We start from the raw sequence: 57,671 nt of genomic DNA on the forward strand, positions 1-57,671 counted from the left end.
TTTTGGACAATTCATCACTTAGCCGTGGATGGTGTTTCTTGGCGAATTTTATTGGAAGATTTGCAAACAGCATATACGCAAGCAGTCCAAGGGCAAAAAATTCAATTACCTATGAAGAGTACATCTTTTAAAGAATGGTCGGAGAAATTACAACATTACGCTGAAACTGGAATATCAAAAGAAGTGCTACATTACTGGGAGCAGCAGGGTGAACAAGACGTAGTTATACTGCCAGTAGATGGTACTATAAGTAATCCAGTAAGCGCAGTAACTGAGGAAATTACTGTGGTGTTAAATGAGAATGAGACCCGTATGTTATTGCAAGAGACTTTAAGCACTCACCGTGTCCAAATCAATGAAGTATTATTAGCAGCATTGGTACAAGCTACAGCAGCATGTACGGGGCAGCCGATATTAAGCGTAGATTTAGAGGGACATGGTCGAGAAGAGATTATTGAAGATGTTGATTTATCGAGAACCGTGGGATGGTTTACAAGTATTTACCCAGTTCATTTAAATATTACTAGTGCTAATACGCCAATTGCAGCATTAAAAGCAGTTAAAGAACAAGTTCGCAAAATTCCTAATAAGGGTGTTGATTATGGGGTGTTGCGTTACATGAACGCAACAATGTGTGAGCAATTGAGCTCTCAACATACACCGTCTATTAGTTTTAACTATCTTGGACAATTTGATCAAATGTTTTCTAGCGATGCAATGTTTATGCCGGAGAACGAATTTAAGCGTTTAGATCATGCTGCCGGTTCCAAGCGATCGCATGTAATTGATGTAATTGGGGTTGTAACGAATGGAAAACTTCAGTTCACTTGGGTATACAATGTTGAACAATTCGCCAAATCAAAGATTCAAAGTATGGCACAGAATATGCTATATCAACTGAGCAGATTGATTCAACCTTCAGATAGAGAATCTGCACTGACCATTTCGGATTTTGCAATGGCTAATCTTAACCAAGTAGGTTTGACAAATGTACTAAACAAAATGAATCGTGGAAAGAACAATCAGATTACTGATTTATATCCACTATCACCTTTGCAAGAAGGTATGATTTTCCACACATTGCATGACCAAGGGAATGAACATGTTGCACCGTATATAGTGCAATTAAGTTTTATGATTAAAGGAAAAATGGATATTCCTACTTTTGAGCAGGCATGGAAATCTGTAATTCAGCGGCATGAAATTTTTCGTACAGCATTTGTTTGGGACGAAATTGAAGAACCATTACAAGTGGTGTATGAAAATATCCCATTTAAAGTGAACAAAGAAGACTGGCGTACAATGACAACTAAAGAGATAGAGGAAAAAAGAAAAGTCTTTTTGGCATTAGATCGAAAACAAGCCTTCCAATTTGATGAAGCGCCATTGATGCGGGTAACGGTCATTCAAGAAGGTGAGGAAGAATATCGGATTGTTTGGACACATCACCATATTTTACTGGATGGATGGAGTTTACCATTGGTCTTTAATGAATTACTTACAGTCTATCAGAAGAGAATGAATGGAAAAGCTGTAAAGTTACCTAAACCCTCACCATATAAGAAATATATCCAATGGCTCAGGGAACAAGATAAGGAGCAGGCGGAACAATTCTGGAGAGAAAAGCTTAAAGGTTTTACTGCACCAACTTTGCTGGGCTTAGAAAGTAAAGAGGAAGAAAAAGGTTATACAGAAAAGGTTACCTATTTATCAGAAGAGCAGACTCAAGCGTTACAAGGATGGGCGAAACGAAATAAACTTACTTTGAGTACAGTAATTCAAGGTGCATGGGCATATCTCATGAGCCGATATAGTGGAGAAAATGACATTGTCTTTGGTGTAACAAGCTCAGGGCGTCCTACGGAGATTATTGATGTTGAAAACATCGTAGGTCCTTTCATTACAACGTCACCGACGCGAATTCAATTGATGGATGATATAAAAGTAATAGATTGGTTGCAGAAGATACAAGAGGAAGAGATAGAAAGAAGACAATATGAGTATGCTTCTTTGACAGAGATTCAGGGGTGGAGTGAGGTTCCTAGAGGTACACCGCTGTTCAATTGTTTATATGTGTTTGAAAATTATCCAGTGAAAGAAGGATCTTCAGGAAATTTGGAAATTGGTGAATTGAAAGGGGTAGAACAAACCCACTACCCACTAGGATTGGCTATAGTTCCAGGAATCCAGTTATCGTTAAAGTTAATGTATGACCGTAGTAAGTTTAATAGAGTAACCATTGAACGAACGTTGGGTCATTTACACAAAGTGTTAATGCAAATGCTCAAAAACATTGATCAAAATCTATCGGAACTAGTATATATTACGGGGGCTGAACAAAGAAGGCTATTGGAAGAATGGAATAATAATGCTATATCCTATCCACGTGAGAATGTAATTCATCAACTATTCGAAGAGCAAGTAAATCGTACACCTGACGCGGTGGCATTGGTAGATGATAAACAGCAACTAACGTATCGAGAGATGAATGAAAGAGCTAATCAATTAGCCCATCATTTACAGAAATGTGGAATTGGGACAGAGTCATTAGTTGGCCTCTGCTTTGATCGATCAGTTGAGATGGTTGTTGGTCTCATGGGAATTTGGAAGGCTGGAGCAGCCTATGTTCCATTGGATCCATCTAATCCGGAAAGCCGCCTGCAATATATTTTAGAAGACACGGGAATTAAAGTGTTAGTTACAAATGAGGTATTACTAGGATGGATACCTAAAGACATCAAGACAGTTTGCCTAGATAGGGACCAAGCAATGCTTTCTCAAGAAAGCAAACTTTCACCAATATGTGAGGTAACAGGGGAAAACTTAGCGTATGTTATCTATACTTCTGGTTCGACAGGGAATCCAAAGGGGGCTTTAGTACAGCACCATTCTGTAATAAACCTATCCTATGGTTTACAAAAAGAAGTTTTCTCACATGAGATACCTAGTAATATGCGCGTCGGTTTGAATGCGTCAATTGCCTTTGATGTATCTATTCAGCAATTACAAATGTTGCTTTATGGTTCAAGTTTATATATTATCCCAAGTGAAGTTCGCACTAATCCGGAACAATTTGTGTCCTATATTAGGGAGAATAAATTGGAAATGTTTGATATGACACCTTCATTACTTCAATTACTTATAGATGGGGGATTGCTAGAAATAAGTGCTGATGTTCATGTACCAAGTAAGATATTAGTCGGTGGTGAAGCAATCATGCCGTCATTATGGGAACAGCTAGTAGAGACCGAAAAAATTGATTTTTATAACGTATACGGTCCTACAGAATGTACGGTTGATGCAACGTGTTATCATATTCAAACAGATAGTAAGAAAGTTACAATTGGACGTCCGTTGCCGAACGTTCAAACTTATGTATTGGATAAAAATTTGTTACCTGTTCCAGTTGGTGTAACAGGTGAGCTATATATCGGTGGTGCAGGTATAGCGAGAGGATACTTGAATCGTCCAGAATTAACAGCAGAGCGATTTATCCGTCATCCATTTAATGAAGAAGAGCGTTTATATCGTACGGGAGATTTGGTTCGTTATTTACCTGATGGTAATTTAGATTACTTGAGAAGAATTGATAATCAAGTGAAAATTAGGGGCTTTCGTATTGAACTTGAAGAGATTGAAGCGAATCTAGAGAGGCATCCATTGGTAAAAGAAGCAGTAGTTTTGGTAACAGAGGATAAATTAGGAGAGCAGAGATTGGTTGCTTATGTAGTTGGAGATGGAAGTATGCATGATTGGCGTGAATATCTCAAGAGACAAGTACCGAATTATATGGTTCCTGCACACTTTATTAAGATAGACGAGATTCCTCTTACAACGAATGGAAAAGTTGATCGAAAGGCATTGAACAATTTAACTATTCAAAGAGAAAATAACTTCTCTACACCAATCATTCCAAGGGATGAAATTGAATATCAGTTGATTAAAATCTGGCAGGATTTGTTACAGATAGAAGTTGTCTATGTAAATGATGATTTCTTTAATAGAGGGGGACACTCTCTCCTTGTAATTAAATTAGTTTCAAAAATTAGGGAGAAGTTTGGAAAAGAGATTAAGGTGTCTACATTGGTTAAGAATCCAACAGTGGAAGGAATCGCATGCCTTATTCGTGATAAGCATGATATGACGAAATCAGTATCAGCGCTGGTTCCACTGCAAGAATCAGAAAAAAGATCTTTCTTCTGCGTTCATCCGTTTATGGGGAATGTATTCTGTTACATTCAACTAGCAAGATTGCTTAAGAACCACTGTTCATTTTATGGTTTACAGAATCCTCTCATAGAAAAGAGAGAAATTGATGATTTGACCTTGCCGGAAGTAATTCAACTTTACATTGAAGAAATAAAACGTGTTCAGCCAGAAGGCCCATATCGTCTTGGAGGATGGTCTTTAGGCGGTGCAATTGCTTATAAAATTGCAACTGTATTAAGGAATCAAGGAGAGGAAGTGGAGTTTTTGGTACTAATGGATACTAAAGTACCTTCAGAGCAAGATCGTAAAACAAGGGAGGATATGCTCTCATATATATCTGAACATTTCATTCCTAGAGATCTTACTGAGCAGGAAGAAGGCCTCGTCCATAAGCAAGATATGCTTGTGGAGCGATTAATTATGGAAGGAGTACTCCCGCCTGATGCAAATCTTATGAATTTGAAGCAAGTTATCAATGCTCATAGGAAATGCCTGAACTTAATGGCAGAGAATGATTTGATACCATACTTTGGAGAAGTTATCTACTTTAGTGCTGAGGAAGGAAAAGAGTTGTTTACAAATTGGGGACCTTTATTAAAAGGAAGAGTAAATAAGTATTCTGTCCCTGGATCACATGAGGAAATAGTAGACTTCCCCGCAGTTGAAAAGATAGCTAAGTACCTATTAAATGAATTTGAAGGGATAAAAGAAACATCCCTTTCATTTACTGAAAAGTAGAGAGTGCAAAAGATGCAACGCTATGAACGAAAAGGGCAGCCCAATAACTGCAAATAAAGTGTAGGCAATAATGAATATATCAAGAGTATTACTTTTTAAGAGGATAATGGAAAATTTACTTGATAGAGACATAGAAACCTATATGAGCTGCTCATAGAATGATGTAAATGCTCTCCATTTTTTGTAATAGAAGCTAATGCTTTGATGATATTACTGAGGAAAGGTGTATATTTTCATTGATATGTAAATATGCACCTTTTCTATTGTATTTGCAATTTAATAAAGTTAATTTGAATTTATGTAACGCACATATATGAAGCCATCCTTTAAAAAAGGAAGTGATTTATCATACACATTCAAGCTGTGAAAATACCAAAGAATATTGAAAGTCATTTGTTTAAGCAACTTAGTAACTTGGTTTCAAATGAGAAGAAAGAACGAATGAAGCGTTTATTAAACTCATGCGACGTTAATAGGACCCTGATAGGGGATTTACTAATCCGATCTCTAATCTGCCAAAAGTATAAAATTAATAATGAAGAAATTAGATTTATATATAATGAGTATGGAAAACCTTTTGTTGAAAATTTTTCTGACTTTCATTTTAATCTGTCACATTCAGGAGAATGGGTGGTTTGTACTACTGCTAATTTTAATGTGGGTATTGATATAGAAAAGGTTTCAGAGATAGAGGCTCTTAAATTAGCAAATGAATTTTTTTCAGAGGAAGAATTTTATGATATATCTAATATAAATGCTGATGAACAAATTAATTATTTTTATGATTTATGGACATTAAAAGAAAGTTATATAAAAACGATTGGAAAAGGGCTTTATATCCCGTTAAATTCATTCTCTATAAAAAAAGAGTCACCAACTTTAATTTCATATAAGTATATACCTCAAAACTTTTACTTTAGACAATATAACATTGAGCCAAATTATAAGATATCTGCTTGTGCAACAAGGGATGAATTTCCGCAAGAGATAATAATTAAAGACATTTATGCAATTTGCCAAAATATATACAAATTTGAAAGTAAGGAGAAAATCAATGCAGAAGACTAAACTTTTTTGCTTTCCACATGCTGGGGGATCTGCGTTTAGTTACGCAAAATGGAAAAATCACTTTAATCCATATATTGAGGTAGTCCCGATAGAGTTAGCTGGTAGAGGATATAGAATTGAAGAAAACTTGTACCAAAGTATGGAAGAGGCTGTGAATGATGTCTACAATAAAATAGTTATGCAGATAGATGATTCGCCCTACATTCTATTCGGGCATAGCATGGGAAGTTTGATCGCCTATGAAGTAGCCAGAAAAATAAAAGATTCTAAAAACGTATCGCCTGAATTTCTTGTTTTGTCCGGTAGAAATCATCCAAATAGTAAAATAAAAAATATCCGACATAATCTTTCTAATGAGCAATTTAAAAGAGAAGTTATTGCAATGGGAGGTACACCGTCCGGGGTACTTCAATCAGAAGAATTAATGGAGATTTTTCTCCCAATTCTAAGAGCAGATTTTAAAATTGTCGAGACATATATTCATGACAATAATATACAACCGTGTGATATTGATTTTCTTATATTTAATGGGGAAAATGATGAATTTACTACATATGATCAAGTAATAAAATGGGAGCAATATACAAGTAAAACGTGTACTCTTCATTCTTTTGAAGGTAATCATTTCTTTCTAAATGAAAATATTGAAGAAATAGCAAAGAGTATTATAAGAAAGTTAGATTTTAAAAGATTATCAAATAGTTTTTAGAGGTTTTCTAAGTATATTCATGGCTTAGGAACAAAATATTAAATATGAAAAATAAAGGAACTGCTGAAATATCACTGAATAAGGGCATTGAAGCCTAAACGAACTTTTCAAAGGTAGGAAAAAAGACTCATTGAATCGTAAGAGTTACTTCCCGTATTTATCTAAAAAAGTGATGCAACTTATTTGCAACACTTTTTAAATTTTTACCAGAGAGTAATTTAGTTAATTAGTAGAAAAAGGAAGGGTCTATTTGGCCCCTTCCTTTTTCTCATACATAACGCTTGTTGACAACTTATGAAATAATAGCATTCATCGCTATTAAAATATAACACTAAAAGCAATTAATTAGATATGTAATTGTGCATACATTGTACTATTTCATGAATGGGAACAAAGCTATTTATCTCTTTCGGGCTAGGAAACCAATAGACTCAGGTATACTTTATGATAATAAATTTCCTTTCTTATTATAAAAAAAGAAATAATTAGTACTCCATAAAATTAAAAGAAACGCCATCCTTTCCTATGATTCTACAGAAAGAATATCGTATCTTTTCATTTTAGGGGAATTTTTGAAGAAAGAATTAATAGTATTAATAGAATATGTAAAAATACTCCGATATTTAGTTAACAGTTTTATACTTTCTGAATAATATCTAAATAAATAGATTATAATATATTTTGAATAAAAAACACAAGCATTGCATAATAAATAAAATATTCCTTATCTATTAATTATTGAAATTCTCTAAATCTCGATGTATTATATTCTTGTATTTTCTCACTTTGCGAAGCTGAGAAAACATCATCACTTCTGAAAGAACCCTAACTCCAGCGGGTTCTTTTGATTTACTTGAACTTATTTTTGAATCATTGTATTATATTTTCGAGTCTTACTTATATAAATTATTATCAGGGGAATCTGCAGATTTGCAGGTTCTTTTTTATTTTCATACTATTAATTTTTATACGTGTTTGGTAAAAAATCAATGAGTTACAAAAAATTACTATACCGAAATCTAGTTCGGTATAGTAATGTGCATATATAAGATCCCACTTTACAATATCCCCCGAAAGGAGTCATAAAAATCTATATTTTTTTAATTCAGTTGCAATTACAAAACATTTTTTAAAAAGAAATGCATGTAAATGCACATTATATTTTATTCCATAACTCTCTAACTTTTGTTCACGATAGTCTGATATTGAAAAAAATAAAATATTTGGTACGACATCACTTTGTTTTTAGATAGTTTTGTAATTAAACTATAATATTGTATTTTTTCTGCATTATTGAAATTAGTAATAATAAAATGTATTATTGAAAAGCACTATTTATAATTCAAGTAATCAAGGCTATGTATCCACAATAATTCGAACATTCAGAAATTATAATATTATCTAAAAATGAGGTGAGATTAATAGAAAAAGTACATATTAAATGGTATGGATTGTATAGTTTAAATGATTTTTATAGTAGAGAAGAAGCTTTTAAGAAGGGAATATTTGCAATCTCTAGAGTATATGCTAAAAATGAAACATTGATCTATATAGGAAAAACCAAAAGAAGCTTTATACAAAAGATAAGGGAACTTAATAAGGATTGGACTTTTGATGAAAGCGAATTAAAGATTACATTAGGAATAATAGAGTTTCCTAGTGGTGAAAGTTACTCTGAAAAAAAGGTAAAAGAGATAAAATCCCTTCTGATTTTACGACATACCCCAGTAGAAAACAACACATCTTTATTGTACCATAGAGGGCAGTTTAATTTAAAAATTATAAATAAGGGAAGAAGGGGCTTAATTGTTAAAAAGATTTCTACAGGAGATCTAATGTGGACGTAATTGGAATCATCTTTGAATAAAATTGAAGGTTTCTTACGAACAGGAGTTTATCAATTTTTAATGTATTAAAATATTTTGAATAACATATGTCAGATGCTTGAAACAACACAAATTTTATTATGATATGAAATCTTGTATGGGAATTGTGATTTATTTCCATCGTTTAATAAAAATATTAAGAATTATAAGAATAATGCATAAAGATTAGAAGAGAAAATAAACTCGGGGGTTTAAAAAATGGGACAAGTAAGCAGGTTTCAAGAAAAACAACAAAATCGTCGTAAAAAGGTGGTTTTTAATATTGCATTTACTTTGGTATTAGTGACAGTTGGTATAGTGACATACCAGTTGTTTTCCCCTTCTGATACATCAAAGAAAGCAATTGCTCAAGAAAAGAAAGCAACAAAGTTAGAAGAGAAGAAACGTAAAGAGAAAGAAGCAGCGCAGTTAGAAGAGAAGAAACGTAAAGAGAAAGAAGCAGTACAGTTAGAAGAGAAGGAACGTGAGGAGAAGGAAGCAGCGCAGTTAGAAGAGAAGGAACGTGAGGAGAAAGAAGCAGCGCAGTTAGAAGAGAAGGAACGTGAGGAGAAAGAAGCAGCACTGTTAGAAGAGAAACAAAAAGCAGAAAAATCGGTAAAAATGAACGGAAATGAAAATAAAGAGGGAGAAAAAACGGCATCTCAAGAAAAGGGTTCTCAAACTAATCCTTCTTGGAAGCCAATTGGTACAGTGCAAGGAGCAAAACCTGAAATGAAATTTAAAGAAGGGACAGTAGATTGGAGTGAGATGAAACAAGCAATTTCTTATGCTGTTGATGTTCCAGAGAGCCAATTGATTTTCGATTTTATTGGGAATAATGGTGATAATAAAGCCTACGGTAGTGTACGAGATAAGCAAAGTAATAAAAAATATAAGGTTGATATTGATTGGGTAGAGAATCAGGGGTGGAAACCAGCATCTGTTCAAGTGCTGAAATAAATAATAGAAATGTAATTATGTGTTTAAAATTTTACTTTTGTAAAAACTCACAAAAGAGTCCGTATCAATCAGGACTCTTTTTGTTATGTTGACAGCATTAATTACTTGGACTCATTTGTTAGATCCTGATGCGGACCAACTTTGATAATCAATAAAGTCTCATCTCGTGTGAGCGTTCATCTATTAACCAAAGAACAACAAAAAAACGATTACAGGATTAAGTTGTACAAGAAAATAGAAAGGAAGGAAATATTCTCCTCGTAGTAAACGACTTAGTAGTATCGATCTTTATATGACCAACACTCCTGTACCTAGTGAAAACAATGAAAAGCTCAAGGAAAGAAAACAACAAAGATAGAAGGGAAACACAAAGCAGAAAAATAGGTAGTTACATGTGAATGATTTGAAAAATCTTCATTATAAATTTAGGATAACTTCACATAGAGCACATATTAATATTTTATTATTTATATGTAATGAAAGAATAAATAAAGTGAATTGTATTTCGTTCTGTTTTTAAAAATTTAAAATTCCCTTATTTTTATATAAAGGTTTTACATCGGAGTTTTAAATATTTTGGAAATAGATCAAAATAAAAGGAGTTCATATAAAAGGGGAATGTCCTATGACAACATATACAAGTGAAATGAGAAAAAGTTTAGTTTCAGAAGAAGATGTAGATATTTTGAAAATTATGGCGCATCCAATCCGCTTACAAATTGTAAATGAATTAAGTGCGAGAAAAACGTGTAATGTAACACAATTAACAGAATTACTGAATATTCCACAATCGACGGTTTCACAACATTTATCAAAAATGAAGGGCAAAGTGTTACGAGCTGAGCGAAAAGGTTTAGAAATTTATTATCATATTCATAATTTAAAAGCGAGTAAGATTGTAAGTGTTTTAGGATATATAAACTAATGAAGTATTTTCATATAAAATAGCCGCTACTGGTGAGAAGGGGCTATTTTGTGTTCAGCTATCTACTTCTACCAATAATTCTGTTAATTTAACACGTGGCAATACACTGTAAATAAGCCTAGTTAAATCTTCAACTTCATTTGGAATCATTTTCTTTAAAGGTGAAATTTGGATTTTTCCTGCATAGATTGAAACGTCTGGCAATAGTTGATTTTGAATTAAATGATTTACCTTAGAAAGTTGCTCTTCCATTAACTGAAATCGCTTCTGTAAATACTGATCGATATTTGTTGGAATTGTTAAAGGAACTTGTTTTTTATTCTTCAATTCAGACCATTTTTCTTGTGGTAATAGATACTCTTCAAAATCCTTATATTGTTTACTTCCTATAACCCACATATCCCCAGAACGGAGGTGATTACATAATTCTGAAAAGACACCGAATTCATAGTAATGACGATTAATACCATTATCTTTGATTACATGTTTGAACCATTTTGACTTAAAAAAATCCATCGGTGCTGTTTCAGGAATTTTTCGTTTTCCTGTTTGATTTATTTATTTAAAGCATCTAAAGCCTGAAATAAAGTATTACTTGCTTTAGATGCTTTAAATAAATAAGTTCTTAATAATCTGGGGGCAAACTTTCGAAAATGACCATAGTGATTATCTAGTAGTTCTAAATAATCAAATTCTGCTGGTCTAGCTAATTCTTCTGCCTGTTCTACTGATTGTACAAACTGTTCCCATGAAATGATAGATTGTAAGGATTCAAAAGGATCTTGTTCTAATTCTTTTGCTTCAATTAATGCTTTTCCAATTTTGGCGTATAAACGAACCTTTTCATTAATCGCTTTTCCGTCTTTTTGAAAGTGGTCCTTATGTTTCTTCTCTCCTCGATTAAACATTCTACCCATTAGCTTCTCAAGCATTTCTATCCCTTGATCTGTTAAAAAAGCATAAATATGAATAAGAAAAGCCATAAGGATTGCGTGGCGTTTGAGCTCATGAAACCTAGATAAATGTTGATTGGAATAACGTGATCCTTCACGTGCCATCTGTAACAATCGATTCTGATGCACTTCTCGACCATTATCTAATGGTAAATTTAATTTTTGAATAAACTCTATTCTCTCCATAACCTTATGGAAATTTTTAACAGAAACAACACCTGGAGGTTGTCAAAGCCATGATAAATACGAATACTTGTATCCTTTTCCTATGCTTAATAACTTATCTAGTTGCTTACATTGAGAAGAAGTAAGACTTCTTGTTAATTGTTTAAAGATCCTTCTATGTGATCGTTCACGTACAGCCCATGCTAAATGTTCAATTGCATATATAGCTGGTAGAATGATTTTTCTTTTTCTCATTTCTATAACAAGAGCCTCTACTAAAAGATGTCCTTGATCTGGTTTCATTGCCATAGGAAGAAGCCAACTTGCTAACTCTCGATATTCTTTTATAGTAAACGTTCGAAATCCAAATGTACCTCTAATTTTAATGAGATGTTCACGACGAGTTGTATCACGCTCACGTGCGTAATTTTGTATAGCTGAAGGTGAAATTCCTAATTGTTTAGCAATCGTATGTACAATAAAATCCGGAATTTTTTCATTTACAGATAATGGTCTTCCAGGAAAACGTAAGTATGCAATTTGGATGGCAAACCCTAATCTATTAGCGGCTCCACGCTGTTTATTTATAATCTGTAATTCTTCATCAGATATTGTGTAATAGCACAGTATCTCCCGTTGATCCATGTATTCAGGAATTTCATAAAAATACGCCCTTTGTGATGAAGTGAGAAGCTACCTTGTTACCATATTATTTCCTCCTATTTATTTAAATATCGATAAACCGTAGTACGAGAGACTCCAAGCATTTGAGCTACATCTTTAATAGGAGTTTTATTGGCAACAAGGGTTTGTATCATATCAATTTCCTTGTCTTTTAGTTTCTCTGGTCTACCACCAAAGCGCCCTCTTGCTCGTGCAGCAATTCTACCAGCTTCCGTTCGTTCACGAATCAAGTTACGTTCAAATTCCGCAAAAGATGCAAATAAGTGCAACATAAGTTGACCAGTAGCACTTGAACGATCCATTGTAATATTTTCATGAACACTATAAAAACTGATCCCTCGTTCATTCAATTCATTAACAATCTGAATAAGATGTCGCATAGTACGACCTAAGCGATCTAATCGCCAAACTACCAAGGAATCACCAGGACGTACATATTGAAACGCTTCCTCTAAGCCTGGCCTTTTATCTTTAACCCCACTTAATTTATCTTGAAATATTTTATCGCATCCATAAGATTTCAAAGCATCAAACTGTAAGTCTAAATTTTGATCAATTGTAGATACTCGAACATATCCAACCTTCATTCCTTTTTCTCTCCTTTTGTTCAATAACTTAATTCTATATATTTATCTGAACATAGATAAGTTTACAGGGTTTTTGAACATGAAAAAAGGAGAAATCCTATAATTTTTTGTTCCATATTAACGTGTCCAGAAACATACAATTTTCTGTACACATAGTACAGTAATATATGTTAATTAAAGTAAATTGGATAAAAAATATTAATGGATATATTGAGTTATTACCTATTCAAATACCCTTACTAATATCAATTCATTTTTTTAATGAAAATCATCTATATTCTGAAAAAAACCAATCCATTTACTCTTTAAATTTTTATTAATAAAAAAACAAAAGATATAAGCTTTATTTGATATTAATTGCATTTTAGGGCGTATGTAAGATATTATTTCTTTTAAATAAATTAACTTAAAAATTAAATATAAAAAGCCAAACAAACTTTAAAAATCACACTTAAATTAGAGGAGAGTACGATATGAATACAATCATGATTGTAGAAGATGATATAAAAATCGCTGAATTACTGGGAACTCATATTAAAAAATACGGATACCAAAGTGTTATGATAGAGGACTTTGAAAATATTTTAGATATATTTCAAAAGATTAAACCAGATCTAGTCCTATTAGATGTAAATTTACCTAGTTTTGACGGTTATTATTGGTGTCGCCAAATACGAGCTATTTCTACTTGTCCAATTGTATTTCTATCTGCAAGGAGTGGAGAGATGGATCAAGTTATGGCTTTAGAAAATGGTGGTGATGACTACATTACGAAACCTTTTTATTATGAAGTTGTAATGTCTAAAATCCGTAGTCAACTCAGAAGAGCATACGGTGAATATGCTCCCAAAGTAAAAGAACGGATAGTTGAGCAATCAGGGTTATTCCTGTTCCCAGAAAGAATGGAACTTCAACTAGATGATAAGGCAATTTTACTTACTAGAAAAGAAACAACTTTATTGGAAATATTGATAACAAAGTCTCCGCTCCTTGTAAAACGTGAAGTGATTTTAGAACAACTATGGGATAGTTCGTATGTAGACGAGAATACATTGAGTGTAAATATAGGTAGAATTAGAAAGAAATTGCAAGATTTAGGTATCGAAAACGCACTGGAGACAGTTCGTGGTGCTGGATATCGTCTGCATGCTACTTGGGAGGAGGAAGGAAAGGAATAATGAAGTTATTTTTACAAGAACATATTCCACTTATTTGTTATACATTTGCCCAATTACTTATCATCCTATTTATATATTGGTTTGATGGTTATCCACATATTTTGACAGCATTATATTCTGTATTTTTGGGTGTTTTTTTATTAATGGGTTATTTAATATATCGTTATTATAGTCATCGTTCATTCTACAAGCGTCTATCAACACCAATAGAAACTTTAAATGATTCAATAAAAGATAGTGATTTGACTCCATTATCAATGGCATTAGATAAATTACTACAAACTCAATATCAATATTATCAAAACCAATTAAAAAAATGGGAACGAAAACAACAAGAACAAATGACTTTTATGAATCAATGGGTTCATCAAATGAAAACACCGCTTTCTGTTATTGAGTTAATTACACAAGATGCCGATGACTCTCGATTTGACAGTATTAATGAAGAAACGGAAAGAATCAAAAAAGGATTAGAAATGGTCTTATATGTTGCTCGTTTAGAAACATTTGAACAGGATTTTCATGTAGAAAGATTGCAATTATTGGGAATGATTGATTCTGTTATTCATGAAAACAAACGTCTGTTTATACGTAGTTATGTGTATCCAGAAGTAAAAGTAGATCCGAGTCTTATTGTAGAAACAGATAAGAAATGGTTTCGATTTATACTCAATCAAGTACTGTCAAATGCAATTAAATATTCATCAAGTAAGAAAGGGAAAGTAATAATATCGGCATATTCAAAAGGACGAGCAATTATTTTGGAAGTAAGAGATTATGGAGTGGGCATTCCTACTGCTGATTTACCACGTGTTTTCAATCCATTTTATACTGGAGAAAATGGTAGGGAATTTAAAGAGTCTACGGGAATGGGATTATATCTTGTTAAAGAAGTATGTGAAAAATTAAATCATAAGATTGAGCTAGAATCTGAGGTAGGTAAGGGAACGAAAGTTAGAATCGTATTCCCGTATGCCTCTCGTTAACCGATGAAAGAAAGATTATTCATCGGTTTTTTCTTTTGAATCTTACAAACTTGTTAGATAAATGTTAGGGAAATCGATAGGAAAAATCCTATGCAATATGTACATTGTATGTAGAATCAAAACTGAAAGGAGAAAGGAATTATGATACAAAAGCAACGTATTGAAATAGTTGATTATTTACGGGGATTTGCGCTTATAGGCATTACTTTTACAAATATATTTCAAAACACGAGTATGGTGAGCACTGATGCCAATCCTTATTTTAGCTCTTTCATTTACACTTTCATGGTATCCAAATTTATTTATATATTTATGTTCCTTCTAGGCTTATCTTCTGCATTATTAATGTCAAATTTAAAGAAGAGGGGTGAAAGGGCAAATTTAATATATATCCGGCGTTTTAGTATCCTGTTATTAATTGGTGTTACATGTACATTTGTAGGGGTCCCTGCCGGTGGATTATTTATTATGTATGCAATTTATGGGCTAATAGGATTTGTATTTCAGTATATACCACCGGTGATTAACATTGTCGTTTTTATCGCTATTGCAATATTGATTTGGTTCACACGTGACATGGTTTTAATTGAAGGTGAATCAACTAATAATCAAATTGTATCTTTAGTAAGCATGTTAAGCGGGCTTTCAATGGTTATTTTAGGGATATTTTTAGGACAGGTATCTTTTTTCAATCACCTACAAAGATGTAAGGTATTACTTGTAACAGGTTTAGTCCTCCTATTCTTTTTAACATACTATTCTTATGGCTGGATGAATAATTTTAGTTCTTTCGTACTGCCCCTATTTTATATTGTTGGCTTAACCATTTTAAGTATGATTCCCATGGTAAGAAGTATGTTCTCATGTTTAATCGCATTTGGCCGAATGTCTATGTCAAACTATATTGTGCATACATCGATTGTTTTTGACTATTTAGAAGATGAAAAATTCTCATTCTTAACCTATTTAGGTATCGGTCTATCCATTATTGTTATACAAATTATTTATAGTAATATATGGTTAAAGTACTTCAGAATGGGACCTTTAGAATGGATATGGCGTATGGGGATATATTGGAAGAAAGTTAGAATCGTCGGTTCATTTGCGAAAGTTTCTAACTTTAAAGAAAACAAAACCTGTTAAAGAAGTATGTGGAAAACTAAATCATAAGATATTCCCGTATGCATCTCGTTAACCGATGAAAGTAAGATTACTCATCGGTTTTTTCTTTTGAATCTTACAAACTTGTTAGATAAATGTTAGGGGAATCGATATGAGACATACTATATATAGGTTACACTTCATGTATCGAAAAGAGAAATGGAAGGTGAAATAATTGTGAAGATACTACATGTTTCAGATTTAGGGAAAGTTTATCCTGGGAAAATTTCTTATACAGCATTATCCCATATTGATTTAAAAATAAACAAAGGTGAATTTGTAGGAATTATGGGACCATCTGGGAGTGGTAAAACAACGCTATTAAATATGGTGTCTACTATAGATGCTCCAACATCAGGAGAAGTATTAATTCATGGAGAAAATCCATATCTGTTATCTCCAGATCAGTTGTCTTTATTTCGAAGACGTGAATTAGGATTTGTTTTTCAATCATTTAATCTCCTTAATACATTGACAGTGAAAGAAAACATTGTTCTTCCACTTACGCTTGATGGTGTAAGTCCTCGAGAAATGGAAGAGAAAGTTGAGGCTATTGCTGAAAAACTTGGGATAACTAAAATATTAGATAAACGTACGTATGAAATTTCTGGTGGACAAGCACAAAGAACGGCAATCGCACGTGCTACTATTCATAATCCGAAATTATTACTTGCGGATGAGCCTACAGGAAATCTGGATTCAAAATCTGCTAGTGATGTGATGGAATTATTGACAACGCTTAATAAAGAAAATAGCACAACGATGATGTTAGTGACACATGATGCAATGGCTGCAAGTTATTGTGATCGAATTGTGTTTATCAAAGATGGACAGTTATACAATGAGATTTATTGTGGAGATAATCGCAAAGTATTCTATCAAAAAATTCTAGAGGTTTTAGCATTATTAGGAGGAAATGCACATGACTTTTCGACAATTCGCATTTAATAACGTCATTCGAAGTAAACGAACATATTTGGCTCATTTTTTAAGTAGTACGTTTGCCATTATGATTTTCTTTACGTATGCATTACTTGCATTTCATCCAAATTTACAAGGCGATCTTGCTGCCAGTGTAACAATCAATACATTTGCAAAGTCAGGATTACAGATATCGCAGGGGTTAATATTTTTCTTCTCATTCTTTTTTATCCTATATTCTGTAAGTGCATTTTTAAAAACAAGAAAAAAAGATTTTGGAATTCTAATGCTACATGGGATGTCACGCCCACAATTGAACAAATTAGTATTTATTGAAAATATAATAATTGGTATCGCTTCCACTTTAACAGGAATTACAATTGGAATGGCGTTCTCTAAGTTTATCTTAATTATGAGCAACAATTTGTTAATGATTGATAAAGGACTCCCATTTTACATGCCCTTTAAAGCAATTGGGATAACATTTGGAGCGTTCTTCTTATTGTTTTTATTTATTTCACTTTTCACTTCTCGACTAGTAAATGTAGAGCAATTAGTAGAATTAATAAAAGCAGAAGAAAAGCCAAAGCCTGAACCAAAAGCATCCTTTGGGCTATCTTTATTCGCACTTATTTGTATTGGATTAGGATATACGGCTGTTTTCCATAGTGTTCACGCAATTCATTACATGGATATGAAATATGTATTATTCATGATGGCGACAGGGGTGAGCTTTGTTGTACTTGGAACGTACTTCTTATTTACACAGCTCAGTGTGTATGTGTTACGTGTATTAAAGAAAAGGGAAAATATTTTCTTTAAGAAAACAAACATACTCACCATTTCAGATTTAGTGTATCAATTAAAAGATAATGCAAAAATGTTTTTTATGGTAACTATTATTTCTGCTGTTGCCTTCACTGCAGTGGGAACTTGTATGGGATTAGGTAACTCATCCATGGCTGAATCAAATAGTCCCTTTGCATTTTCTTATAAGTCTTATAATAATAATCCTTTAGAAAAAGAGCATCTAAAAAAAATAGAAAGCGAACTCAATAATGGTGGGTTTAAATTCAAACAAGTCGCTTATTCAATAAAACAAATTCCAGATACCCTTTATAACAGTAATGTATTATTAAGCGTTATAAAAATAAGTGATTACAATAGGTTAGCAGAGTCATTTGATTTTGAAAAAGAAAGCTTAAAAGATCAAAATAGTAGTTTTGTCATTCCTTCAAAAAAAGTCGCTAATGCAAAATCTAATCAAAATGACTTTCAATTGTTGCATGGAAATATAAAAAGAGCTATGCATGTAAATAAAATACTAACGTCAAAAGAACTACAAGATACAAACATAACGACAATTATTATTCCGGATACTGTATATAATCAAATGATTGTGGATCCAGAGAGTCACTACGGTCAATTCACTATCAATGGTTTTATTGTGAAAAATTGGGATCAAACAAAAAAGGTTGCTGAAAAAATCGTGACTACTTTAAAGAAAGATAATCAGGGTATTAGTGAACTTGAAGTATACAACGAACAATATACATTTTCGTCTTTAATTTTTACATGGATAGTGATGAAACAAGGTTTTGGACTTGCATCTATCATGAGTGTATTAATAGGTATCGTTTTCTTTACTTTTGCTGCAAGCTTTTTATATTTCCGATTATATACAGACTTAGAACGAAATCAGAAGCAATATAAAATGATAGCAAAAGTTGGTTTAAGTAAACCTGAATTAAAGAAAATTGTGTCACGTCAACTTGCATTGTTATTCTTTTTACCAATTGCAATAGCGATTACACATAGTACAGTTGCTTTTATGGCCTTACAAAAGTTAGCCAATTTTTCAGTCTTGGGTAGTTCCGTTGTGGTATTGATTTGTTTCTTAGTTATGCAAATTATATACTTTTACTTTGTTCGTGCTCAATATTTGAAAAAAATGTATAAAACAATCTTTTAATTTAAAAAGAAGGAGAATATAGGATGAAAAAAAGAATTGGATTATTAATAGTAGCTAGTATTTCGATTACCATGTTAGGAGCATGTTCATTATTTGGTACAAAAGACTCTCCAGCAAATGGAATTTCAATAGAAGTAGGAACGATAAACGAACAAACAAGAAACTCTATAATTGACTCATACAAAGATATAACAACCTCACAAGACCTATATCAATTAAAAGAAGGGACTATAGATAATAATAAGCTTGACATAAAGTTACCAACTAAATTTGGGGATTCTATGGATACTGCTACTAGTAATTTACTATTTATTAGTAGAACAACTGCTGAAAAAATGAATACAAAGGGATTTATTCGTGAAAGGGATAATAACGAGGGGCTCCTATCTTCAGTCCCTCTTGATTCGTTACCAAAAGTAGAAAAAGATGAAACTATCATATTTGCAAATAAAGAATATAAAGACTTGAAAGAACTAACATTTGATGAGAAAAAAATGAATGTTCAATATAAAGGGGATGTATGGCTATCTCCATATCGTGGTGGATCCAACGTAATCCTATTAATTGTAGATGATACATTATTTAAAGAAATAAATGGGAAAGAACAAACAAGACAATTTCTATCTTTTAATAAATCTTTTGGGAATCTTAACTTAGTCAATCAAGGGAAAGCACCAGAATTAAGAAAGGAAATAGATAAAGTGAATACGGCTTTAGGTACTGAGGACGAGAGAGCTGTTAATTTTGTGAATATTACAGAAAAGTAAACAAATATTTCTATATAGAATAGAAAAAGTTAAAACCTATTAAACGATGAATGAAAGTTCATTTATTACTTTTTTCAAATATGATTATTTTTAAGGACACAAATAAGTGGATCAGATTTTTTAGTTATAATAAAAAATCTGATCCACTTTTGAAATTATAACTATCATCTAAATTTACACACTCGTTTTTTGTGTCTAAAATGTGTCTAAACGTACAATTTTCCCGCATTGATATGGTGACCCCACATAGCTTATTATAAATTGTTTTAGGGAGGGGTATAAGTAATGGCATATACTTTAAATGATATTTGTATCGATGTGTGTCTTTTAGTTACGTTTACTCCGAGTGGTGGGGTAGAATCAATTGTAAGTGGTGGAGAAGAGTGTGGATCTAGTCCTAGTATAGTGATTAATTGTGATGGCTCAATTACCATTACATTACCATTAGTAGCTTGTTTATCCCTCGTATTAAATGACGACTTAAGTGTTGGAACATCATTAACAAGCTTGTCTTTTAAAACTTCTTAAGTGAGTTACTAATTTTATAATACTTAGATTAATAATATTGTTTACTTATAAATAGAGTATTTTCTTAAAAATCATTTTTATTTCTGCTTTAATAGGGATAGAATTACATGTATTAATGGATTTTATTCCTATAATCGGATGACTGAGTAAAGAGATATCAAAGTTATTATAGGTTTATTTTAAGAAAATAGATAATTTAGGAAGACCACTTCCTTTATTGAAAGGGGTGGTCTTTTTTAAGTTGAGGTTGTATTCTCGTAAATAACTGTTGTTGTTTTCGAAAAATGTTTGATTAATTTAACGTTATGATCCCTGATAGAAGAACAAAAAGAAAAAGTGCATTCGGAAAATTTTTTTTTATTAAAACACGCTTTTTCTAAGTTCAATTGACTCATTATTTTATACAAAAGTTGGATAATTTTTGTGATTTTTGCTCAATTAAAGATATGAAATTTAACTGAATAGAGATTTTTCTCGGAATAGTTGAGAGTTTTATGCCCTTGTACAAGAACAAAAAAGTTTGGATGAGTTTGAACTTAGCTAATTTTACCCTGATAGGCATGTGTTTCTCTCCCAGGGGTACGGAAACGATTCTCGGTATGAGGGGCCACTCTGGGATTTAATTACAAATCAAAAAAGAACTTTATTCAAGTTCTTTTAATCTACGATACAGAGCGGCCGGACTCACACCAGTAATTTGGTATATTTCTTTAACAGTTTTATTGGTATGCTTGCGCAATTCAATCGCATGATTCATAACTGGGTGCTTATCCGTATATTTCTTTACTCTTCCTCTATACACTCCTTTTTGTTTAGCTAGCTTTATTCCCGCATGTTGTTTTTCTTTAATCATTTCACGATCTAATTCACTAAAGGCAGCCATGACAGTTAAGAAGAACTTACCCGTTTGAGTTCTTGTATCAATTCCTAAATTTAAAATTGCAAAGTGAACATCCTTTTCCCAAAATTGTTCTACTAACTGTAACAGTTGAATGGTATTTCTACCTAAACGATCCATTCTAGTTACGACTAAGGTATCCCCAGTAGTTAATTTTGAAAGTAACGTATCTAACTCCGGCTTTTGTTTTGTTACTCCACTAATTTTCTCTTTTATGATTTCATCTACTCCATATTTTATAAGTTGTTCAATTCGTGTATCTAAATTTTGATCTTGTGCACTTATACGTGCGTATCCATAGACCATTTTCATCCCTCTTTTTGTACATATTTTTGATAAGTGTTATTGAGAGTCTATGAGTCTATGAGACTAATAATATCAAGGAAATGATTTCTTCTCAATAGGGAACACCCTATTGAGAAGGTGAATATGCAATTATGCATATTTGTATTTTTTTATTTTATTATTAATTAAATGCAATATATAATTAAAAGGTTTTTACGAATTGATAAGGAGATGCGAGTATGAAGAAAATCATAGGACTTATATTATCATAATTTTAATTATTTTCTACCTATGCACCAATGTTTAAAAAGGAAGTCGAAGTTTTAAATCAAATAGGCCGCGTCAATGAGAAAGGAGATTGGTATTATTATGGATTTCGTCAACATAATGCGAATTTTACACTAAGAGATTTTTAAATTAAAAAACTTAGTTTTACTGTATGTTAAGAAGGTTCCATAAATGGGTTACTCCATTTAAAAAATGAAACATCTTATGAATCAATTATAGGTCAGACAGAATGACTTAGGTTGTCCTTATGCGAAATATCAGTATGAATAGAAATTTGATAATTATATAAAACGCCGTAAATGAAGGATAAAATAAGTGCTGATTTTGCAATTATATTTTTAACAATTGAATAGGAGCTATTATGAATACAATTAAGAAATTATTTTTAAGTTTTATGGTATGTATTTTATTATTCAGTACAGTAGGAACAGCGTATGCAGAACAAAATGGTCAAGTGAATTTATCATCTTTTATTGACGTTCCTAAAACTCATTGGGCGTATAAAGAAATGATGTATATGGTGGAGAATAAGATCATAACAGGATACGGAAATGGGTATTTCGGTGCAGCGGATCCTATTACTCGCGAACATCTCGCTGCTTTCTTGTATCGATATTTAAAACCGCAAGATAGTACAAATAATCCATTTGTTGATATTGGTGACAGAAATTTCAAAAAGGAAATTTTGGCACTAACAGCACGTGGTATTTTCAGTGTAAATGCTGAAAAAAAATTCAATCCGAAAAATAATATGACACGTGCCGAAATGGCAACTGTGCTTGTCAAAACATTCGATTTAAAACCGCAAGGAAATGTAGAATTTACGGATATGAAAGGTCACTGGGCCAACGAATATGTCAAAATATTAGCCGGTAACAACATAACAAGTGGTACAGGTGACGGAAACTTTAATCCAAATGGCATTGTTACTAGAGAGCAATTTTCTATGTTCTTATATAGAACGATTATGAAAGTAACAGATATGCAAAATGATGAATCAGTTGGCTGGGTGAAGGAGAAAGAGAATTGGTACTATTACAACAAAGATGGGAGTAAGCAAAGAGATAACATTACGTTAGATGGAATAGAGTACTCCTTTTTTAAAGATGGAAGGCTATTCCAAGGAAGAAAGCAGGTAGGGAAAGATACTTTATATTATAGTGAACCTGGTAAACTAAAGACTGGATGGAGTTTTTCTGCAACTTCATGGAGCTATTTAAAAGATGGGAAGTATGTGACAGAAACATTTACCTATCAAGGAAAACCATTTGAAATTAATAAGTACGGGGATATGGAAAAGGGATGGATTACTCTACGTTCTGCTGTTAAAAGAATCTATCCAAAGCCAGAAACAAAATTTTTATTGACATCTAAGCCTGTAAAGGATGGAGATGTTTTAGAAGTCATATCCAAGCAAGGTTTATGGTATCAGGTCAAATATCAAAGAGAGGTTGGATATGTTCGAATACTGGAGTCTGTTGTAATTGGTGAATCACCAGTTCGTTCATGGGATGTAACAAAAGAAGCAACGAATTTGTCTCAGTTTATGATAACTGAGTATCATAAAGATCCTGAAAAGTACTTTCCATCCAATATTCAAAAGAAATTTGATAAACAATTAGATAGTGATACAGAGGTTCTTGCGAATGGATTACAATGGATTGATCAATTAAAAGAAGCACTTTATTTAGATAATCAAAAAGGGTGGGTACAAGAAGAAGGAAAATGGACGTATTATAAAAAAGATGGGCAAAGAATAACAGGTTTCCAATCAATTGATGGGAAACGCTATTATTTTGGTGCCGATGGTTTTATGCAAACGGGCTGGTTACATACAGGTGGATATGATTATTATCTGGGAACCGATGGTGTAGTGCAAACCGGAATCCAACATATTGATGGCAAAATCTATTACTTTAGTCCATTAGGTTCTGTACAGTCAGGTTTTACAAATGTTGATGGGAAGCCGTATTATTTTGATGCTTCTCATGAATCAAGAAATGGTTGGATAAAGCAAGAGTTTAACTGGTACTTACTACAGCCTTCAGGTGCATTACAAACAGGAGATTTTACATATAAAGACAAGAGATTCTCGTTTAATCAAGACGGAGAAATGATTAAAGGGTGGGTTACATTAGAATCCCTTGTTAAAAAAGTATATCCTGAGGCAGACTTGAAAAAAGCATTACGTGCAAAAAGTGTAAATAAAGGTGAATTAATAGAAGTAGTGGGGAAAGTTGGTTCTTGGTATGAGGTTAATTACCAAGGCGAAAAGGGATATGTGCGCATTCATGATGCCATTATTTTTGATCAGGAGGCTAAAAGTCCACTCACTTTGCTTGATGGAAAAGTAAAGATATTTGAAGGTGTATTAGATTATTTAAAAAGTGATGAAACACTCATAAATAACACGATTAAGATTTTAGAAGAAGAAGAAAATCGTTTGGTAGATGATGCAGAGCATTGGGAAAGTATTTCAAGGAACGTAAACAACGCAAAGCAAGATGTACAGCATAAAATACAAGTGATGAAAGAAGCACATGGTAAGTTACAAGAACTAGTAAATGCAATGAAAGGTGATATAAAAAATTTAACCGTTACCCAAAGGAAAGAACTTGTAAAATTACTTGGAGCTGATGGAAAAGAATTACTAGATTTTGGTGTAGAGACATACAGTTTTATACTCCAGTATTATGAATCACTTATTGAGGCCTATGTTGGTTATTATCAAGCATTAGATGTGGTTTCGGCCAAAGCCATTGAATGTCAAAATGAAATTAATAAAGATATTCATCAAATCACATTGAATATGCAAGAGTTAGCGAAGGGGTTATCTGGTGTAGTTAAAGATTTAGGACCAGTTGTAAATAGCTCCATTAATCTGAAACATTCCATTGATGAGGCAAAACCTGGGATGGAGGAACTTGTACAAGTAACGCGAAAAAATGCTCCAATTATTGCGCAAGATTTACAAGCATTGGATGCGAAAGTCCCAGGATTCTTCACAGATTTCAACATGGGATTAGACCTTGCAAATACATTTATGGACTCCGCTAATAGAATAGCAAGTCATAAGATTGATATTCCTGCTGCTGCCATCAATGTTGGAAATATTGACTTGAGTAATGCACTTCGTGATTTAGGTGGCGATCCATCTAGAGTATATGATCGTAAGAATGATGGAGATGTATCATTCGTATTGGGTATGACGCCTATAATTGGTACAGGAAAAGAAATTGGACAACTCATCAAAGGGGAAGACTTAGTAACAGGTCAAAAATATGATCCAGAAGATTATGTATGGGGTACATTGGCTGTCGTATCTGGTGGTACAACACGGGTTATCGGTAAAGTTGTAGGGAAGGCTGGAGACCTTGAGAAGAAAGGTAAGGCTTTAGAAGCGGCAGCCAAAAGTACAAAATTTACGAAATATCCTACGGGTTTTGATGAAGTCGCTCAGTACATAAAACAAAATAAGAAATTACCGGATAATTTCATCACAAAGCAACAAGCTGAAGCGCTTGGTTGGGTGAATAGGGATGGGAATCTGCATAAAGTTGCACCTGGTAAAAGTATAGGTGGCGATATATTTGAAAACAGAAAGAAGCAACTACCAAATGCACCTGGTAGAACATGGTACGAAGCAGATATTAATTATGTTTCAGATTATCGTGGTAATAATAGAATTGTCTATTCCAGTGATGGACTAGTTTATAAAACTTCAGATCATTATAAAACATTTACTGAGATAAAGTAGGGAGAGTATGTATGGAATTTTTAAAATTAGACGGTAGACAATTTACAAGTGAAGAGGTATTACACAAAGTATTAAAGGAAAAACTAGATTTACCTCATTATTATGGAGAAAATGCTGATGCGTTATGGGATTGTCTAACAGCATGGGTTATTCTTCCTTTAACAATAGAGTGGGAGTATTTTAAGGAAAGTAAAAAAATGTTAGGTCAAGAGGCAGATATAATTCTAGAAACATTTCAGGATGCACAAGAAAAAATGCCTGGTAAGTTCTATATTGTTGTAAAATAATTTAAAGGATCTTAGGTAAAAATAAAACCCGTGGAAATATTTAATTTCTACGGGTTTTATTTTTAAGAAATATTTATTGTTGCTCTAAATTTATTATATAAGATTTTACAGCTTGTAATAAGAATTCTTCCTGTCCCATACCTGCACTCGCTGCCATTTGAACTATTTTCTGCTTAAATTCATGATCTGCATGAAAAGTTAATGGCTCTACATTACTTTTAAAATAAATTCCTTCAACATGTGGAAGTATCGTACCGGATTTCATATGAGAATGTAAGTATTTAATCTCTTCTTGAAATTGCAATGGATCAACTTGTAATACGAAAGGTTTAATTTCTAATTTAATAGTATCAGATGAAACACTCAATCGCATATTTGTGACACCTAGCTCTTTATAAAATAAATTTATAAGATTATAAGTAATGGAATTAAATAGTTGGGGTTTTTTAAAGGAAAAAGATAAATACCCTCGTTTTGTAATTACAGCTTGCTTACGGAAAGGTTCAAAGGAGTAATCATGTTCTTTATACGTGGATAAAGGGAAGATTTCTTCGTCTTCTGTAAGAATCTTGCCGTCTGCTCCATTAATTTCTATTACTCTCCCTATTTTCCCCGTATGTTGATGTGTTAATAATTGATATAAATATATATCTTCGTCTTGAATCTTAGCAATGAATGTTTTTCGCTCTTTTGATGTAGTTTTTTCATAAGTAAGTTGAAAAGTTTCAAGGTCCTCTTTATTAATGATATATACTTCTTTTCCGCGCTTTTCAATCTTTGAAGCAGGTAGTTTTCCAGATTTGATATATGTAAAGACAGTAGATGGTGCTACATTCAGAATCTCAGCTGCTTCTTTTGTACTATAACCCTCAATCTCTTCGATATCTTTTAAACGTTCAATATCCTCTAAATAGAAAATCTTACTACCGAATTGCTTCCAGTTATCTTTATATACACATTCTATTAATCCATTTTTTTCTTTCTTTAAAATTGTTTGTACCGTTACTCCTAATAAGTCGGCTGCCTCTTTTGTCGTTACAGTAGGTTTTGTAATGAACAATAAATCTTGTGTCATGAAAGGACACCTCCATAACTATTGTTTACTAGTATTTTAGATATGTATATATCATATCAGAATATGAGATATATTTAAAATTAGAAATGGAATTTATTAAAGTTCTTACAAATTTTTGTGGTTCGAAAGAATTTTATATTCAATTTATCTGTTAATATATTTTTAAATTTAATTTCTTTATAAAATAGATTTAAAATTTAAGGTATTATCTATTAACTGATATCTATTTACTAATAAATTATAAAAAAATACAAGTAAAGGTTAATGAAGAAGAATGAAGGATTCTTACAGAAAGAAAATGAATTATCATTTGTATAATTGATAGAAGTAAAATAAAATATTAAGTATAAGTAATGAAGAGAACTATATTCATAATCTTCAATAGGAGAGGTGAATTCGAAATATGGATAATAACAATACAAAAGATAATTTATCTATTATAAACAATCGAAGCGAGTATATAGATACATATGTAGAGAATATAAATGATATCGTTCCATTTCTGCATAACAATGGTTATGTAGATAAGGTGAAAGAGAAGATGGAGGTTGCAGAGAAAGAGGGGAAGAGTAAATATACGTATTTAAGTGACCTAGAAGTCATTTATCATTTCGTACATTTACAAAAAGATATGGATGAGAAGAAAAATAGAAAAGAAGATACGAAAAAGAGTTATGTTTCTGAAATCTTATCATTTTGTCAGTGCATGGTGCAGCATGCAGAAGAATTTGAATTAGATGGGGAAGAGGTACAGAAAAAGGATTCTTTATTAAAAACATTACAACCTTGGCATATTCGCAAATATAATGCTTGGTTGAAGCAGGTAGAGAACGGTAGGAATGGGGATACGTACGCGGTCGCAACACTTGCAAAAAAATCTGTATTGATTCGTTCTTTTTTTAAACACCTTCATGTATTTGCTTATATTGAAAGACCTCTTCATGAAGAACTGCAGCGTGCAAATGTAAATGAACAGGATCGGCCGAATCGGGACCTATCCTATGAGGAAGTTATGAAAATTTTAGGGTTTTATAAAGAAAAAGGCCATTTAGTAAACTATACAATTTTACTAGCTCTGGCAAGTACCGGTGCAAGAATTCAAGAATTATGTACAACAAGGGTTAAAGACTTACATTATGACGGAAAGCACTGGTTAAAAGTTATAGGTAAAGGAAGTAAAGTACGTGAACTTTTCATTTCTGAACATTTATATGAGTGTATTTGTGAAATGAGAAGAAGAAGAGGGTTCCAAACTGTATTGGACCGAGGAGATGAAAGTCCTTTATTTGTAAATCAAAGAGGGAACTTTTATAATTCAAAAACGTTATCGAACCAGGTAACAGATATGATAAAAAAGACCAATTTAGAGTTTCTGCAGTATCGTGAAAATCCTGTAACGGCGCATACATTCCGTCATGCTTTTGCAATCATGGCAGTTGAACAAGGAAATGCGGATTTATATCATTTAATGCAAACACTTGGGCATGAAAATATTCAAACAACAAAAATCTATTTAGAGAAGCATATGAAGCGAAAGAATAATGTAGGTACTTCCTTTGCGGATATGTTGCAATAAAAATTAGTATTCTATTACTGGCCGAAGAAGAAACTGTTAAGTAGACATCATACTTATTGGGGAAATTTACCTTGGTATTTGATATACTTACCCCAAGGAATGGTAGTTATGAAAACCGCGAAACGAGTTATCCACGGAAGGGGTAAGAAATTAATACTTGTTATATTATTAATCATAAAGTAGGTGATTTCCAATAATGGTTTTTGAAAATGTTAGTACGATAGGGGCACTTGCTTTTCTATTTCTAATGATTTATCTTGCAACAGATCCTAAAGACGTAAGCTTGTTAACAATCCCAGTTTATTTTGGTGGAATGTGGATCACTAACTGGATTACTGAAAATGGATTTCAGGGTACATATATTTATACGAGTTGGTTAGTAGTCTACGTCATTATAATGATTTACCTTATCTTCGCGTCAATTCGTCTAGGCATACGTAACATAAAATATATTAAATAAAAAAGCGTAGAGCCATAAAAAAATAACGAAAAGAGAAACCGTTCTTACAGGCGGTTTTATTTTTATACTGAAATGCAATGTACATTATTTAACTTTTGAGGAGGATTAATTATAGAGTACTCAAATATCTACACATTAAGAAATAGTCAAGAAAAATCAAGAAAAGTAGAGTCCTGGCGTTCATTTATAGAAGAAACGAATGTTTTAGGAATTAAGGATTCAGATGTGTTTCAAATTCAATTAGTGGAATATGGGAAAGAGAGAAAGAAAAAGGGTTCCCCTAAAAATACTAGAAGAAACTAGGTTACTCATGCATAAATATCATAATTAGGCACAAGTTATATACAAATATAATGGAGGTGCAATTATGAATATTCAAAGACACGAAAGTAATACAAATGAAATTCTTGTTTCTGCTGCTGCAAGTGCTATCGAGCAAATGAAGTATGAAATTGCTCGTGAATTAGGAGTCACATTAGGACCTGATACATCATCACGTGCAAATGGATCTGTCGGTGGAGAAATTACAAAACGTTTAGTTCGAATGGCTGAAGAACAATTAACAGGTCAATACAGATTACACTAAGTTAAAGCAGTAAATGAGAAGAATTCATGTGCAAATGGATTCTTCTTCCTTTTATTTACAAAAACTTCAAAAAATAAATTTTGAAGTTGAAAAACAGACCCTCAAATTTCTTTGTAACAACCTTTCGTGGATTAGTTAATGTTATAGGTATCAGTATAAAATAAATTCGATACGATTAGTGTAAGGTTGTTTAAAACCGTTTTGTTATTATTCGTAATTTTAATTCCATAATATTTAAGCCAATATAATACAATTTCATTCATAAATAATTTGATTCTTAATTAAAAATAAAGTGAGAAATTAAGAGGGGTATATATCAATTTATAAAAAGTAGTGTACAAAGTATACTTAATATTTAAATGGATTTAAAGATATGTCACTTAAGAATTTTTTTGAGGTCAATTTACTGTGCACCTTAATTATGGATGTTGTTTTTGTTAATTAACAGCTATTGTATTTGAAAATTTAATAATAAGTATATGTGATGTAATAATAAAACTAGGTAATATAAAGACTAATAATACAAAGATGAACAACCAATAAATAGGTTATTCATCTGTTCTATCCCGGCTGCTATTCCTAGTATTTTTAAAATCTATATATTTCTTCCTTTTTGGTGGGAAGTAAAACTAATGTTGCGACTAGTAATATAGTACCAATTAGATAAAAATAGTTGTCCCTATATCACCAGTATTTTAAATATTCCATTCTGTTTTTGTGTTTTCTATTTTTATTTTTGTACTGATGAAAAGACCTTTCTCTCAATTAAATCTTTAAGTAACATGTATCTGTTTGATACTTGAATTTCCTCTAGCTTGTACTTTCAAAGCATAGTGGTTCATAAATATCCTTATCATTTTCCTCTGTTGTTAATTTCCCGACTTTTTGTTATTTTTGTCTAAAATCTGAAACACAGTAATTTTTCAGTTTTACATTTAATTTAGCATTATCCATTTTTTGAATTCAATTTGTACATGTAATTGAATTCAAATTTTGACTGTTGTTTCTTGCGATGGTACAGTATCTCATGTTACTTTAGCCATATTTTGAATCTTTTTTCCAGCTTGGTCCTCGCATACACTACCACTGTATTTTGTAAGTTTTTCACTGTTTTTTCAAGTTCAATGATTAAATTTTGTAGAATTAAGAAAAGATCCTCGCTTATTTCATTTACTTATCTTATCTACGCTACTCTGATATTTAAATGCTAATTACAATTAAATAATATATGATTTTTATAAAAAAAATATAGTAATATTTTGTCGTGAATTGTACTATTTTGATATTTTATAGTAATATTTTGTCGAGAGTTATACCTGACGGAAAATAATTTATGAATTTATACCGTAAAGATGTAAAAATTTATTAGTTAATCTAATTAAAAGGAGAAGGTAATGAATAATTCTATCGATATACAACACTTGTGTGATCTCGCACATAAAGCCTTTAATGTACCCGTTCACATTTTATCCACAGACAAAAAAATCTTATATCAGTCTACTTCTGATGATATTTGTAGTCCTTTTTATTCTTCTAAAGAAGAACATCTTAGTGACATTTATCAAGAAAATGATCCCGATAATTTGCCCCTTTTCAGATGTAACAGTTATCTTGAAAATTTTATCCTAATTCATATAGCAAATCATGATTATATAAAAGGGACTATAATAATTGGCCCAACTATACATCCAAAGGGATCAGATGATGTGACATTTAAACTTCGAAAAGAATTTAACTCAAATATTAATATTCAAGAAAGACTAACTTATTATCAATCCCTACCTGAGGCAAAAAAAAATACTTTAATTGATATGGGGATTTTATTGCATTACATGATTTTCAATGAAAAGTTAGATGTTAATATTGTTTTAGAAAAAAATAAAGTGTTAGAGGAAGTTCCCTATAAAATTGTGGAACCCGATCTATATATTTTAAAACGTCAACAAAATAAACCAAAAACTCACAACATGGCATTAGTACATAATTATTTTTCAGCAATCAAAGAGGGAAATAGAAAGAAGTTGTTGCAATATATGTATGCAGTTTCGCAGGAAGATACTGAATTAATTTTAACAGCGGATCCACTTAGAAACCAAAAAAACCATGGGATTATTGCGATTACTTTAGCTACTCGATATGCGATAGAAGGTAATCTCCCACCAGACATTGCTTTTGCACTTAGTATTTTGTATATCCAAACCATGGAACAACTAGATAACGTGGACTCTGTAAGGCGATTGTCAGGAGATGCTTTACGTACTTTTGCAGATCGAGTGAAAGAATTCAATGCGCAAAAATTTTCAAATGCGGTTACTACATGTATGAACCATATTAGTAAAAATGTATACGATGGAATATCACTCAATGAACTCGCTAATCATTTGGATATTACGCCTACTTATTTATCTAAATTATTTAAAAAAGAAGTAGGAATTCCTTTAAGTGAATTTATTCAAAGGGAACGAGTTGAAGAAGCAAAAAAATTATTAACACTTACTACATATCCATTATCAGATATTTGTGCTTGGCTTAATTTTAACGACCAAAGCTATTTTACAAGGGTTTTCAAAAAATCAACTAACATGACACCTAGACAGTATCGTGAAAAATATACAGTAATATGAGCTTAGTATCAGTTTCTTGTGAAAAAACTTTAATATACGCTCAAGTAACTCAAAAAATTGAGCATACTGTTTATTTTACTCTAGAAAGGGTATGTGATTGATCTAGAAAAGAAATATGTATTCAAATTGATCTTGAAGAATCTATGAAACATTTAGTGAAGCTAAAAGACATGGGTAAGATTTATAACATGTTGTTAATTTATGAGTACACTATCCATTATTTTTCTCAGGAGACAAAAAAACAGAAGGCTGCAAAGGTTCTTTTCGAGAAAGCTTTGCGGCTTTTTTATATTTTAAAAACTATAGTTATAACAAGGGATAAGTTTATAGATTGATATCTTCATGTTAAGTATTAAAGTGGTTGGCATGTTGAGTATTTAATAATGGTGATATTAGGGACTATTACATAAAGTTTAACAATATAACATATATCACTTGATATATCTATATTATATGCAATTATACATAACTAAATAAAGGTAAAAAAGTATAAAAAAACCTATTAAATTATTCTATAAGTATTTTTTTTAAAATGAAATTGCTCCGTTGACTAAAATGGTTATTTATTAACCGTATACACTTTAATTTGTAATCATTACAATTACAGAGATGCAATTTCCAATTAATTATATCGATATAATTTTTTTAGCGTATATTTTTACTTAACAGTTAAACTATCGAGCTCAATCGACAAAATTTCGCTATTTACGCATCAGAAATTTAATGTTTTAATGAACATCATAACTGGTATGACCACAAAGAAAGGAGAAGAGCGAACTAATAGAGGTTAATAAATTTGCAAGTAAAGTATGTTGCGATTAATTTTCTTAATAATCAGTTTATTTTTTGACGGATGTAGAATCTCAAAAGTATTATTTTTAAAAAATAGGGTTTTAAGTTTCTACATAGAAAAAGTGAATTAATTCCGCAATATAAGTATAAGCAATGTACAGTATAAGTTCATCTTTTGTAGTCTTGTAAGGCTCTTGCTGAAAAAACTAAAAACCCTATTATGAAATTGATATTAAAAAAAGTCATGACAGGATTAACCCTAGATTCAATGGTTTATCTATCTTCATGGTTCTGTAAGTTAAACAGCAGCTCTAGGGGTGGAAGTATTTTACTATTCATTGGGCAGCTAATTCAAATATAGCTGATGAATTTTTATCGTTTATTATTTGAAAAATAGAGCTAAATGAGAGGGAAGTAAAATCCTTAGATTCTATTAGAAGTAAATACTAACGATAACATCCTATATGAAAGACCTCTTCTTCCTCAGGCGTGTGTAAGCAGAGAGCCTAGAGCTAGGTTGTACAGTTATATGAATCAAGTTATAAAAAAATGGTAAAGGAGTGTACGGAATGAAAAATAAAATAATGACAGGATTTTTAATAACATCCATTGTAACTGGAGCAACTATTCCTATCAATACTCTGGCAACACCAATCGTTCAAGCAGAAACTCAACAGGAAAACATGGATATTTCTTCATCATTACGAAAATTAGGTGCGCAATCTAAATTAATCCAAACGTATATTGATCAATCTTTAATGAGTCCTAATGTACAGCTAGAGGAAGTCCCAGCTTTAAATACAAATCAATTTCTAATCAAACAAGATATGAAAGAATGGTCATCGGAACTCTATCCACAGTTAATTCTATTAAATTCAAAAAGCAAAGGATTTGTAACGAAATTTAATAGCTATTATCCGACATTAAAATCGTATGTAGACAATAATGAAGATAGAGAAGGTTTTTTGGATAGACTTGAAGTACTTCAAGAAATGGCTATGACGAATCAAGAAAATGCGCAACGACAAATTAATGAGTTAACTGATCTTAAATTACAGCTTGATAAAAAATTAAAAGATTTCGATACTGATGTGGCAACTGCGCAAGGCATATTAGGTACAGATGGAACAGGAAAAATAGATCAGTTAAAAAATGAAATATTAAATACCAAAAAAGCAATTCAAAATGATTTACAACAAATTGCATTAATACCAGGAGCTTTAAATGAACAGGGATTTGCTATATTCAAAGAAGTTTATAGTCTTTCAAAAGAAATTATTGAACCGGCTGCTCAAGCAGGGATGGCAGCGTATAACAAAGGAAAAGAAATTAACAACTCTATTCTAGAAGCTGAGAAAAAAGCAGCGCAAGAAGCGACAGAACAAGGTAAAACTGCTCTAGAAATTGAATCGGCCAAAAAAGCAGCTCGTGAAGCAATTGAGAAAAGCAAACAAGGTGAAATAGCTGCAGCTGCAGCCGCAAAAACGCAAGAATATGACCTGATGAAAGCCATTGATACTGAAAAAATTAAGAAAACATTTGGTGTCTTCGCAGAAGTAAATAAACTAACAGCAGAGCAGCGAGCATATTTAGATGACTTAGAGAAACAAAACCAAAAAATATATGATTTAACAACGAAACTATCAATAGCAGATTTACAAAAATCAATGCTTCTTCTTTCACAAAATGATTTGCATACGTTTGCAAACCAAGTAGATGTAGAACTTGACCTACTAAAGCGCTATAAAGCAGATTTGGATCTAATAAAAAATAACATTACAAAATTATCTATTAATGTTGATGCAACTAACGAGCAGTCTCAAAAAGATACATTAAGACAATTAAAAAATGTAATAAGTTACCTTGAAGAACAGGTGTATAAATTTTAATATTACGTTTTTTGAAAAAATATAAAGATTCTAAGAATCTAGCGAAAGAAGGAGAATAGTTATGAAAAAATTCCCATTCAAAGTGCTAACTTTAGCCACTTTGGCAACGGTTATAACTGCTACTACTGGTAACACTATTCATGCGTTTGCACAAGAAACGACCGCTCAAGAACAAAAAGTAGGCAATTATGCTTTAGGTCCTGAAGGACTGAAGAAAGCATTGGCTGAAACAGGGTCTCATATTCTTGTAATGGATTTGTACGCAAAAACAATGATTAAGCAACCGAATGTAAATTTATCTAATATCGATTTAGGATCAGAAGGAGGAGAGTTGCTCAAAAATATTCATCTTAATCAAGAACTGTCACGAATCAATGCGAATTATTGGTTAGATACAGCGAAGCCACAGATTCAAAAAACAGCTCGTAATATTGTAAATTACGATGAACAATTTCAAAATTATTACGACACATTAGTAGATACTGTACAAAAGAAAGATAAGGCAGGTCTAAAAGAGGGCATAAATGATTTAATTACAACAATTAATACAAATTCAAAAGAGGTTACAGATGTAATTAAGATGCTACAAGACTTCAAAGGGAAACTATATCAAAATTCTACAGATTTTAAAAATAATGTTGGTGGTCCAGATGGGAAAGGTGGATTAACTGCAATATTAGCAGGTCAACAGGCAACGATTCCACAACTTCAAGCTGAAATTGAGCAACTTCGTTCTACTCAGAAAAAACATTTTGATGATGTATTAGCATGGTCAATTGGTGGTGGATTGGGAGCAGCTATTTTAGTTATTGCAGCTATTGGAGGAGCAGTTGTAATTGTTGTAACTGGTGGTACAGCAACACCGGCTGTTGTTGGTGGACTTTCAGCTCTTGGAGCAGCTGGTATCGGTCTAGGAACTGCAGCTGGTGTCACGGCATCTAAGCATATGGACTCCTATAACGAAATTTCTAACAAAATCGGAGAATTAAGTATGAAAGCAGATCGTGCTAATCAAGCAGTTCTTTCGCTTACTAACGCGAAAGAAACATTGGCATATCTATACCAGACTGTAGATCAAGCGATATTGTCTCTAACAAATATTCAAAAGCAATGGAATACAATGGGCGCAAATTATACAGATTTACTGGATAATATCGATTCTATGCAAGACCACAAATTCTCTTTAATACCGGATGATTTAAAAGCTGCTAAAGAAAGTTGGAATGATATTCATAAAGATGCAGAATTCATTTCAAAAGACATCGCTTTTAAACAGGAATAGAACTGAAAATGAAAAATTATATTGGAGGAATATAAAATGATGAAAAATATCCCGTACAAACTGATCGTTGCATCTGCTCTATTAACTATGACAGCAACTTCTGTAGTCTCACCAGTAGCAACTTTTGCAAGTGAAATTGAACAAACGAACAATGGAGATACGGCTCTTTCTGCAAATGAAGCGAGAATGAAAGAGACCTTGCAAAAGGCTGGATTATTTGCAAAATCTATGAATGCCTATTCTTATATGCTAATTAAGAATCCTGATGTAAATTTTGAAGGAATTACTATTAATGGATATGTAGATTTACCTGGTAGAATCGTACAAGATCAAAAGAATGCAAGAGCACATGCTGTTACTTGGGACACGAAAGTAAAAAAACAGCTTTTAGATACATTGACTGGTATTGTTGAATATGATACAACGTTCGACAATTATTATGAAACATTGGTTGAGGCAATTAATACAGGGGATGGAGAAACTTTAAAAGAAGGAATTACAGATTTACGAGGTGAAATTCAACAAAACCAAAAGTACGCACAACAATTAATAGAAGAATTAACTAAATTAAGAGACTCTATTGGACAAGATGTTAGAGCATTTGGAGGCAATAAAGATCTTTTGCAGTCGATTCTAAAAAACCAAGGTGCAGATGTTGATGCAGATCAAAAGCGTCTAGAAGAAGTATTAGGATCAGTAAACTATTATAAACAACTAGAATCTGATGGGTTTAATGTAATGAAGGGTGCTATTTTGGGTCTACCAATAATTGGCGGTATTATAGTGGGAGTAGCAAGAGACAACTTAGGTAAGTTAGAGCCTTTATTAGCAGAATTACGTCAGACCGTGGATTATAAAGTAACATTAAATCGTGTAGTTGGAGTTGCTTATAGTAATATTAATGAAATGCACAAGGCGCTTGATGATGCTATTAACGCTCTTACTTATATGTCAACGCAGTGGCATGATTTAGATTCTCAATATTCGGGCGTTCTAGGGCATATTGAGAATGCAGCTCAAAAAGCGGATCAAAATAAATTTAAATTCTTAAAACCTAATTTAAATGCAGCGAAAGACAGTTGGAAAACATTAAGAACAGATGCGGTTACATTAAAAGAGGGGATAAAGGAATTAAAAGTGGAAACTGTTACTCCACAAAAATAGGGAAATATTTATTCTGTTGCAAAGTGACCCGTAACATAGAGAGTCTATGATTACACTGTTAAACAGTAAAGCAATAATTAACAAATCCTTATATATTAAAAAGGCGGAGTCTCATTAAAGACTTCGCCTTTCACTTATATATGAGTTTTATCCAAATAAAAAGTTAGTCATGTAGTTTACTTGTTTTTAAAAATTTGTAACAGAATTAATCAATAGAGGACAGGTTATATAGATTTGCTTAATAATATCGAATCTATGCAACAACATCGTCTTTTAATAAGAATAGGACTTGAAATCATACTCTATACAGGAGGAATAAGAAAAGATGAAAAAAAAACCTTATAAAATACTGGCTGTATCAGCATTTTTAATTATGACAACTACCTATGCAGTCGCACCAGTAGCAACCTTTGCAATTGAAACTGAACAAACGAACAATGGAGATATGTCTCTTTCAGCAAATGAAGAAAAGATGAAAAAAACTGTACAAGATGCTGGGTTATTTGCAAAGGCTATGAATGAATATTCTTATTTGCTAATTAATAATCCGGATGTGAGTTTTGAAGGAATTTCTATTAATGGGTATGCAGATTTACCTAGTAAAATTGTACAGGATCAAAAGAATGCAAGAGCACATGCTGTTACATGGAATACAAAAGTAAAAAAACAGCTTTTAGATACATTGACCGGCATTATTGAATACGATACAAAGTTTGAAAATTATTATGAAACATTAGTAGAGGCGATCAATAATGGAAATGGGGATACTTTAAAAAAGGGGATTACAGATTTAAGGGTGGGGATTCAACGAAACCAAAAGTCTGCAAAAGCATTAATAGAAGAATTAACTAAATTTAAAAACGCTATTGGAGAAGATGTTAGAGTATTTGGAAGCCATAAAGAGACCTTGCAATCGATTTTAAAAAACCAAGGAGCTGATGTAGAGACTGATCAAAAGCGTTTAGATGAAGTTTTAGGACAAGTAAACTATTATAAGAAATTAGAATCTGATGGGTTAATAATGGTGAAAGTCCCTTTTATCCCCACGCTTATTTCTGGTGGCATAATGATAGGTACTGCTAGAGATAATTTAGGTCGATTAGAGCCTGCTTTAGCAGAATTACGTAAAACTGTAGATTATAAAATTACATTAAATCGTGTAGTCGGAGTTGCATTTCATAATATTAGTGATATGCATAGTACGATTGATAGTGCTATTACTGCTCTTACTTATATGTCCACACAATGGGATGATTTAGACTCTCAATATTCGGGCGTAATGGGGCATATTGATAAAGCTGATGAAAAAGCTGATCAAAATAGATATAAATTTTTAAAGTCTAACTTGAATTCAGCTAAAGACAGTTGGAAAACATTAAGAGCAGATGTTGTCACATTACTAGAAGGCATAAAAATTGCAGAGAAGAAAGAACAAGATTTTATGAATCTACTTCGTCCATCAAACGTTTTTTACTTTTATAAAAAAATCCATAACGCATACACTTTTGAAATAAAGACTGGAACAAATGCACCAAATGCGTCTTATAAAGTTATGAATTTAACTAAAAACACTGTTCATCATATGTGGAGTGGAGGAGCTAATACAAGCATGTGGGCTGACTGGCTTTCATTCAATCCAAATGATGAATTTGCGGTGGTAGCAGTAGTGGATGGAAAAGAATATGTTGTGTATAAAGACAAAGTAGAAAATATAATGAACTGAACCCCAAAAAACGCATTAATTGGAGATGGTACACTAAACTAGACACCAAGTTAATTGAAAAATTGACCGGCATATGGCTCCTTATTTCCTAGAACACCTAGCTAAAGCAAAGGAATTCGTACATAGATTAGTTGACATTTATGTAGGTTTCATCCATTTTCAAAGATAGTTTTTCTTTTTTGTTTTATTTTTTAAAAATCACGAAGGAAATTTCCGCATTCACGCACTCAGCACATAATGGTTGTTAGATGAATTGACATACCACGTCCCTTTAGAATTTCAGGCATATTACGATAACTTAAAGAAAAAAATAATAGTAGCAAATGGCTACTATTATTTTTCTTAAACTATTTTTCTTTAAAATATCACATCTGTCATGTTCCTTATTTGCTTTCCCAGAATTTATTCTAGTTAAAAAAAACTTGCACTAGAACACATATTGTTCTGATGCAAGGTTCGCTGCAATATAAAATACACGACAGTAAGGGCAAGACATAAAATGTGATTTCAAATGAAACATATGTATATGTGAAGTAAGGTAAAAGAGGGGCTGCTCATAACCAGTAGCCCTTCTTTATAACGTTATTTTGCAGGGAAATGTTCAAATATACGTTATATATCATATTCCTCTTTTTCGGAAGAGAAACAAGAACATCTAGCTTAAAAATTTTCACAACAGAGCCAGATAACGTGTTAAAGTATTAATTACTGTGCATGTAAAGATAAAAAAAGAGCCTTACAAAAAGATGTTTGTAATAGTTTAGCTTATACGATTTTAGGGGATTAATAGCATTTTATGCCGTTATTATTAACCTAATTTCCAAGAAATAGAGGTGAATGTAGGATGACTAAACCTTTTAAAAAAAATAGTCGCTATATGGTTGGGTTGGACAGTCTAAGGGGTCTAGCTATACTAGGTGTTATTTTGTATCATATTAATTTTAATTGGATGCCTGGAGGGTTTTTAGGAGTTACTGTATTTTTTGTACTTTCAGGTTATTTAATTACAGATATTCTAGCGATAGAGTGGAAGAGAAATAAGAGAATTGATTTAAAAAAATTCTGGCTTAGTAGGGCAAGAAGATTGCTTCCGGGAATGCTTGTTATGCTCGTTATAACGTTGGCATGGATTACGATGTTTCATAGCTCTTTACTTGAAAAAATGCGCGGAGATTCATTAGCGGCATTATTTTATGTTAGTAACTGGTGGTATATTTATCATAAATTATCGTACTTTGATAATTTTAACCAGCTTTCTCCATTGAATCATTTTTGGTCGTTAGCAGTTGAGGAACAATTCTATGTTGTTTGGCCGTTTATCATTAGTTTAGGGCTTTACTACATAAAAAAACAATCCCGTATGATTTTATTAATTTGTCTGGGAGCCGTTGCTTCAGCTTTAGCGATGGCAATTTTGTATGAACCTGGAGCTGACCCAAGCAGAATATATTATGGTACAGATACGAGGGCCTTTTCCTTACTTATCGGAGCGGTACTTGCCTTAGTTTGGCCAAGCAATAGGCTTGCAAATAAAATTATCCCAAAGGCGCGTTTCATTCTTGATGTAGTGGGGGGCATTGCCCTTATTATTATTTTGGTTATGTTTTGGAAGACCAATCAATATGATCCATTTCTATACAAGGGAGGAATGGTTCTCTTATCAATTGCAACAGCATTGTTAGTGGCAAATCTAGCTCATCCAGCTAGTCGTATTGCTCAATTTTTACAATTTAGACCTTTACGTTGGATAGGGATAAGATCGTATGGTATATACCTCTGGCATTATCCAATTCTTACATTGACGACTTCAAAGGTAAATGCTGGGGATTTTTCACTAATAAGAGCAATCCTTCAATTTCTTTTGATTATATTGATTGCGCAAATTTCATGGAAGTTTATTGAAAAACCAATCCGAGAAGGAGCGCTCCGGAACATTCAGTTTAAGAATTTAAGAATTCAAAATGTCACTTTAGGTGTTAAGTTAGCTTTAATTTGTACATTATTCGTTTCGTCGATAGCAGTCGTAGGGTTATCAAAAGCTAGTAAGGCTAAGGAGAATTCTCAACAAGATAAGGTGGAAGTAGCACAAACACAACCGGCGCCACATCCAGTTGCAGTTTGGGAAAATCCAAATCAAGAGACGCCTCAAAAACAAGGGGAATCAAGAGAAGTAAATTCTGCACAACCTAAAAATTCACTCACGGTTACTGCGATAGGTGATTCCGTTATGATTGATATTACTCCGTATTTAAAAAATACTTTTCCTGATATTAGGATTGATGCGCAAATTGGTCGCCAGCTGTCAAAAGCGATTCCGGTAGTTGAACAGTTAAAATATGAAGGGAATTTAGGAAACTATGTCATTATTGGATTAGGTACAAATGGAGCCTTTACTACTGAGCAACTTGTTTCATTAATAAAAGAAATTGGAAACGAACGTAAAATCATATTTATTAATACGAGAGTACCACGTCCGTGGGAATCAATCGTGAATGAGAGACTGAAAGTAACGGCATCTGAATATCTGAATGTAACTCTAGTTGATTGGTATGCAGCAAGTGCTGGAAAGAAAGACTACTTTGCACCTGACGGTGTGCATTTAACCAAAGTAGGTGCAGAAGCATACGCAGCACTTGTAGCCAAAGCGGTGAAGCAATAATTAACCACGTTTTATTAACTTCTGTTGGGTAAGGAAATGATTCTGGGTATGGGGTGCCACTCTGAGGTTTAATTACAATTCAAAAAAGAATATTATTCATGTTCTTCTAATCTACGATTTAGAGTGACCTGACTCACTTCTGTAATTTGACATGAAATCTACGCAAACCTGAAAAGAAAAGGAACTAGAAGAGGCTATAAAAAATAAAAAATATGAAGTTGAAATATTAGGAAGAGGCTCCGCAGGTAGAAGCCCTGCAAATACATTAAAAGAACGACTTGCAATGAAAAAAATTAATTCAAATCCACAAAGAATAGTTCTAACGAGAATACCAATGACAGATTCTTGTTGACCAAAAGAAGGTGGCTAGGCGCAAATGGCGCATAATGTAACTCTTGTAGCAATTCATTATTTTAAAAATAATAGAACAGGAGAATTTAATGATTTTAAATTTAAAAATTAATTTTTTGTTGATAGGAGCTTGTATGTGAAGGTACTATGTATAAAAAATTCAGGAGATACATTTTCAGAGGTTTTATTAGATCAAGGATATAATCGAGACTCTATTATAAATTTAGAAACCGATAAGGAATATGTGGTTTATGGTATTAGTTCATTGAATGGAGCATTAGACTATCTAATCTTGGGTGATAATGAAAACTTGCCTTCATGGTACCCAGCGGAATTGTTTGAAGTATCGAACCCTTTACAACCTTTAGAATGGTATTTTGCGGATCATAAACATAGTAAAGCGACAACAATAGAATATATATGGGGTTATAAAGAATTAGCTTTAAATGATAGACATGCTCTTGGTTTAATAGAAAGGGAGCATAAAGATATTGCAATATTTTTAAAGCGAAAAGCCGAAATTGAGGAATTAGAAGAATTGTAATAGTGAAGGAGTTGATTAATTTATAAAAAACGTAGGAATTAAACATTCCTACGTTTTTTTGTACATAACATTTAAATAAACACCTTATTTTTGGGGGATTTGCAGGTTCATATGGAAGATTCCCTGGTTTTCGATTTGAATCAATATGATACTATTTACATGTATTATCATGTACGGAATTATATTTTTTGCACCTGAACTGTTTATACTATTTGTAGGAATTTCTGTTTTTTTGTCGAATATATCTTTAATGCAAGGAGGGACATTACATGATTATTAAAGACTATTTCATCAATATTTCTATTTTTTCTTTATTAGTTAGCGCAGCGATATTTATTCAAGTGTTTTTGGTTCATTCCAGGCGATATTTCGAAAAATTCTATGGAGGAATTATTGCAGTTACTTTGATGCTCTTTTCTTTTCCATACATGGGATTTTCCTACGATCTTCGAGTTGTTCCTCTTATTCTATCTTTTATTTATTTTGGTCGCATTGCTGGCTGGATTACACTAATTAGCATAATTATAATGCGTATCTTTTTCATTGGTGGGTATTGGGAGCCACCTGTGATTGCATATTTAAGTATGAGTGTTCTATTTTCTACTTTTAAAACATATTTTAAAAACCTTCATCCTTTTAAAAGTGCATCTTTATATTTTTCTATTTTTGTCGGAATAAAGTGGTTAGTTGGTGTATTCTTTAATACTACGTTACTTTACTCTGGAGGTTTATTATATATAGCGTTAGGACTTTTAATTGGGCTATTTCTTATGGAAGCCTATCAGAGATTGTATTATTTAACACAGGACTTATCTAAAATGAATCGGGAATTAAAAAAATCCAAGCAAGAACTTACAGATACCGTACATGAGCTTCAAGGAGGGATTTTTAAATTTAAAAAAGTGGGTAAGCACTTTATACACACTTTATGTGATGGACAGTTTTATTACCAAAAAGGATTTTATTCTGAACAGGTGGTAGGAAAAAGCTTACGGACTATTGATGCTTCTATTGTTCCACCACATTTAGTTCCGCAATTGATGAAGTATTATCTTCAGGCATGGGAAGGGAAAGAAATTATATTCGAATTACCCTGGCCAGATGATAAAACAATTATTCTTATTGCACTTAGGCCGATTAAACGAAATGGACAAGTTATTGAAGTTGTTGGTTCTACAGTCGATATAACCGAAAGAAAAAAGGTAGAATCAGAATTAAGGGCTACCAAAGAATTACTAGAATCATTTATAAAGCATAATGTAGATGCTATTACCATTTCTGATCGAAAAGGTCATATTTTACAAGCAAATAAAGCTTATGAAAAGATATTTGGATGGTCACTACAAGAAATCGTAGGTAAGAGATTACCCTGTGTACCAGATTTCTTAATGGAAGAATCACTTGAAAATATTCAGAAAATTCTAACGGGAGAATCCGTAGTTACTAGATTAGAAACTGTTAGACGACGTAACGATGGAAGTCTACTTGATGTCAGTCTGACAGTTTCTCCTATACTAGACGTAAGAGGAAATGTAATAGCTTTATCTGCAATATGTAGAGACATCTCTGAAAGAAAACAAGCAGAAAGAGAACGACATCGATTACACCAACAATTAAAAGATAGTGAAATGAAGTACCGTGCACTAATCGAACAAGCAACTGATGCAGTATATGTAGTAGAGCTGAATGAAAATCATGTTCCAAGTCGATTCATTGAGGTAAACCCTGTTGGTTGTAAAAGATTTGGATATAGTAGAGAAGAGCTGCTCTCGTTACCATTTCCAAATGTCGTACCACAAGATTCTAAAATGATTGTAAGGTTATTAGAAAAAATTAGAGAGGGACAAACTTCCTTCACTTTGCAAGATGAATATGCTTTTCCAACAGGAAAAATAATAACAACTGAGTTTAGTGTCCGTGTTTTTAACTTAAATGGTAAAAAAGTTTTCCTGAGTATTTCTCGTGATATTACTGAACGGCTAAAAACAGAAGAATTACTACGGAAATCTGAAAAACTTGCTGTCGTAGGACAATTAGCGACTGCAATGGCTCATGAAATTAATAATCCATTAACCGCAATGAAAGGGTTTATGCAATTATTAAAATCAACGGAAACTGAGAATAATCAGGGTTATATAAATATAGTATCATCAGAGATTGAGCGTATAGAAAGTATTACTAATGAATTTATGACGGTAGCCAAACCACAGGTGGTAAAGATACAACCTAATGATATTAGTGTGCTAATGGATCAAGTTTTAATGCTACTGCAACCTCAAGCAATGATGAATAATATAAAAATTAGAATTGATTTTACACCTGGTATTCCACTGATTCCATGTGAAGGAAATCAATTAAAACAAGTATTTGTTAATATTATAAAAAATGCAATTGAATCCATGCCAACAGGAGGAGAAATTTTGATTCAATTTGATAAACTTGATAATAATCAAATAAGGATTCGCTTTATCGATCAAGGATGTGGGATTCCAAAAGAACGTATACCATATTTAGGAGAACCTTTTTACAGTATTAAGGAAGAGGGAATCGGCTTAGGATTAATGGTCTGTTATAAAATTATTGAAACACACCAGGGGAAGGTATTTATTGAGAGTGAAGTGAATAAGGGAACTATAGTTGAAGTAACTCTTCCAATTTGCACACTTCAAAATTAATACATTCTTTTACTGAAATTTTATAAATGAGTAAGCAGTTAGCTTTGGCTAGCTGCTTTTTTGTATATATTGTAATCGATTCTTCATATTACGGCTTTTTGATGTTTTATATATAGATTTTAAAAACTCTGTAAGTGTTTTGTAACATTTACGAGAGACTTTTTTAACAGTTATGAGAGAGAAAAGAAAGATTTGTTATATATGATGAAATTAATCTTACTAGTAGGTGTTCTAATTGACCTAGAAACCAAGGAGGAAAAATAACAATGAAACAATTGAAGCCAGCAATTAGTGTATTAGGTAGTGTATCGATGGCACTGACTTTAGCATCTCCTGCTTTAGCAGATGTAAAACAACCGAATCCAGGAGGTACAGTTGAAATATTCAAAGAGAATGCAAATGTAAAAAAAGAAGATAAGAATTTCACGCTCGGATCTGATGGGGAAATAGGTTCACTCATTACACAAAAAATTGAAATGGCAAACAACGATTGGGATAAAGATGGTATTTCTAACGACTTAGAGATTAATGGATATAGAATTGAATTCAATTCACAAACTGGAAAAAATGAAGCGAAAGCATGGGATCCCGAGAAGGATAAAGGGAAACTAAAATTTATATCGAATCCTATGAATGCAAATACGGATGGTGATCCTTTTACTGATATGTATGAGGTTGAGAATTATAACAACGATTCTGATACTAATTTCAATCCGATAGTTGCCAACATGCCGAATTTGCAAATTGGTGTCAAACGAATTGAAGTAATTCCTATTGCAACTATTACGGATAATAATGGCGGATCAGTTAGCAGAGGATGGGAAAAAAGTGTATCTACACAACATTCATTTAATATAGGTTTAAGTGGTTCAGGTGGTGTAGAAGGCTCAGCAGCCGGTCCTGTTCCTTCCGGAAGTGTTTCAGCAAATGTGGGATACGGATATTCAAAAACAACTACGGAAACGGAGAGTTATACAAATAATTTTGATTGGTCTACTGCAACAACTGTGGATACAGCGAACGCAGCAAAATTACGGGTACATTTGGAATATAAGAATGTAGGAACAGCATCCGCTGAAAATGTTTCGCCTCATTTTAATATTCGTTTAGGAAACAAAATTATTAATACTGTAAAGGCAACACAAGATCGTTATAAAGCAAACTATTTAAGTACAGAAAAAGGTGGACGGAATAAAACAGAAGTAGTAATTGACAGTTTAGAAGGACAAGCAGATGCGAATATTGTCTTATCTTTGGATGAATTGAAAGCTGTTGAACAAGGGGAACTTCTTTCGATTGAAGTTTTACCTACAAGTACAATGGATTTATCTATTGAAAAAGGTGAAGAAATTATGCATTTGGGGGATTCAGGGAGATATGAGTCTAGAGTAAATGCAGCTACTGAACAATTAGAAACAGATATAGGAAATATATCGAAGTTTAGGGTATATACTCCTAAAGACAAATCCCATGCTGATAAGCCAGTTTTATCCTATAACGAAGTTTTTCAACATGTAAATATAGATACGAAAAAAGTAAATCATATTGTAAACAAGGCTAAAAGTACTAATAACGTATCAGTGGTTTCAGCTAATAATGGAACTGATGCATTGAACAATTTAAAAGCGGGACATGGAGATCGCGGTTATTTACATAATGACTCTGTACACGGTGCTTTTGCAAAACTACAGCAACCAACATTAGTAGAAGGTAGTTATGATTCTGTGACGCAAAAGATTAGGGCAACAATTTTACCTGGTTTATTTGGAGTGAGTAAAGAGATTCCTACTACTTATAGCAAGAAATGGAATGCTCCGTCACAAACAGTAACACTAGTTAAACGTGAGAATGGATTTACATATGAGTCTAAAGAAAATATACACCCTATTAAATCTGAAATTGCTGCGCACAGAAAGGTTACATTTGAAATCAATGACGCACACAATCTAACGCCTACACAAAAGATGGATACTGAAATTAAAGCTAATAAAGAATTTGAAGATTATGTAGTAGATAATTCAGGTGAATTTGTTACAGAAGGAGTTCCTTATACCGTAGCTTCATATGGAAATACAGCTTATTGGGGAAGTCATCAAGCCGGGAATAAATGGGAGTATCTTTTGGCTGAAAAATCTAGCGATGAAAAAGTGAATGTAATTATTGAAAGAGTAGGTCAACCTAAACCTGGAAAACCAATTAAAAAGGATGAAGAGGTATTAATTAAATTTCGAAATCCTATTTATTCAGATTATGCATATTTAAAACTTCAAGATAGTTATATCCATTTAGATCAAAAACAGAACGCAAGTACTTTTAAATTTAATCATGCATATCCAAAGAATTTCACTGGACACCATAAGCAATGGAACATACTATCTAATGGTAACAAGTTAAAGGTAGGATTTTTAATCGATTATATGAAATATGGTAATGGAGAGAATGGGACTGATACTATAGCATGGAATCTATCAAGAGTTCAGTAATAGGTAACAGTTCTGTTGCTAAGTTTGGAAAGGGAACCGGAAATGAATTGAATCCGAAAAGTTAGATACAATAATTTAGGTTACTAATAAGGAATGAGTTCGATGTTGAATCGGACTCATTCCTTTTAATTTATATAATTTAGTAACTACTATTTTAAATACTTATCTAGTCATATAAGTAATCAAATGTTAAGATTACTATCTGTATTACATAATTTATTTTCCGAATTTTCATTCGCTTCGAGGCTGAAATGTGGAATTCTGATTTATTTATGTGATTAGTTTCTATATCTTTACCTATAAAGATATTTTTATTGGATAATAGAAAAATAAATTTTGTGTTATTGGTGAAAAAGAAGTGAGGATAGTATATGAAGAAAAGAATTTTAATCGTAGAAGATGAAGAAAATATTCGAGAAGTATGCAAACGGTATTTAGAAAGAGAAGAATATGAAGTTTATACCGCTGTAAATGGTAAAGAAGGTTGGGATTTATTTCTTACACATCAACCAGAGTTAATTATATTAGATTTGATGATGCCAAAAAAAGATGGATGGGAATTATGCGAGGAAATTCGTCAACAGTCAAATGTCCCTATTATTATGTTAACTGCTAAGGGAGAGGAAAGGGATCGAATTTTAGGCTTAACAATGGGGGCTGATGATTATTTAACAAAGCCATTTTCCCCTCGTGAATTAGTATTAAGGGTTCAAATTATACTAAGAAGAGGAAGCCATGTACCAATACAAGCGAAAGAATCCCTATTGGAAGTGATAGAGTTTCCAGATTTAAAAATATATCCAAAGACCAGATATGTACTTGTTTGTGATAAGGAAGTGGAGTTAACGGTGAAAGAGTTTGAGGTACTTTATCTCATGGCAAAGCATCCAAAACAAGTATTTTCTCGCTCGCAGCTTCTTGAATTAATTTGGGATTTTGGACATGAAGGGGCATCAAATACAGTTACCGTGTTAGTGAGTCGTTTACGTGAAAAGCTCGAGAAGCATACGATAAAGAATCGTTGGATTCATACGGTTTGGGGTATAGGATATCGCTTTGAGCCAAATGGAGGAAATGAAACATGAGATTACGTATTCAATTGTTACTCATGAATCTATTAAGTACCAGTATTATGGTAATTGCTATATGGTATAGTGAGACCAAAATGTTACTTGAACCGGAACAAACGCGGTTATTAACAGTAATTGCATTTGTGGCATTCATTATTTCAACGTTTATTTATTGGTTAATGACACGTCCTATCATGAGATCTATACAAAATTTAATAAAATTGACAAAACAATTTAGTGATAGACACTTTAAAACGATGTATATAATTGGGCAAGAACCACGTGAGTTTAAAGAATTGGCAACAGCCTTTCAACAGATGGCAAAAAAATTAGAAGAAGGGTTTACTAAGTTAGAGGAACAGGAAAACTCTCGTAAGGAGCTAATTACCAATATCTCACACGACTTACGAACACCTATGGCTAGCATGCAAATGATGATAGAAGCATTACAAGATAACCTGATTGAAGATCCTGAAATGAAAAAGCAATACTTAGCAACGGTTTTAAAAGAAATAGAAAGATTAAATGGATTAATTAACGACTTATTTGATCTTTCAAAGTTAGAGTTTGAGCAAGTAGATTTTCACCCAAGTTTCACACATTTAGATAAAGTTCTATTAGATGTATTAGAGTCACATTCTGTCTTATTAGGAGACAAACAAATCCATGTGCAATTGGATGTCCCTGATACATTACCTCGACTTTTGATTATGCCTTGTAAAATAGAAAGGGTCATAGGTAATTTATTACATAATGCAATTCGATATTCTCCTATCTCTGGAACAATTGAATTGACTGTAGTGGAAAATAAACTAACTCAACAGGTTCAATTCATTTTGCGGGATGAAGGAATGGGAATTTCTCCAAATGATCAATTACGTGTATTTGAACGTTTTTTTAGAACAGATCGATCAAGAAGTTCACAATCTGGAGGTTCCGGACTTGGATTAGCTATTGCAAAATCATTGATTGAAATGCACAAAGGGGAAATTGGTGTAAGGAATCGCGCAGATGGTAAGCAGGGAAGTGAATTTTGGTTCACTCTTCCCATCACATCAGTAAAAAAATAAGATGGCTGAAAGACTTTTGTAACATTTACGTTAGAAAAATGAAAGACCTTCTTGTTAACATACTACTACACAGTATGATACAGGAGGTTTTTTACTTTATGAAAAGAAAATATGTATGGCTTATAGGTGGTTTGATAATTGTATTGGGGATATTATGGTCATTGTTCCGACCAGAGAAATTATTTATTGATAAGCACGTAAATGAATCATTGCCACAAACAGAGATACAATCAACTGAAGTAAGGCAACAAAGTGATCGAGTATTAAGGGAAGGTCAGTTTCAAACCGGTGTCCATGAAACAACTGGAACGGCAAAAATTCACCAATTAGCGGATGGAAAACGTGTTTTACGACTTTCTAATTTTGCAACATCAAATGGGCCAGATGTACGAGTTGTATTAGTTCCTACAAATCGTTTGAAAAATAATGAAGACGTAAAAAACTATCAGTATATTGATTTAGGAAAATTAAAGGGAAATAAAGGAGACCAAAACTACGAAATTCCTGAAGGGATAGATGTAAGTGAATATGGTTCGGTTTCTGTTTGGTGTAAAAGATTTAATGAAAACTTTGGTGCGGCTTATTTTAATAATTAAATATGAACTTAAAATTTCCTCTTACAGGCGAAATTCATATGAGATATGGTAATAGCTGCAGCGGACTTAGTTGCTAAGAAGGGCACTCATAAGAGTGTCTTTTTCATATTTCTCAATTTTTGTATATTTTAGAGCTATTGGACGTTTACGGAGAGATTTTATTTAGTGTGGAAGCGTACTGTCTGTGAATAGAAGGATGAATAATATGTTACAGGAAAACATAACTCTTTTATAACTTAATTTTGAAGGAACATATACTTTTTTCATTTATCGGCTTGTAAAGAAGTATGGAAATTAAAGTTTATAATTTAAAAGTCAGCTTAAAGATGCAATAAGCAATTTGAATAGTAATCTTAAGTAAATAAAAAAGAGAGAGGAGCATCGATGAGCTCTTCTCTCTTTTTAAATCTAATTAGGGTTTCCATAACTGTAAAGGGGATGGTATAAATTGTTGGATATTACCAAAGTATTACTTTAAGTTAAGATTATAAAAAGAAGTTCCTTTTTTCTGAAAAATTAATATTAATGCAAAATTAATGATTAATATTCAAAAAAGATTTTATAGTTCATTAATTTATTACTTGCTATCTTTATTAATCATTTATTGCAACAGCTTTCATGTCCAAAATTAAATGTTTCAACAAAGGATAATATAAGTATCATTATAATGATTTTCCAATATAATCAATGTGTTAATGAAAGGAACTCTGTGTTATTTTTGCTTTTCTACTAACTAATACAGATTCAAACAAAGGACACAATTGCTACATGCTAAGTGTAATCTATTACCCATTCAAGATTCTGTTTATTCAATCTTTCTAAAAATAAAAAAATATTGTACTCATAAATATACAAGCTATAATGAGGGCGTCGAGAAAGAATTTATTACCTCTAGAGAAAGTATCAAACCTAGTTTTTTTGCAAAAATCCTAATGACATTGTAAGTAACCTTTTAAATTTGGACATACTGACATGATTACTCTAAGAAAGGTATGTGATCAAAAGGAAAAGTGTATTTGACACGAGAATGAAAGCGTCTTCAATGAGGTCTTGTTTTGAATCAGTCATTTTAGTAACTTAGATTCAACTGCAATTAAAAATAATAAATTATGGGGGTGCTTATATGAACATGAATGTAGCATCTATTAAAGAACAAAAGGTTGTTAAATACAAAAGTTGTTTTGATGTGATTGGGCCCATAATGATAGGTCCTTCAAGTTCACATACTGCAGGTGCTTTGGCTATTGGAACAGTAGCCAATAAATTATTTCAAGGTCTTCCAAAAAAAGTCGTGGTAAGGTATTATGAATCATTTGCTGAAACCCATAAAGGTCACGGAACTGATTTTGCAATTATTGCTGGGATATTAGGATTTGCTGCCGATGACAGCAAAGTGCCAGATGCTATTGAAATAGCAGAATCTAAAGGAATTGAAATTACCTTTATTGAAGAAGCAGGTGATAGTCCTGCTGGCCATCCAAATACGGCAGATGTATATTTAGAGGATGAAAATCGAAGTATTAGAACGATGGGGATTTCGGTTGGCGGTGGATTAATTGAAATCAAACATGTTGAAATTGACGGATTTAACTTAGACCTGCAGGGGCCATTGCCAGTTATTATTGCGATTTCTGAAAGAGCTGACTTTGAATTTGTCTTACGCAGGATCTTTAAACAATATGATGTGGAAATAAACAACTTTCATAGTTTAGAAGAAAACAGGAAATTTTTATATGCATTTGCTTTGGATACGCTATTGCCTGGTAATGTCCAGGAGGAATTAGGAAATTTAAGCAATATAGCTAAGCTCATTATTCTTTAGTTACATTAAGGAGTGAAAAAATATGTATATGGCCATAAAAGAAATTGTGGATGCAGCTAATAAAAGCCAAAAGACAATTTATGAATTAGCAATTGAACAGGAAATTGAACAAACTAAATCTACTTATGAAGAAGTTTGGAATAAAATGGAACGAAATTTAGCGACTATGCAAAATGCTATAAATAAAAGTATCGAGGGCGATGGTGTATTTTCTCCAACTGGTTTAACCGGAGGTGATGCTGTTAAAATTAAAAACTATCGAGAAAATAGGAATACCCTTTCTGGAAATTTGATGGTGTTAGGGATTCAAAGTGCTATCGGTGTTAATGAAGTAAATGCTGCATTAGGAGTTATTTGTGCAACTCCAACAGCAGGTGCGAGTGGGACGATTCCGGGAGTCCTATTTAGTATTAAAGATACGTTGGAGTTAAGCCATGAAGATATGATTCATTTTCTATTTACTTCAGCGTTATTTGGAACAATAGTCGCAAACAACGCTTGTATTTCAGGAGCGTACGGAGGATGTCAAGCTGAAGTAGGCAGTGCCTCAGCAATGGCAGCTGCAGCTGCGGTAGAAGCTACAGGTGGAACGCCACAGCAATCTTCTGAAGCTTTTTCGATTGCATTACAAAATTTACTCGGTTTAGTTTGTGATCCGGTCGCTGGTCTAGTAGAAATTCCTTGTGTAAAGAGAAACGCCATTGGAACGGCAAATGCTTTAGCAGCAGCGGACATCGCATTAGCCGGCGTAAACAATATCATCAATGCTGATGAGGTTATTGAAGCAATGTATAGAGTTGGAAGACAGATGCCTCGCGAACTAAGAGAGACAGGTTTAGGTGGAATTGCAGCTACACCTACAGGGATTGCAATTAAAAATAAAATCTTTGGAGAGAAACAATTAAATTAATGAACAATTATCGGGTATATTGTGAAAAAGTTAACAATGTATTCTCTATTGCTCGCCTAAGGATGTCTGTATATTGGGGGAATTACTAATAAAATATACTACTATATAATTGAAATATTTTGTAAGTGGTAACAACCCTGTCAGGTTGATGCTTCGCTAATTTTTTGATTTAGATTAACTTAGAAGAAGGAAATACGATGTGGCGCACTTTATAAGCAATTCATTTTTCAAGAACGATCTATATTCCGATGCCTTAAATAGAGAAGTAAGAATAGGAAACTAGGAGGAATTATTATATGAATGGGAATACTGCAAAAAACATAGAATTTCAAGTTGATAATACTGCAGTAAAAAATGAGAAATATCTGGATCCTAAAAAGTGGCATAAACAGGATACTACCTGGGCATTGAGTCTATTTGGAACAGCAATTGGAGCAGGAGTCCTCTTCTTACCTATTAATGCAGGTTCAGGTGGTTTATTATCATTGCTGTTAATTACTATACTTGCATATCCTGTTATGTATTACTCACATAGGGCGCTTGCTAAAATGATATACGCTTCTAATTCTGCCGAAGAGGGGATTACAGGTACAATAAGAGAGTATTTCGGAAATAAAGCAAGTATCATTTTTAACATTGTATATTTCGTCTCAATTTATACGATCGTGCTTATGTATTCGGTTGCACTTACAAATACTGCAAGTAGTTTTATTGTGCATCAATTGCACATGCCAGAGCCTCCAAGAGCTATTTTATCACTTGTATTAGTTCTTGGTCTTATCGCTATATTGAATTTTGGTCAAGATATTACTGTAAAGATCATGAGTATGCTAGTGTATCCTTTCATAGCTTCTCTACTGTTTATCGCAATATCTTTAATTCCAAAGTGGAATACGTCAATGCTTAGCTTTTCAGCTGTTTCTACTGCTTCAACAGGAACAGGATATTTGGGAACGATATTGATGATTCTACCAATCATCGTATTCTCGTTTAACCATTCTCCTATGATTTCGTCATTCGTTATGAAACAGAGAGCTACGTATGGAATAGACGCTACTGATGCCAAGTGTGCTCAAATACAAAAAGTTTGTTATATCATGACATTCGCTGTTGTTATGTTCTTTGTTTGGAGCAGTACTTTAAGTTTGACTCCAGATGATCTTAAGGTGGCAAAAGAACAGAACTTGTCAATCCTATCATATCTTGCTAATGAGCTTAATTCGCCAGTAATCACTATTGCAGCTCCAATCATTGCGTTTATGGCTATTACAAAGTCTTTCCTTGGCCATTATATAGGAGCGTATGAGGTAATGCGTGACATGATTATCAAGTCCGGTAAAAAACGTGGGAAAGATTTAGGAGAGAAAACAGTTAAGACAATGATTCTTACTTTTGTCGTATTAACATGCTGGTATGTTGCTTATACCAATCCAAGTATTCTTGGAATCATTGATGCCCTTAGCGGTCCGTTAATTGCGGCTATCTTATGTCTATTACCAATGTATGCAATTCATAAAGTGCCTGTACTAGCTAAATATAGAGGGAAGATGAGCAATGTATTTGTTATTGTTATAGGTATCCTTACTGTCCTAGCAAGTATTAGGTCATTATTCTAATTCACTAGAATTAATTCTGATGCAAAAATAGTGACATATAAAAAAAGATGGAAAAATTCCTAGATGAACTGAATTTTATATTGTTGAATCAAAGAAATTATATTTTTGGACAAACTTCTCACCTTAGAAAGTTTGTCCTTTTCTAATTATATGCTTAACTTCTATTTCAGCAATTATTTTTTTAGCGCTTACAAAGATTATAATTCAAGCATATTAGGGCTGCTAGCCAAATAAGAATCTAAGGGCGTTTAATATTTTAACGCTTCTAGGGTTATGGTCCATTATAATTAAGTTAAAAATTCTCCAGTGAAGCAAAATGAAAAAATAGAGACTTTTATAGTAATGAAATTCATTTTTTGTTTTGAGCTCAACCGGTTTTGTTAGCTTGATAGTGTTGCGTTTGTACTACAAAAATAAGCTTCGTGAAAGTGCAAGAAAAAAAGGAAGTGAAAAATATGGCTAAATTTACTGAAGAGCAATTTATATATTTTACAACTAAATCGAAGTAATTGGAGTCTGTAAAAGAGAATTGGGAAACATATTGGTATAAATATAGAAAGCTACAAGACTGGTTGCAAGAACAGCAACTAAGTACTAGTTTTATTAGTTGGGTTGAAGAGAGGATGAAGAAATAGTTCTTAATTTATCCTTTAGAAGTATCCCTTATATCATTATGATGAAAATGTATTTAATTAATAAATAGGGTAAGTGAGGCATCCAGAGGGATGCTTTTTCTCTTGGCATAGAAATCCCCTTGGTGACTATATTTTAAATATAATTAATAAATACGGTACGTGAAGTTTTATAATATGTGTAGAGATGAGATTACATTTAATACAATTAGGGAAGAATGGCATATCAGATGATGGATTAAATACATTTATTTTTATAAAAATGGAGGAGTGTTATGAACGCAGGTTCTAAAGAGTTTAAGCAGACCATAAACGCATTAAGTGCTGCCAACGCATATTTAGATTGCTTAGTACAAACTAAAACGTATCTGCAGTTTCTAATACTTATCATATTTTGTATTATTACTGTTTACATACCTTTTCCATCATTCATGCTTAATTATATAAATGAATTAGATATACTGATGCAATACATAATTAAATCTGTTTATTTTTCTTTTCCTATTTCATTAGTTTTCCTATTTATAATGAGGGATCAAAGGTTTTTGTTTTCTAAAAAAATCACTTTCCAGCAACTAAAAATTTCTTTTTTCTGTGCTTTCATTATTTATGCTATTATGTTGTTATTTTTAGCCGTACTAATATCTTTTACAACATTCAAAGGAACATCTAATCCTATTGGGAATGAAGGGATTACTAATATGCTTCACAAAACACCTGGGATTGCAATTCAATTAATCGGAGAGAACATTATGTTTGTATCTATATTGTTCTTTTGGCATAAGATCGTACGCTCTTTCATAATAAGCCCCATATCTTCAATTACAGCCTCTTTAATATTGTCTGGAAGCTCATTTGGGTTACTCCATCTTTCTACGTATAACTATAATTGGGTACAATGTTTAACTATCATTGGGATACCAGCTATCGCTCAAATGATTTTCTTTTTAATATTTAAAAATATTCATATGGGATACATACTTCACTTCATTTACAATTTAATCATTATACTTTTTAGCTATATAGCTTCTATTTAAAGTAATTTACCACTGAAAATAAAAGAAAAGGTACCCCTGCTGCAAGGTACCTTTTCTAAGGGGTATAACTCATTAGCTAAGCGGCCGTTGGTCAAGTATACCGCCTAGACTATTACATGAGTTATGTTTTTATTATACATTGATCATATCAAAAATATTATCATTAGTGAAATTAACTTCTATTATTTTTTAATTTTAAAGCTGCCACCATAATAATAATTTTCTCCAAGTTTCATAACAGCTACATATGATCCTGGTTCATAAACTGATGTAATAGGTGTTACAAATCTACCATAATTTTGCTCAGTACCAGTATCATAAATTGTTTTATATCTTTGCATATTTACTACTTCATTCTCACCTTCACTTAATCGATATATCTTTACAATACCTTTATCTTTACCGCCTGTATAAATTTTAATGTCCAAATTATCTCCATGCTTTAAATCACCAACAGCTAATTCTTGTAAGAAGTCTGCATTATGATGAAGTAAAAAATAGTTTTGCCATTGCCAGTCATCGAAAGCCGATGATGCTTTCTGTATAAATTGAGATTCAGCAGAAGCAGGTGTAATGCTTCCTGCAGTATAGGAAAATACACTTCCTCCAATAGTTAATGCTCCAATAATAGCTACTTTTCCTAAAAGTTTCATTTTTAAGCCTCCTAGTTTATTAAGAACTATAAAATCTTACTCATGAAAAACAGCTGTCAAATCATTAGATGGTAATATTTTCTATGTAAATTTTAACATATACAGATTTTCCCGCCAATCAATCGATAAAAATATAATTTTTAACATGTATTTCATGTTTATCCTGAACTGAAAAATCACCTTTTAAAAGAACGTTAGTTCGTATATAATAAGATCAAAACAAACGTTCTTTTAAAGGAGATGTATTATGGAATGCTGGTGGTATACACAGATGTAGTCAACTAGAAACTATCTTACAACAAGTAAAAAATGCTACAAATTATTAAGTTCGTGTAAAACTCATTAAAAAATCACATAGATTCGATAACAAATAGAACCCCTTTGTGCACTGAAGGGTTCTATTAAATTTTTATAAAACTACACGCCAACGTATCTTACATGCTTGAAAAAACACTCTAAATATTTCTTCATTGTATAATAAACAGAAAAAG

Annotated in this window: 39 protein-coding genes and 3 pseudogenes (1 of these 42 running past the window's edge); 36 read left to right on the plus strand and 6 right to left on the minus strand. The window is 32.4% G+C overall.

Going from position 1 to position 57,671, the window contains the following annotated elements; all coding sequences use genetic code 11:
- The 6 genes from ILT06_RS21270 to ILT06_RS21295 form a co-directional block, all read left to right on the plus strand.
- Positions 1 to 4,947: the 3' end of a non-ribosomal peptide synthetase gene (locus ILT06_RS21270; RefSeq protein WP_222655517.1), read on the plus strand. Its footprint begins 9,936 nt before the window's first position; 4,947 of the gene's 14,883 nt are visible here — the last part of the coding sequence; the start codon falls outside the window, past its left edge; the stop codon is at positions 4,945 to 4,947.
- A 363-nt stretch (positions 4,948 to 5,310) separates the two neighbouring features.
- The gene (locus ILT06_RS21275) at positions 5,311 to 6,015 is read left to right on the plus strand and encodes a 4'-phosphopantetheinyl transferase family protein (RefSeq protein WP_088047357.1); all 705 of its coding nucleotides are present in this window, start codon (positions 5,311 to 5,313) and stop codon (positions 6,013 to 6,015) included.
- The gene (locus ILT06_RS21280; protein WP_064474287.1) at positions 6,002 to 6,724 is read left to right on the plus strand and encodes a thioesterase II family protein; all 723 of its coding nucleotides are present in this window, start codon (positions 6,002 to 6,004) and stop codon (positions 6,722 to 6,724) included. The genes ILT06_RS21275 and ILT06_RS21280 overlap by 14 nt, the downstream gene beginning before the upstream one ends.
- 1,412 nt (positions 6,725 to 8,136) lie before the next feature.
- Positions 8,137 to 8,571 (plus strand): hypothetical protein, encoded by a 435-nt coding sequence (locus tag ILT06_RS21285; RefSeq protein WP_002004029.1) that lies wholly within the window; start codon positions 8,137 to 8,139, stop codon positions 8,569 to 8,571.
- Positions 8,572 to 8,808: 237 nt separating this feature from the next.
- Positions 8,809 to 9,549, plus strand: coding sequence for a YrrS family protein (locus ILT06_RS21290; RefSeq protein WP_222655518.1), 741 nt, complete (start codon positions 8,809 to 8,811; stop codon positions 9,547 to 9,549).
- A 625-nt stretch (positions 9,550 to 10,174) separates the two neighbouring features.
- On the plus strand, positions 10,175 to 10,474 hold the full coding sequence (locus ILT06_RS21295) for an ArsR/SmtB family transcription factor (RefSeq protein ID WP_088047359.1): 300 nt from the start codon (positions 10,175 to 10,177) through the stop codon (positions 10,472 to 10,474).
- A 57-nt stretch (positions 10,475 to 10,531) separates the two neighbouring features.
- Here ILT06_RS21295 and ILT06_RS21300 read toward each other — a convergent pair.
- Both ILT06_RS21300 and ILT06_RS21305 read right to left on the minus strand, forming a co-directional pair.
- Positions 10,532 to 12,249 (minus strand): annotated as a pseudogene (locus ILT06_RS21300) (Tn3 family transposase); the annotation flags it as partial.
- 62 nt (positions 12,250 to 12,311) lie between these two features.
- Entirely contained in the window at positions 12,312 to 12,863 is a 552-nt protein-coding gene (locus tag ILT06_RS21305; RefSeq protein ID WP_222655519.1) for a recombinase family protein, read from the minus strand.
- Between the two features lie 473 nt (positions 12,864 to 13,336).
- Between ILT06_RS21305 and ILT06_RS21310 the strand changes: the two genes are divergently transcribed.
- From ILT06_RS21310 to ILT06_RS21340, 7 genes are all read left to right on the plus strand, one after another.
- On the plus strand, positions 13,337 to 14,041 hold the full coding sequence (locus tag ILT06_RS21310; RefSeq protein ID WP_222655520.1) for a response regulator transcription factor: 705 nt from the start codon (positions 13,337 to 13,339) through the stop codon (positions 14,039 to 14,041).
- Positions 14,041 to 15,027, plus strand: a complete 987-nt coding sequence (locus ILT06_RS21315; protein WP_222655521.1) for a sensor histidine kinase — start codon at positions 14,041 to 14,043, stop codon at positions 15,025 to 15,027. The genes ILT06_RS21310 and ILT06_RS21315 overlap by 1 nt, the downstream gene beginning before the upstream one ends.
- Positions 15,028 to 15,168: 141 nt before the next feature.
- Positions 15,169 to 16,170, plus strand: a complete 1,002-nt coding sequence (locus ILT06_RS21320; RefSeq protein WP_222655522.1) for a DUF418 domain-containing protein — start codon at positions 15,169 to 15,171, stop codon at positions 16,168 to 16,170.
- A 195-nt stretch (positions 16,171 to 16,365) separates the two neighbouring features.
- Positions 16,366 to 17,136 (plus strand): ABC transporter ATP-binding protein, encoded by a 771-nt coding sequence (locus ILT06_RS21325; RefSeq protein WP_272939127.1) that lies wholly within the window; start codon positions 16,366 to 16,368, stop codon positions 17,134 to 17,136.
- Complete coding sequence (locus ILT06_RS21330; protein ID WP_222655523.1) at positions 17,111 to 19,081, plus strand: FtsX-like permease family protein; 1,971 nt, start codon at positions 17,111 to 17,113, stop codon at positions 19,079 to 19,081. The genes ILT06_RS21325 and ILT06_RS21330 overlap by 26 nt, the downstream gene beginning before the upstream one ends.
- 23 nt (positions 19,082 to 19,104) lie before the next feature.
- Positions 19,105 to 19,848 carry a lipoprotein BA_5634 family protein gene (locus ILT06_RS21335; protein ID WP_222655524.1) on the plus strand — a complete coding sequence of 248 codons (744 nt, stop codon included), beginning with the start codon at positions 19,105 to 19,107 and terminating at the stop codon, positions 19,846 to 19,848.
- A 285-nt stretch (positions 19,849 to 20,133) separates the two neighbouring features.
- Positions 20,134 to 20,376, plus strand: a complete 243-nt coding sequence (locus ILT06_RS21340; RefSeq protein ID WP_222655525.1) for a hypothetical protein — start codon at positions 20,134 to 20,136, stop codon at positions 20,374 to 20,376.
- A 643-nt stretch (positions 20,377 to 21,019) separates the two neighbouring features.
- Here the strand turns inward: ILT06_RS21340 and ILT06_RS21345 are convergent.
- Complete coding sequence (locus tag ILT06_RS21345; protein ID WP_222655526.1) at positions 21,020 to 21,580, minus strand: recombinase family protein; 561 nt, start codon at positions 21,578 to 21,580, stop codon at positions 21,020 to 21,022.
- A gap of 628 nt (positions 21,581 to 22,208) precedes the next feature.
- Here ILT06_RS21345 and ILT06_RS21350 point away from each other — a divergent pair.
- Positions 22,209 to 25,604 carry an S-layer homology domain-containing protein gene (locus ILT06_RS21350; protein WP_222655527.1) on the plus strand — a complete coding sequence of 1,132 codons (3,396 nt, stop codon included), beginning with the start codon at positions 22,209 to 22,211 and terminating at the stop codon, positions 25,602 to 25,604.
- Positions 25,605 to 25,615: 11 nt separating this feature from the next.
- On the plus strand, positions 25,616 to 25,891 hold the full coding sequence (locus ILT06_RS21355) for a barstar family protein (RefSeq protein WP_154132225.1): 276 nt from the start codon (positions 25,616 to 25,618) through the stop codon (positions 25,889 to 25,891).
- A gap of 73 nt (positions 25,892 to 25,964) precedes the next feature.
- Here ILT06_RS21355 and ILT06_RS21360 read toward each other — a convergent pair whose 3' ends face one another.
- On the minus strand, positions 25,965 to 26,966 hold the full coding sequence (locus tag ILT06_RS21360) for a helix-turn-helix domain-containing protein (protein WP_222655528.1): 1,002 nt from the start codon (positions 26,964 to 26,966) through the stop codon (positions 25,965 to 25,967).
- Between the two features lie 403 nt (positions 26,967 to 27,369).
- On the opposite strand from ILT06_RS21360, the gene ILT06_RS21365 reads away from it, so the two are divergent.
- The 9 genes from ILT06_RS21365 to hblB all read left to right on the plus strand — a co-directional run bounded on the left by ILT06_RS21365 (position 27,370) and on the right by hblB (position 39,062).
- Positions 27,370 to 28,542, plus strand: a complete 1,173-nt coding sequence (locus ILT06_RS21365; RefSeq protein WP_222655529.1) for a tyrosine-type recombinase/integrase — start codon at positions 27,370 to 27,372, stop codon at positions 28,540 to 28,542.
- A gap of 196 nt (positions 28,543 to 28,738) precedes the next feature.
- Positions 28,739 to 29,002 carry a hypothetical protein gene (locus ILT06_RS21370; RefSeq protein ID WP_016089710.1) on the plus strand — a complete coding sequence of 88 codons (264 nt, stop codon included), beginning with the start codon at positions 28,739 to 28,741 and terminating at the stop codon, positions 29,000 to 29,002.
- A 108-nt stretch (positions 29,003 to 29,110) separates the two neighbouring features.
- Entirely contained in the window at positions 29,111 to 29,305 is a 195-nt protein-coding gene (locus ILT06_RS32660; RefSeq protein ID WP_074651339.1) for a hypothetical protein, read from the plus strand.
- Positions 29,306 to 29,369: 64 nt separating this feature from the next.
- Positions 29,370 to 29,588 (plus strand): alpha/beta-type small acid-soluble spore protein, encoded by a 219-nt coding sequence (locus ILT06_RS21375; RefSeq protein WP_074651217.1) that lies wholly within the window; start codon positions 29,370 to 29,372, stop codon positions 29,586 to 29,588.
- Positions 29,589 to 30,982: 1,394 nt separating this feature from the next.
- A complete protein-coding gene (locus ILT06_RS21380) occupies positions 30,983 to 32,212 on the plus strand; it encodes a helix-turn-helix domain-containing protein (protein ID WP_222655530.1) in 1,230 nt (409 codons plus the stop codon).
- A 1,361-nt stretch (positions 32,213 to 33,573) separates the two neighbouring features.
- Positions 33,574 to 34,893 (plus strand): hemolytic enterotoxin HBL lytic component L2, encoded by a 1,320-nt coding sequence (hblC, locus tag ILT06_RS21385; RefSeq protein WP_222655544.1) that lies wholly within the window; start codon positions 33,574 to 33,576, stop codon positions 34,891 to 34,893.
- 61 nt (positions 34,894 to 34,954) lie between these two features.
- Positions 34,955 to 36,175, plus strand: coding sequence for a hemolytic enterotoxin HBL lytic component L1 (gene hblD / locus ILT06_RS21390; protein ID WP_000714431.1), 1,221 nt, complete (start codon positions 34,955 to 34,957; stop codon positions 36,173 to 36,175).
- A 36-nt stretch (positions 36,176 to 36,211) separates the two neighbouring features.
- Positions 36,212 to 37,339, plus strand: a complete 1,128-nt coding sequence (gene hblA / locus ILT06_RS21395; protein WP_000977258.1) for a hemolysin BL binding component B — start codon at positions 36,212 to 36,214, stop codon at positions 37,337 to 37,339.
- A gap of 325 nt (positions 37,340 to 37,664) precedes the next feature.
- On the plus strand, positions 37,665 to 39,062 hold the full coding sequence (gene hblB, locus ILT06_RS21400; protein ID WP_098103405.1) for a hemolysin BL regulatory component HblB: 1,398 nt from the start codon (positions 37,665 to 37,667) through the stop codon (positions 39,060 to 39,062).
- A gap of 233 nt (positions 39,063 to 39,295) precedes the next feature.
- Here the strand turns inward: hblB and ILT06_RS33300 are convergent.
- Positions 39,296 to 39,426 (minus strand): annotated as a pseudogene (locus ILT06_RS33300) (IS6 family transposase); the annotation flags it as partial.
- Between the two features lie 480 nt (positions 39,427 to 39,906).
- On the opposite strand from ILT06_RS33300, the gene ILT06_RS21405 reads away from it, so the two are divergent.
- From ILT06_RS21405 to ILT06_RS21460, 12 genes and pseudogenes are all read left to right on the plus strand, one after another.
- Entirely contained in the window at positions 39,907 to 41,721 is a 1,815-nt protein-coding gene (locus ILT06_RS21405) for an acyltransferase family protein (protein WP_222655531.1), read from the plus strand.
- Between the two features lie 487 nt (positions 41,722 to 42,208).
- Positions 42,209 to 42,616: a hypothetical protein gene (locus tag ILT06_RS21410; protein ID WP_222655532.1), complete on the plus strand. Its 408-nt coding sequence runs from the start codon at positions 42,209 to 42,211 to the stop codon at positions 42,614 to 42,616.
- A gap of 269 nt (positions 42,617 to 42,885) precedes the next feature.
- Positions 42,886 to 45,291 (plus strand): PAS domain S-box protein, encoded by a 2,406-nt coding sequence (locus ILT06_RS21415; RefSeq protein ID WP_222655533.1) that lies wholly within the window; start codon positions 42,886 to 42,888, stop codon positions 45,289 to 45,291.
- A gap of 266 nt (positions 45,292 to 45,557) precedes the next feature.
- On the plus strand, positions 45,558 to 47,774 hold the full coding sequence (locus ILT06_RS21420; RefSeq protein WP_222655534.1) for a binary toxin-like calcium binding domain-containing protein: 2,217 nt from the start codon (positions 45,558 to 45,560) through the stop codon (positions 47,772 to 47,774).
- 371 nt (positions 47,775 to 48,145) lie between these two features.
- Complete coding sequence (locus ILT06_RS21425; RefSeq protein WP_061672473.1) at positions 48,146 to 48,859, plus strand: response regulator transcription factor; 714 nt, start codon at positions 48,146 to 48,148, stop codon at positions 48,857 to 48,859.
- Complete coding sequence (locus ILT06_RS21430; protein ID WP_061672474.1) at positions 48,856 to 49,914, plus strand: sensor histidine kinase; 1,059 nt, start codon at positions 48,856 to 48,858, stop codon at positions 49,912 to 49,914. Before ILT06_RS21425 ends, ILT06_RS21430 begins: the two co-directional genes overlap by 4 nt.
- A 98-nt stretch (positions 49,915 to 50,012) precedes the next feature.
- Entirely contained in the window at positions 50,013 to 50,510 is a 498-nt protein-coding gene (locus ILT06_RS21435) for a DM13 domain-containing protein (RefSeq protein ID WP_098103410.1), read from the plus strand.
- A gap of 1,123 nt (positions 50,511 to 51,633) precedes the next feature.
- On the plus strand, positions 51,634 to 52,332 hold the full coding sequence (gene sdaAB / locus ILT06_RS21440; RefSeq protein WP_222655535.1) for an L-serine ammonia-lyase, iron-sulfur-dependent subunit beta: 699 nt from the start codon (positions 51,634 to 51,636) through the stop codon (positions 52,330 to 52,332).
- A 22-nt stretch (positions 52,333 to 52,354) separates the two neighbouring features.
- On the plus strand, positions 52,355 to 53,242 hold the full coding sequence (sdaAA, locus tag ILT06_RS21445) for an L-serine ammonia-lyase, iron-sulfur-dependent, subunit alpha (protein WP_222655536.1): 888 nt from the start codon (positions 52,355 to 52,357) through the stop codon (positions 53,240 to 53,242).
- Positions 53,243 to 53,538: 296 nt separating this feature from the next.
- Positions 53,539 to 54,858: an aromatic amino acid transport family protein gene (locus ILT06_RS21450; protein WP_222655537.1), complete on the plus strand. Its 1,320-nt coding sequence runs from the start codon at positions 53,539 to 53,541 to the stop codon at positions 54,856 to 54,858.
- Positions 54,859 to 55,313: 455 nt separating this feature from the next.
- Positions 55,314 to 55,493, plus strand: a pseudogene (locus tag ILT06_RS21455) (hypothetical protein).
- A gap of 272 nt (positions 55,494 to 55,765) precedes the next feature.
- Positions 55,766 to 56,527, plus strand: a complete 762-nt coding sequence (locus ILT06_RS21460; protein ID WP_222655538.1) for a hypothetical protein — start codon at positions 55,766 to 55,768, stop codon at positions 56,525 to 56,527.
- 182 nt (positions 56,528 to 56,709) lie between these two features.
- Here ILT06_RS21460 and ILT06_RS21465 read toward each other — a convergent pair whose 3' ends face one another.
- A complete protein-coding gene (locus tag ILT06_RS21465; RefSeq protein WP_098103549.1) occupies positions 56,710 to 57,180 on the minus strand; it encodes a DUF5065 family protein in 471 nt (156 codons plus the stop codon).
- Positions 57,181 to 57,671: the final 491 nt, after the last annotated feature.

This window comes from Bacillus sp. 17RED48 (assembly GCF_019837545.1).
In the GTDB taxonomy this organism is placed as follows: domain Bacteria; phylum Bacillota; class Bacilli; order Bacillales; family Bacillaceae_G; genus Bacillus_A; species Bacillus_A wiedmannii.

Coding starts and splice junctions, on each gene's coding strand:
- sdaAA (WP_222655536.1), top strand. CDS start 52,355: ATGTATATGGCCATAAAAGAAATTGTGGATGCAGCTAATAAAAGCCAA.
- ILT06_RS21345 (WP_222655526.1), bottom strand. CDS start 21,580: ATGGTCTATGGATACGCACGTATAAGTGCACAAGATCAAAATTTAGAT.
- ILT06_RS21280 (WP_064474287.1), top strand. CDS start 6,002: ATGCAGAAGACTAAACTTTTTTGCTTTCCACATGCTGGGGGATCTGCG.
- ILT06_RS21310 (WP_222655520.1), top strand. CDS start 13,337: ATGAATACAATCATGATTGTAGAAGATGATATAAAAATCGCTGAATTA.
- sdaAB (WP_222655535.1), top strand. CDS start 51,634: ATGAACATGAATGTAGCATCTATTAAAGAACAAAAGGTTGTTAAATAC.
- hblD (WP_000714431.1), top strand. CDS start 34,955: ATGAAAAAATTCCCATTCAAAGTGCTAACTTTAGCCACTTTGGCAACG.
- ILT06_RS21320 (WP_222655522.1), top strand. CDS start 15,169: ATGATACAAAAGCAACGTATTGAAATAGTTGATTATTTACGGGGATTT.
- ILT06_RS21340 (WP_222655525.1), top strand. CDS start 20,134: ATGGCATATACTTTAAATGATATTTGTATCGATGTGTGTCTTTTAGTT.
- ILT06_RS21465 (WP_098103549.1), bottom strand. CDS start 57,180: ATGAAACTTTTAGGAAAAGTAGCTATTATTGGAGCATTAACTATTGGA.
- ILT06_RS21460 (WP_222655538.1), top strand. CDS start 55,766: ATGAACGCAGGTTCTAAAGAGTTTAAGCAGACCATAAACGCATTAAGT.
- ILT06_RS21420 (WP_222655534.1), top strand. CDS start 45,558: ATGAAACAATTGAAGCCAGCAATTAGTGTATTAGGTAGTGTATCGATG.
- ILT06_RS21330 (WP_222655523.1), top strand. CDS start 17,111: ATGACTTTTCGACAATTCGCATTTAATAACGTCATTCGAAGTAAACGA.
- ILT06_RS21430 (WP_061672474.1), top strand. CDS start 48,856: ATGAGATTACGTATTCAATTGTTACTCATGAATCTATTAAGTACCAGT.
- ILT06_RS21290 (WP_222655518.1), top strand. CDS start 8,809: ATGGGACAAGTAAGCAGGTTTCAAGAAAAACAACAAAATCGTCGTAAA.
- ILT06_RS21375 (WP_074651217.1), top strand. CDS start 29,370: ATGAATATTCAAAGACACGAAAGTAATACAAATGAAATTCTTGTTTCT.
- ILT06_RS21305 (WP_222655519.1), bottom strand. CDS start 12,863: ATGAAGGTTGGATATGTTCGAGTATCTACAATTGATCAAAATTTAGAC.
- ILT06_RS21365 (WP_222655529.1), top strand. CDS start 27,370: ATGGATAATAACAATACAAAAGATAATTTATCTATTATAAACAATCGA.
- ILT06_RS21415 (WP_222655533.1), top strand. CDS start 42,886: ATGATTATTAAAGACTATTTCATCAATATTTCTATTTTTTCTTTATTA.
- ILT06_RS21350 (WP_222655527.1), top strand. CDS start 22,209: ATGAATACAATTAAGAAATTATTTTTAAGTTTTATGGTATGTATTTTA.
- ILT06_RS21315 (WP_222655521.1), top strand. CDS start 14,041: ATGAAGTTATTTTTACAAGAACATATTCCACTTATTTGTTATACATTT.
- ILT06_RS21380 (WP_222655530.1), top strand. CDS start 30,983: ATGAATAATTCTATCGATATACAACACTTGTGTGATCTCGCACATAAA.
- ILT06_RS21355 (WP_154132225.1), top strand. CDS start 25,616: ATGGAATTTTTAAAATTAGACGGTAGACAATTTACAAGTGAAGAGGTA.
- ILT06_RS21370 (WP_016089710.1), top strand. CDS start 28,739: ATGGTTTTTGAAAATGTTAGTACGATAGGGGCACTTGCTTTTCTATTT.
- ILT06_RS21405 (WP_222655531.1), top strand. CDS start 39,907: ATGACTAAACCTTTTAAAAAAAATAGTCGCTATATGGTTGGGTTGGAC.
- ILT06_RS21335 (WP_222655524.1), top strand. CDS start 19,105: ATGAAAAAAAGAATTGGATTATTAATAGTAGCTAGTATTTCGATTACC.
- hblA (WP_000977258.1), top strand. CDS start 36,212: ATGATGAAAAATATCCCGTACAAACTGATCGTTGCATCTGCTCTATTA.
- ILT06_RS21295 (WP_088047359.1), top strand. CDS start 10,175: ATGACAACATATACAAGTGAAATGAGAAAAAGTTTAGTTTCAGAAGAA.
- hblC (WP_222655544.1), top strand. CDS start 33,574: ATGAAAAATAAAATAATGACAGGATTTTTAATAACATCCATTGTAACT.
- ILT06_RS21435 (WP_098103410.1), top strand. CDS start 50,013: ATGAAAAGAAAATATGTATGGCTTATAGGTGGTTTGATAATTGTATTG.
- ILT06_RS21425 (WP_061672473.1), top strand. CDS start 48,146: ATGAAGAAAAGAATTTTAATCGTAGAAGATGAAGAAAATATTCGAGAA.
- hblB (WP_098103405.1), top strand. CDS start 37,665: ATGAAAAAAAAACCTTATAAAATACTGGCTGTATCAGCATTTTTAATT.
- ILT06_RS21360 (WP_222655528.1), bottom strand. CDS start 26,966: ATGACACAAGATTTATTGTTCATTACAAAACCTACTGTAACGACAAAA.
- ILT06_RS21450 (WP_222655537.1), top strand. CDS start 53,539: ATGAATGGGAATACTGCAAAAAACATAGAATTTCAAGTTGATAATACT.